Annotated in this window: 51 protein-coding genes (1 of these 51 running past the window's edge); 24 read left to right on the forward strand and 27 right to left on the reverse strand. The window is 36.3% G+C overall.

Annotated features, from left to right (window positions below; genetic code table 11):
• Nucleotides 1-116: 116 nt before the first annotated feature.
• The 20 genes from BLQ00_RS06010 to BLQ00_RS06105 form a co-directional block, all read right to left on the reverse strand.
• Nucleotides 117-347: a DUF6095 family protein gene (locus BLQ00_RS06010; RefSeq protein ID WP_093141931.1), complete on the reverse strand. Its 231-nt coding sequence runs from the start codon at nt 345-347 to the stop codon at nt 117-119.
• Nucleotides 340-1,155, reverse strand: a complete 816-nt coding sequence (gene murQ / locus BLQ00_RS06015; protein WP_093141934.1) for an N-acetylmuramic acid 6-phosphate etherase — start codon at nt 1,153-1,155, stop codon at nt 340-342. Before murQ ends, BLQ00_RS06010 begins: the two co-directional genes overlap by 8 nt.
• Before the next feature lie 34 nt (nt 1,156-1,189).
• On the reverse strand, nt 1,190-1,987 hold the full coding sequence (locus tag BLQ00_RS06020; RefSeq protein WP_093141936.1) for a DUF4249 domain-containing protein: 798 nt from the start codon (nt 1,985-1,987) through the stop codon (nt 1,190-1,192).
• A gap of 3 nt (nt 1,988-1,990) precedes the next feature.
• The gene (locus tag BLQ00_RS06025; RefSeq protein WP_093141939.1) at nt 1,991-4,351 is read right to left on the reverse strand and encodes a TonB-dependent receptor; all 2,361 of its coding nucleotides are present in this window, start codon (nt 4,349-4,351) and stop codon (nt 1,991-1,993) included.
• 63 nt (nt 4,352-4,414) lie between these two features.
• Entirely contained in the window at nt 4,415-6,643 is a 2,229-nt protein-coding gene (locus BLQ00_RS06030; RefSeq protein ID WP_093141941.1) for an NADP-dependent isocitrate dehydrogenase, read from the reverse strand.
• Nucleotides 6,644-7,304: 661 nt separating this feature from the next.
• Nucleotides 7,305-7,655 carry a 50S ribosomal protein L19 gene (gene rplS, locus BLQ00_RS06035; RefSeq protein WP_093141944.1) on the reverse strand — a complete coding sequence of 117 codons (351 nt, stop codon included), beginning with the start codon at nt 7,653-7,655 and terminating at the stop codon, nt 7,305-7,307.
• Between the two features lie 281 nt (nt 7,656-7,936).
• A complete protein-coding gene (locus BLQ00_RS06040) occupies nt 7,937-9,727 on the reverse strand; it encodes a DUF885 domain-containing protein (protein WP_093141947.1) in 1,791 nt (596 codons plus the stop codon).
• A gap of 26 nt (nt 9,728-9,753) precedes the next feature.
• The gene (gene trmD, locus BLQ00_RS06045) at nt 9,754-10,431 is read right to left on the reverse strand and encodes a tRNA (guanosine(37)-N1)-methyltransferase TrmD (RefSeq protein ID WP_093141949.1); all 678 of its coding nucleotides are present in this window, start codon (nt 10,429-10,431) and stop codon (nt 9,754-9,756) included.
• A gap of 4 nt (nt 10,432-10,435) precedes the next feature.
• Nucleotides 10,436-10,930: a tetratricopeptide repeat protein gene (locus tag BLQ00_RS06050; protein WP_093141951.1), complete on the reverse strand. Its 495-nt coding sequence runs from the start codon at nt 10,928-10,930 to the stop codon at nt 10,436-10,438.
• A gap of 43 nt (nt 10,931-10,973) precedes the next feature.
• Nucleotides 10,974-11,414 (reverse strand): GNAT family N-acetyltransferase, encoded by a 441-nt coding sequence (locus BLQ00_RS06055; protein ID WP_093141954.1) that lies wholly within the window; start codon nt 11,412-11,414, stop codon nt 10,974-10,976.
• A 77-nt stretch (nt 11,415-11,491) separates the two neighbouring features.
• Nucleotides 11,492-12,922 (reverse strand): cadherin repeat domain-containing protein, encoded by a 1,431-nt coding sequence (locus BLQ00_RS06060; protein WP_093141955.1) that lies wholly within the window; start codon nt 12,920-12,922, stop codon nt 11,492-11,494.
• Between the two features lie 22 nt (nt 12,923-12,944).
• Complete coding sequence (locus BLQ00_RS06065) at nt 12,945-14,096, reverse strand: cadherin repeat domain-containing protein (protein ID WP_093141958.1); 1,152 nt, start codon at nt 14,094-14,096, stop codon at nt 12,945-12,947.
• Nucleotides 14,097-14,127: 31 nt separating this feature from the next.
• The gene (locus BLQ00_RS06070) at nt 14,128-15,282 is read right to left on the reverse strand and encodes a cadherin repeat domain-containing protein (protein ID WP_093141960.1); all 1,155 of its coding nucleotides are present in this window, start codon (nt 15,280-15,282) and stop codon (nt 14,128-14,130) included.
• Between the two features lie 23 nt (nt 15,283-15,305).
• On the reverse strand, nt 15,306-17,027 hold the full coding sequence (locus BLQ00_RS06075) for a cadherin repeat domain-containing protein (RefSeq protein ID WP_093141963.1): 1,722 nt from the start codon (nt 17,025-17,027) through the stop codon (nt 15,306-15,308).
• A 26-nt stretch (nt 17,028-17,053) separates the two neighbouring features.
• Nucleotides 17,054-18,418, reverse strand: a complete 1,365-nt coding sequence (locus BLQ00_RS06080; RefSeq protein WP_093141965.1) for a cadherin repeat domain-containing protein — start codon at nt 18,416-18,418, stop codon at nt 17,054-17,056.
• A 30-nt stretch (nt 18,419-18,448) separates the two neighbouring features.
• Nucleotides 18,449-19,657 (reverse strand): cadherin repeat domain-containing protein, encoded by a 1,209-nt coding sequence (locus BLQ00_RS06085; protein ID WP_093141968.1) that lies wholly within the window; start codon nt 19,655-19,657, stop codon nt 18,449-18,451.
• 27 nt (nt 19,658-19,684) lie between these two features.
• Entirely contained in the window at nt 19,685-21,103 is a 1,419-nt protein-coding gene (locus tag BLQ00_RS06090; RefSeq protein ID WP_139149364.1) for a cadherin repeat domain-containing protein, read from the reverse strand.
• 112 nt (nt 21,104-21,215) lie between these two features.
• Nucleotides 21,216-22,436 carry a DUF748 domain-containing protein gene (locus tag BLQ00_RS06095; RefSeq protein ID WP_093141972.1) on the reverse strand — a complete coding sequence of 407 codons (1,221 nt, stop codon included), beginning with the start codon at nt 22,434-22,436 and terminating at the stop codon, nt 21,216-21,218.
• Nucleotides 22,437-22,557: 121 nt separating this feature from the next.
• Entirely contained in the window at nt 22,558-24,006 is a 1,449-nt protein-coding gene (locus BLQ00_RS06100) for a glyceraldehyde-3-phosphate dehydrogenase (RefSeq protein ID WP_093141974.1), read from the reverse strand.
• Between the two features lie 140 nt (nt 24,007-24,146).
• On the reverse strand, nt 24,147-25,538 hold the full coding sequence (locus tag BLQ00_RS06105) for a trypsin-like peptidase domain-containing protein (RefSeq protein ID WP_093141976.1): 1,392 nt from the start codon (nt 25,536-25,538) through the stop codon (nt 24,147-24,149).
• 165 nt (nt 25,539-25,703) lie between these two features.
• Here BLQ00_RS06105 and dapF point away from each other — a divergent pair, with 165 nt between their 5' ends.
• The 4 genes from dapF (at nt 25,704) to BLQ00_RS06125 (ending at nt 29,057) form a co-directional block, all read left to right on the forward strand.
• Nucleotides 25,704-26,477 carry a diaminopimelate epimerase gene (dapF, locus tag BLQ00_RS06110; RefSeq protein WP_093141979.1) on the forward strand — a complete coding sequence of 258 codons (774 nt, stop codon included), beginning with the start codon at nt 25,704-25,706 and terminating at the stop codon, nt 26,475-26,477.
• A complete protein-coding gene (locus BLQ00_RS06115) occupies nt 26,477-27,007 on the forward strand; it encodes a GNAT family N-acetyltransferase (protein ID WP_308425278.1) in 531 nt (176 codons plus the stop codon). Before dapF ends, BLQ00_RS06115 begins: the two co-directional genes overlap by 1 nt.
• The gene (gene mltG, locus BLQ00_RS06120) at nt 26,997-28,040 is read left to right on the forward strand and encodes an endolytic transglycosylase MltG (protein WP_093141981.1); all 1,044 of its coding nucleotides are present in this window, start codon (nt 26,997-26,999) and stop codon (nt 28,038-28,040) included. The genes BLQ00_RS06115 and mltG overlap by 11 nt, the downstream gene beginning before the upstream one ends.
• Nucleotides 28,041-28,415: 375 nt before the next feature.
• Nucleotides 28,416-29,057, forward strand: coding sequence for a peptidoglycan-binding protein LysM (locus BLQ00_RS06125; protein ID WP_093141984.1), 642 nt, complete (start codon nt 28,416-28,418; stop codon nt 29,055-29,057).
• A gap of 9 nt (nt 29,058-29,066) precedes the next feature.
• On the opposite strand, the gene BLQ00_RS06130 is transcribed toward BLQ00_RS06125, so the two are convergent.
• Genes BLQ00_RS06130 through dnaA form a run of 4 tightly spaced genes read right to left on the reverse strand, consistent with a single transcriptional unit; the run spans nt 29,067 to nt 33,152 of the window.
• A complete protein-coding gene (locus tag BLQ00_RS06130; protein WP_093141986.1) occupies nt 29,067-29,780 on the reverse strand; it encodes an SAM-dependent methyltransferase in 714 nt (237 codons plus the stop codon).
• 10 nt (nt 29,781-29,790) lie between these two features.
• On the reverse strand, nt 29,791-31,176 hold the full coding sequence (locus BLQ00_RS06135) for a PQQ-dependent sugar dehydrogenase (protein ID WP_093141989.1): 1,386 nt from the start codon (nt 31,174-31,176) through the stop codon (nt 29,791-29,793).
• A gap of 43 nt (nt 31,177-31,219) precedes the next feature.
• The gene (locus BLQ00_RS06140; protein ID WP_093141991.1) at nt 31,220-31,678 is read right to left on the reverse strand and encodes a low molecular weight protein-tyrosine-phosphatase; all 459 of its coding nucleotides are present in this window, start codon (nt 31,676-31,678) and stop codon (nt 31,220-31,222) included.
• A gap of 43 nt (nt 31,679-31,721) precedes the next feature.
• On the reverse strand, nt 31,722-33,152 hold the full coding sequence (dnaA, locus tag BLQ00_RS06145; RefSeq protein ID WP_093141994.1) for a chromosomal replication initiator protein DnaA: 1,431 nt from the start codon (nt 33,150-33,152) through the stop codon (nt 31,722-31,724).
• Between the two features lie 209 nt (nt 33,153-33,361).
• Here dnaA and BLQ00_RS06150 point away from each other — a divergent pair, with 209 nt between their 5' ends.
• Complete coding sequence (locus BLQ00_RS06150) at nt 33,362-33,760, forward strand: acyl-CoA thioesterase (protein WP_093141996.1); 399 nt, start codon at nt 33,362-33,364, stop codon at nt 33,758-33,760.
• A gap of 21 nt (nt 33,761-33,781) precedes the next feature.
• Here BLQ00_RS06150 and BLQ00_RS06155 read toward each other — a convergent pair whose 3' ends face one another.
• The 3 genes from BLQ00_RS06155 to ribD are packed head-to-tail and all read right to left on the reverse strand — an operon-like array spanning nt 33,782 to nt 36,299.
• Entirely contained in the window at nt 33,782-34,399 is a 618-nt protein-coding gene (locus tag BLQ00_RS06155; RefSeq protein ID WP_093141999.1) for an IMPACT family protein, read from the reverse strand.
• Nucleotides 34,399-35,271, reverse strand: coding sequence for a DMT family transporter (locus BLQ00_RS06160; protein ID WP_093142001.1), 873 nt, complete (start codon nt 35,269-35,271; stop codon nt 34,399-34,401). Before BLQ00_RS06160 ends, BLQ00_RS06155 begins: the two co-directional genes overlap by 1 nt.
• Nucleotides 35,268-36,299, reverse strand: a complete 1,032-nt coding sequence (gene ribD / locus BLQ00_RS06165) for a bifunctional diaminohydroxyphosphoribosylaminopyrimidine deaminase/5-amino-6-(5-phosphoribosylamino)uracil reductase RibD (protein WP_229792618.1) — start codon at nt 36,297-36,299, stop codon at nt 35,268-35,270. Before ribD ends, BLQ00_RS06160 begins: the two co-directional genes overlap by 4 nt.
• A 48-nt stretch (nt 36,300-36,347) precedes the next feature.
• Here ribD and BLQ00_RS06170 point away from each other — a divergent pair, with 48 nt between their 5' ends.
• From BLQ00_RS06170 to BLQ00_RS06260, 19 genes are all read left to right on the forward strand, one after another.
• Nucleotides 36,348-36,836: a GNAT family N-acetyltransferase gene (locus tag BLQ00_RS06170; protein WP_093142005.1), complete on the forward strand. Its 489-nt coding sequence runs from the start codon at nt 36,348-36,350 to the stop codon at nt 36,834-36,836.
• Between the two features lie 19 nt (nt 36,837-36,855).
• Nucleotides 36,856-37,713 carry a peptide chain release factor N(5)-glutamine methyltransferase gene (gene prmC, locus BLQ00_RS06175; protein WP_093142007.1) on the forward strand — a complete coding sequence of 286 codons (858 nt, stop codon included), beginning with the start codon at nt 36,856-36,858 and terminating at the stop codon, nt 37,711-37,713.
• Nucleotides 37,706-38,296: an LOG family protein gene (locus BLQ00_RS06180; RefSeq protein ID WP_093142010.1), complete on the forward strand. Its 591-nt coding sequence runs from the start codon at nt 37,706-37,708 to the stop codon at nt 38,294-38,296. The genes prmC and BLQ00_RS06180 overlap by 8 nt, the downstream gene beginning before the upstream one ends.
• A gap of 98 nt (nt 38,297-38,394) precedes the next feature.
• Complete coding sequence (gene aqpZ / locus BLQ00_RS06185; RefSeq protein WP_093142012.1) at nt 38,395-39,096, forward strand: aquaporin Z; 702 nt, start codon at nt 38,395-38,397, stop codon at nt 39,094-39,096.
• Between the two features lie 79 nt (nt 39,097-39,175).
• Nucleotides 39,176-41,170 (forward strand): NAD-dependent DNA ligase LigA, encoded by a 1,995-nt coding sequence (gene ligA, locus BLQ00_RS06190; protein ID WP_093142015.1) that lies wholly within the window; start codon nt 39,176-39,178, stop codon nt 41,168-41,170.
• A gap of 58 nt (nt 41,171-41,228) precedes the next feature.
• Nucleotides 41,229-41,744, forward strand: coding sequence for a DUF6913 domain-containing protein (locus BLQ00_RS06195; protein ID WP_093142017.1), 516 nt, complete (start codon nt 41,229-41,231; stop codon nt 41,742-41,744).
• A complete protein-coding gene (gene dapA, locus BLQ00_RS06200; protein ID WP_093142020.1) occupies nt 41,744-42,619 on the forward strand; it encodes a 4-hydroxy-tetrahydrodipicolinate synthase in 876 nt (291 codons plus the stop codon). The genes BLQ00_RS06195 and dapA overlap by 1 nt, the downstream gene beginning before the upstream one ends.
• 136 nt (nt 42,620-42,755) lie before the next feature.
• Nucleotides 42,756-43,559: an outer membrane protein assembly factor BamD gene (locus tag BLQ00_RS06205; protein WP_093142023.1), complete on the forward strand. Its 804-nt coding sequence runs from the start codon at nt 42,756-42,758 to the stop codon at nt 43,557-43,559.
• An 11-nt stretch (nt 43,560-43,570) separates the two neighbouring features.
• The gene (locus BLQ00_RS06210; RefSeq protein WP_093142025.1) at nt 43,571-43,906 is read left to right on the forward strand and encodes a DNA-directed RNA polymerase subunit omega; all 336 of its coding nucleotides are present in this window, start codon (nt 43,571-43,573) and stop codon (nt 43,904-43,906) included.
• A 2-nt stretch (nt 43,907-43,908) separates the two neighbouring features.
• Complete coding sequence (gene coaBC, locus BLQ00_RS06215) at nt 43,909-45,120, forward strand: bifunctional phosphopantothenoylcysteine decarboxylase/phosphopantothenate--cysteine ligase CoaBC (RefSeq protein WP_093142028.1); 1,212 nt, start codon at nt 43,909-43,911, stop codon at nt 45,118-45,120.
• Nucleotides 45,113-46,003, forward strand: a complete 891-nt coding sequence (gene porD, locus BLQ00_RS06220) for a type IX secretion system protein PorD (protein ID WP_093142031.1) — start codon at nt 45,113-45,115, stop codon at nt 46,001-46,003. The genes coaBC and porD overlap by 8 nt, the downstream gene beginning before the upstream one ends.
• A 70-nt stretch (nt 46,004-46,073) precedes the next feature.
• Complete coding sequence (gene recN, locus BLQ00_RS06225) at nt 46,074-47,726, forward strand: DNA repair protein RecN (protein ID WP_093142033.1); 1,653 nt, start codon at nt 46,074-46,076, stop codon at nt 47,724-47,726.
• A 113-nt stretch (nt 47,727-47,839) separates the two neighbouring features.
• Nucleotides 47,840-48,652: an enoyl-ACP reductase FabI gene (locus BLQ00_RS06230; protein ID WP_093142036.1), complete on the forward strand. Its 813-nt coding sequence runs from the start codon at nt 47,840-47,842 to the stop codon at nt 48,650-48,652.
• Between the two features lie 317 nt (nt 48,653-48,969).
• Nucleotides 48,970-52,887 (forward strand): GEVED domain-containing protein, encoded by a 3,918-nt coding sequence (locus tag BLQ00_RS06235; RefSeq protein WP_139149365.1) that lies wholly within the window; start codon nt 48,970-48,972, stop codon nt 52,885-52,887.
• 72 nt (nt 52,888-52,959) lie between these two features.
• Nucleotides 52,960-53,961, forward strand: a complete 1,002-nt coding sequence (locus BLQ00_RS06240; protein WP_093142041.1) for a glycosyltransferase family 2 protein — start codon at nt 52,960-52,962, stop codon at nt 53,959-53,961.
• 23 nt (nt 53,962-53,984) lie between these two features.
• Complete coding sequence (locus tag BLQ00_RS06245) at nt 53,985-54,932, forward strand: YbbR-like domain-containing protein (RefSeq protein ID WP_093142044.1); 948 nt, start codon at nt 53,985-53,987, stop codon at nt 54,930-54,932.
• Nucleotides 54,929-55,504, forward strand: coding sequence for a dephospho-CoA kinase (coaE, locus tag BLQ00_RS06250; protein ID WP_093142046.1), 576 nt, complete (start codon nt 54,929-54,931; stop codon nt 55,502-55,504). The genes BLQ00_RS06245 and coaE overlap by 4 nt, the downstream gene beginning before the upstream one ends.
• Nucleotides 55,505-55,591: 87 nt before the next feature.
• The gene (locus tag BLQ00_RS06255; protein WP_093142049.1) at nt 55,592-57,154 is read left to right on the forward strand and encodes a sensor histidine kinase; all 1,563 of its coding nucleotides are present in this window, start codon (nt 55,592-55,594) and stop codon (nt 57,152-57,154) included.
• 3 nt (nt 57,155-57,157) lie between these two features.
• Nucleotides 57,158-57,671: the 5' portion of a response regulator transcription factor gene (locus BLQ00_RS06260; RefSeq protein WP_093142051.1), read on the forward strand. 203 nt of this gene lie beyond the right edge of the window; the window shows 514 of its 717 coding nt (coding positions 1-514); its start codon is at nt 57,158-57,160; the stop codon falls past the right edge of the window.

Genomic DNA, 57,671 nt, shown 5'->3' on the forward strand with positions numbered 1-57,671 from the left:
GCAGCGGCATCCTCTTTATCGTGCTTTTCAAAACGATGAAGAGATATAGCGAATAGCCCGATCTCTATTTTTTCAATAGAGAGGTGCCATAAGCAATAGTATGAAAGTTGAAATGCTTAGTCGTTGAAAATGGACCGCATGATGGTTTGAATGCCTTTAAAACATAAATAAACCGCAAGAATCCCTAAGATGATGCCTACAGGGAAGAAGATGTAAAAACTGATATTATCTTTGTTTAAAAACCCTAAACTCATTAGATACGGACTTAAAAAAAGTATTGGCAGTGCGAATGCCATGTATTTAATCCCTCTTACTAATGTTTTGATGTTGGTGTGTCCTTTACTCATTTTTATAGGAATTAATGGCGTTACGAACGTTTTTGTGTTCTTTTAATAATTTTTCAGCTTCAGACTTCTGAATGTTTAATTCACTCATCAGCATTTTCGTGCCTCGTTCTACAAGCTTGTTGTTGCTGAGTTGCATATCGACCATTTTATTGCCTTTGATACGTCCTAATTGTATCATAGCAGTGGTAGAAATCATATTTAAAACTAGCTTTTGAGCTGTTCCTGCTTTCATGCGTGAGCTGCCCGTTACGAATTCTGGTCCTACAACGACTACAACTGGAAATGTAGCGGTAGTTGCTAATGGACTAGCTTCATTGCAGGTAATGCAACCTGTAGCGATATTGTTTTTATTGCATTTTTCTAAGGCGCTAATAACATAAGGTGTCGTTCCGGAGGCTGCAATACCAATAACCACATCTTTTTCTGAAATGTTGTGTTCTAGTAAATCTTTCCATCCTTGATTTGTCGAGTCTTCTGCAAATTCTACGGCATCTCGAATGGCTTTATCACCACCTGCAATAATCCCAATCACCATTCCGTGAGGAACTCCAAAAGTAGGAGGACATTCGCTAGCATCTACAATACCGAGTCGCCCACTTGTTCCTGCGCCAATGTAAAATAAGCGTCCGCCCTTTTTTATTCTTTCTGAAACAATATTTGTGAGTTGTTCAATTTGTGGTAATGACTTTTCAACGGCTAAGGGTACTGTTTTATCTTCAGCGTTGATATGATGAAGCAATTCTGCTACATTCATTTTTTCTAAATGATTGTATTTTGAATCAGATTCGGTGGTTTTGGTAAAGCTCATATGCAAAGTTACATACTTTTAGGTATTCTGAATTTTATTGAACGGTATATTCTAAGGTTGAAATTTCAGAAATCCTAAAATATCCTAACGGAAAATTCGCTTCGTCTGTTTCATTGATAATATTCCCTCTAACGGTTGCAGGTTGGGTTTCAAAAGGACCACCGCCACTGCCTGTTTGTTGTAAGAGAATATACATAAAGTTATAAAACTGTTGGTTAACGCCGTATAAATTAAAGGTAAGTTCATCTCCAGCAGCTAAATCTTCAGCTAGGTATAAAGCGAAAATTGAATTCCCATCAAAAAAATCGTCGTCATAAATATCTAGATCATCACCGCGCTCTGAAAATGCTTCAAAGAAATAGTAATTCCCTAATCCTTCAGGATCTGTAAAGAAAACTTTTAGTTCAACATCCTCTCCTGTAAACCCTCCGTCGTTACGTTGTTCTACATATTCTAAGGGGGTTGTTCGGTATAATTTTTCAGTAGCTGTATAGGTTTCGTTTTGATGGATAATAGTAAGTGTGTAATTTACATCATCCTGAGGGACAAATTCACTTTCATACACGCCATTTGCAGTATGTGTAAATGGAAAAATAGTTCCGTTATCACTTGTAATAGTTACCAAAGCGTCTGCTACAATTGGAATTTCTTCATCGAAAAAAGGTGCTGTAGTAGTAAGTCTAATGCTAGGGTTAGAAGTTCCATCTTGTAATATATTGATACTTGCTTCTACCACCAAACGTGGATCTGCGGTATTTAAGTCTACATCGACAACATCTTCACAAGCTGTTAAGATTCCGAAGAAAATAAAAAGGATACATAACTTTTTCATAGCTTAAAATTTAAAGTTATAAGTGATTGCGGGAATACGACCAAAAATGGAAAGTCGGGTTGCTTCATTTTGTCCATTGTCGGTATTTTCAGAAAAAGAGATAGACGCTGCGTTTTTACGTCCGTAGGCGTTGTACAAACTGAACACCCATTCACCTTGCCATCTTTTCTTGCTGTCGGGCTTTGGAGTCCAAGTCGCCGAAAGATCCATTCTGTGGAAGGCAGGAAGACGACTGCTGTTTCTGTCTTCATACACAGGAATCACTTCGTTGTTGTACACGTATTGTCCGTTAGGGTAGGTGGTTGGTCGTCCCGTTTGATATACTAGATTAGCACCAAACGACCATTTTTTTGAAAGTTCGTATTGTCCTGTGATGGATAAATCATGTGTTTTGTCCCAACCAGAACTATACCACTCCCCATTATTAATTCCGGCTTCTTCAGGAGTTCTACCAGGTGTTTTTTGTTCACTTTTAGATAAGGTGTACGCAATCCAACCTTGTAGTTTTCCTTCCGTTTTTTTGAAGAGCACTTCTAGTCCATACGATCTTGCTTCTCCGTTTAATATAATTTGTTCTACTGCATTATTTGCTATTAAGTCGGAGCCATCTACATAGTCAATTCTATTTTTCACTTCTTTGTAATAGGTTTCCACTTCGAGTGAATAGTTTTCAAATGCTTTAAAATAACCAACAGCCACTTGATCGGCAAGTTGAGGGTCGATGTACTTTCCGCTAGGCGCATAGATATCGAAAGGAGTAGGCGAGGTGGTATTTGAAATTAAATGAATGTATTGTGTCATTCTATTGTAACTCGCTTTTATAGATGACTTTTCATTTAATTGGTATGCCAATGCAAATCTTGGTTCTAAATTCGCAAAAGAACGCATGGTTTTGCTTTTGCTCATAGAAAGTGTATCTATAGGAGTTGCTTTTTCGTAGATTTTCAATTCTTGATTGTACAGAATAGGATTGTCATTTTCATAGAGGTATAATTCTTCTTGTCCTAAACGATTAAACGTAGAAACACGAAGCCCTGCTTGAACCGATAGGTTTTCTGTAATATCGATCTCAGCATCTACGTAACCTGCATTTTCAAAAGCGTATTTATCGGTTAGTTTAAAAGGATTGATTCCCGATGCTTCGCTAGTAGGCTGAACGTCTCCAGGATTGAATTTGTAATAAATACTGTTTACACCATACCGAAGTTGGATGTCGTTTGAAAGGTAATGACGTAAATCGTATTTAAAGTTGAAGTTTCGAACACCACTATCAAACTGAAAATCGACAAAATTTAATTCTAATCCGTAGTAATAATCTGAGTAGATTAGGGAAAGATTTGAAAACAGTTTTTCTGAAAATAAATGATTCCAACGTAGATTTAACGTTGAGTTTCCGAAGGTGTTTGAAAAGGAATCGCTAATATTAAAAACGTCCCTTCCAAAATATCCCGAAACAAATAAGGTGTTGTTTTCGTCTAGATTGTAACTTAATTTGGTGTTTAAATCGTAAAATAACGCTTTGCTGTCAATATCGAACAATGGCAAGAATAAATGCGCATAACTACTACGCCCTCCAATTAAAAAAGAGGCTTTGTCTTTTACGATAGGCCCTTCTAGTAATAGTCTGCTTGCGATGAGTCCGATTCCACCAGAGGCTTTAAATTGTTTTTTGTTTCCATCTTTTTGGTAAATATCCAATACAGACGAAGCCCTTCCTCCATAGCGTGCTGGAATTCCTCCTTTGTATAAGGTTAGTTCCTTGATGGCATCAGGATTGAACACTGAAAAGAATCCAAATAAATGCGAAGAGTTGTAAAGTGTTGCTTCATCTAAAAGGATTAAATTTTGATCGGCAGCACCTCCACGCACATTAAATCCACTAGCGCCTTCTCCAGCATTGGTAACACCCGGAAGCAAGGTAATTGCTTTTAAAACATCTGCTTCTCCCAGAACTACGGGAATTTTTTTAATGGTGCTCGCAGAAAGTGAATTTGCACTCATTTGCGGTTTCCGAATGTTTATTTTTTCAATATCTACTTTTAGAATCACTTCGTCTAGTTGTTCGGAGTCTTCGGAAAGGGACTGATTTATTTTTAAGTTTTCGGTTACGGTAATTGTTTCCTTTTTAGTACCGAATCCGATGCTACTAAAATAGAGCTCGTGAGTTCCGGCGGGTAAGGAGATGGAGTAGAATCCATATTCATTGGTAATGGCTCCGAGTTGTAGTTCGGGTACAATTACGTTTACACCAATTAATGTTTCGCCTGTTTCGGCTTCTAAAACTGTACCACTCACCGTGTATTTTTCTTGTGCGTAGCCTAAAAGTGTTCCGAAGAGAAAAAGAAATAGGAATTGTATTTTCACGATTTGAGGTTGTTAAATTAAAAAGCCTTCAGTGGGTCTGAAGGCTTTAAAACGTAGTACAAATTATTTTATTTCCGACAGTATCGAATTAAATGTTTTGCTCGGTCGCATTTGCTGAGATACAAGCGATTCAGTTGGCTCGTAATACCCACCAATATCTATTTTATGTCCTTGTGCAGCAAGTAACTCTTCAAGAATTGTTGCTTTGTTCTTTTCTAGTTTTTCAGCGATAGGAGCAAAACGGCTTTTTAAAGCATCATCTTTATCTTGATTTGCTAATGCTTCTGCCCAATACATTGTTAAATAGAAATGACTTCCACGATTGTCTAATTCATTTACTTTTCGAGAAGGACCTTGTTTGTTTTCAAGTAATTTTTCAGTAGCAGTATCTAACGCTTCAGAAAGAATGATTGCTTTCGGATTGTCATACTTTTCACCTAAATACTCTAAAGAAACTGCAATTGCCAAAAATTCACCTAAAGAATCCCAACGAAGGTGTCCTTCTTCTAAAAATTGTTGCACATGTTTAGGGGCCGAACCTCCAGCACCCGTTTCGAACAAACCACCACCATTCATTAAAGGAACAATAGACAACATTTTTGCGCTAGTTCCTAATTCTAGAATAGGGAAGAGGTCTGTTAAATAGTCACGAAGTACGTTTCCACTAACAGAAATAGTTTCTTTACCGTCTTTAACTCTTTCTAAAGTATATTCAGTAGCTTCTCCAGGGGCTAATATTTTTATATCTAATCCTTCAATATTATGAGTAGGAAGGTATGTTTTTACTTTTTTGATAAGTTCGGCATCGTGTGCACGATTTTCGTCTAGCCAAAATACAGCAGGACTTCCTGTTGCACGAGCTCTACTTACAGCAAGTTTTACCCAATCTTGAATAGGTAAATCTTTTGCTTGACACATTCTCCAGATATCACCTTCTTCTACAGTATGCTCCATTAAAGTAACACCGTTGTTGTCGATAACACGAACAGTACCATTGGCTGGAATTTCGAATGTTTTATCATGAGATCCGTATTCTTCAGCTTTTTGAGCCATTAACCCAACATTAGGCACAGTTCCCATTGTGGTAGGATCGAAGGCACCGTGTTTTTTGCAGAAGTTGATTGTTGCCTCGTAGATACTTGCATAACTACTATCTGGAATTACTGCTTTAGTGTCTGTACTTTTTCCATCAGGGCCCCACATTTGTCCAGAGTTACGAATCATTGCAGGCATTGAAGCATCAATAATTACATCACTAGGAACGTGAAGATTTGTAATTCCTTTATCACTATCTACCATAGCCAACGCTGGGTTGGTGTCTAGTATTTTTTGAATGTCTGCATTAATAGTGTTACGTTTGTCTTCAGGTAGTTCTTCAATTTTGGCAAGTAAGTCACCAAAACCATTATTTACATCTATACCTAATTGATCAAATTCGGTGCTGTATTTTTCGAATAAATCTTTAAAGAAAACACGAACGGCATGACCAAAAATAATAGGGTCGCTCACTTTCATCATGGTTGCTTTCATATGTAATGAAAACAACACACCTTTATCTTTAGCATCTTTTACTTGTGCTTCTAAAAAGGCAAGTAATGCTTTTTTACTTAGTATGGTAGCATCGATGATTTCGCCATCAAGAACGGCTAAATTTTCTTTTAAAACAGTTTTTGTTCCATCTGTTGCATTTAATATAATAGAAACCGTTCCTGCTTTTGCAATTGTAACCGATTTTTCATTATGCATAAAATCACCGTGATCCATTGTAGAAACGTGCGATTTAGAATCAGGACTCCAAGCCCCCATACTGTGTGGATTCTTTTTTGCGTAATTTTTTACTGCTTTAGGTGCGCGTCTATCACTATTACCTTCACGTAATACTGGATTTACAGCACTTCCTTTAATTTTATCGTAGGTAGCTTTCGCTTTCTTTTCTTCATCGGTTTCAGGCTCTTCCGGATAGTCAGGAATGGCGAAGCCTTTGGCTTGTAATTCGGCAATAGCTTCAGAAAGCTGCGGAATTGAAGCACTAATATTTGGAAGTTTTATAATGTTTGCTTCTGGTTGTTTAGCTAATTCTCCAAGTTCTGAAAGTGCGTCATTCACACGTTGGTCTTCCGAAAGGTATTCAGGAAAATTTGCAAGTATTCTTGCGGCTAATGAGATGTCTCTTGTTTCTACAGAAATATTTGATGGAGCCGTAAAAGCTTTTACTATGGGAAGTAAAGAATGAGTAGCTAATGCTGGAGCTTCATCTGTTTTAGTGTATATAATTTTGGCAGTTTTTGTCATCAAATAATAAGATTTTTTGAGCGTTAATAGGAATTGTTTTTGCTTTGATTATAGCCTGCGTAAGGTCGGAAAATGACAGCAATTATACAAGTTTAGGAAGGTAGAATACACGTAAAACACTGAAGTTTTTACATAAATTTAATATATCTGAAACGCTTGTAGATTTTCAGAAACAATAGGGGTGCGTATATAGATGTTTTGTGTCTAAAACAATAAAAGCCATATCAATGTATTGCTACCTCGATATGGCTTCTTGTGAGATAAATCGTTACCAACTAATTTTTACATTCAAGGCAAGTTTATTATACCCTTGCAGTTGTGATTTATTTCAAAAGAGAATTTTTCTTGTATTGAACTATTAACTAAAAGCCAATCTGTGTCTCAAAAAAAAACTCCCGACTTTTTTAAATCTAATACCTATTAATACTACGACTAATACATATGTCAAACAATTTAAAAAAGGATATAAAGAACGTTACTTTATGGTATCATCTTGATGGTTACATCATTTTGATAGTATAAATATAAGACAGAATTCTAAATAAATTGCAATGTATAATGCATTAGTTATTAACTGTTTATAAACCTTAGTTTTTAACAATTGTTCATAAAAAAAGCCTTCAAGAAACTTGAAGGCTTTTGTATTGTTAAGATTGAAATACTAGTATCTCTTCTCTTTAATTCTTGCTTTTTTACCAGTAAGACCTCTAAAGTAGTAAATACGTTTTCTACGTACACTTCCTTTTTTGTTGATCTCAATTTTCTGTAGTGCAGGTAAATTCACAGGGAAAATACGCTCAACACCAATAGTTCCTGACATTTTTCTAATTGTAAAAGTTTGAGTAACTCCCGTTCCTTTTACTTGAATAACAACTCCTCTAAAAAACTGAGTTCTTGTTTTTTCACCCTCGCGGATTTCGTAGTACACAGTAATTGTGTCTCCAGCTCCAAACTGAGGAAAATCTTTTGTCTCAACGAATTCGTTTTGAACAAATTTAATTAACTCTTCCATTTTTATTAAATACTAAAGTTTTTATTAAAACAACATTCACGTTTCTCGCCAGAGGTTGGATTAAGTGGGTGCAAAAATAACTAAATTATATAATGTAACAAGTCTTTCCTCGCTTTTTTATACGATATATTCCTGTTTTTAATTGTTTTGGCGTTTCCTTCTGCTCCTTTTCGAAACTCAAAGCAGCAAAGGCCACGCTTTCGGTAGTCGCTTCCCAATTTCCAATTGGGAGAGCTCCAACAATACCTCAATCGTTAACGCGGTTAAAAAGAACTAAAGTCCTATTTCTTTTCAGCTTCAATCCAGCTATTTATTTTCGCTTCTAAAACGGCAATAGGGACACATCCTGTTTCTAACACTTGGTTGTGGTATTCTCTAATATCAAACGAATCACCTAGTTCTTTTTCAGCTTTGGCACGTAACTCTTTAATCTTTAACTGTCCAATTTTATACGACAATGCTTGCCCTGGGTTTGCCATGTAGCGTTCTATTTCCGAAGTAATGCCTGCTTCACTTTCAGCTTCGTTGTCAAGTGAGTATTGAATCGCTTTTTCGCGAGTCCACCCTTTTGCGTGCATTCCAGTATCAACAACCAAACGTACCGCTCTGTGCATCTCGGCACCTAACATTCCGAAGTACTGATATGGATCGGTATACAAACCCAGTTCTTTTCCTAACGACTCGCTGTACAATGCCCAACCTTCACCGTAACCACTGTACCATAATGTTTTTCTAAACTGAGGTAATTCGGTGCTTTCTTGTGTTAACGAAATTTGATAGTGATGTCCAGGAATGGCTTCGTGTAAAAACAACGACTCGTCGCTATACACATTGTATTTTGTGGCATCTGGAATTGGCGTGTAAAAAATACCTGGACGAGTCCCATCTAGCGATCCTGGATTGTATTCGGCACTGGCAGAGTTTTCTCTAAAAGCTTCTGTTTGACGCACCTCAAATGCCGTTTTTGGTTTTTTGTCAAATAATTTTTCCAATTGTGGCTGCATGGTAGCGTAAATAGCATTAAAGTTGTCGATGATCTCTTTAGGCTCTTTGTATGGCATTAAGTCTTTGCTTGTGCGAACGTGGTTAAAAAACGCCTTTAAACTTCCTTTAAAACCTACTTGGTTTTTGATTTCTTCCATTTCCGAAGAAATTCGAGCAACTTCCGACAATCCTAACTGGTGAATCTCTTCCGCAGTCATATTGGTTGTGGTGTATAATTTTATTTGATGTTGGTAATATGCTTCTCCGTTTGGAATGGCATCAATTCCGCTAGACGCTCTTCCGGCTTCCAAGTATTCGTTTGCCATAAAGTTATGCAGACTTGTGTAGGCTGGAATGACTTTGGTCGTAATCATTTTTGAAAAATCGGAAGATATTTTCTTTTTATCCTCGGCCGAAAAATCGCTCGGTAAGTTTTTAATAGGTCCGTAAAATAGATGTTCTTTTAAGTTGGGTTGCATCATTTCTTTTAACTGCGGAATCACTTTTACAATTAATGATTTTGGAAGTACGTAGCCTTCTTTCATTCCTTGTCTCATATTTTTTTCAGCAGAAGCCAACCATTTTAAATAGCCATCTACTCTTTTCTCCCAATTGCTGTAGTCTTGTACCGTTTTAAAAGGTTGAGCACTGGCGCCACTGGCTAATTGTCCCATCATTAAATTAACAGACCACATCTGATCGATCGGGAAGTATTGAAAATTTTTAAATTCAAAAGTTTCTAGGTTGATATCACATTCCCACGCTAAAATAGCCTTGCTCATTTGTTCGCTTTCCGAAAGAGAGCTGTCATCGTAGTTTGCAAGTGCTTCTTTATAGTTTTGATAATACGCTTTCACGGTATTGATTTGCGTGCTGTCTAATGCATTTGGAAACTGATCGTTGTAACGTGTGTCTCCAGAAAAAGTAGCGCCCAACGGATTCAACTTTAAACCTTCTTCGTAATAATTGTCTAAAAGGTCATTGAACGGAATGACTTCAGCAGTCGTGCCATTTTCTTTTTTAGCTTCGTTTTTACACGCTACAAATAGCAATGTAAGGCAAATGAGCGTACTTATTTTTCGTATCATAAACATGGTTTTAAAAAATGGATTGGTTAGTCTTCTAATAAGTCTGGACGTCTGTCCTCGGTGTGCTTCAATGCTTCCTCTTCGCGCCAGGTTTCAATTTTTGCGGTGTGACCACTTAGTAGTATTTCAGGAACCTTCCATCCTTTATAGTCCGCTGGACGCGTATAGATTGGAGGTGCCAGCAATCCATCTTGAAACGAATCGGTTAATGCACTTGTTTCATTTCCTAAAACCCCAGGGATAAGTCGAATCACGGCATCACAAAGTACTGCGGCTCCGAGTTCGCCGCCACTTAGAACAAAATCGCCTATAGAAATTTCGCGGGTTATAAATTGATCGCGAACGCGTTGATCTACTCCTTTATAATGTCCACAAAGAATAATAATGTTTTCTTGTAACGATACCTGATTGGCAATCCCTTGAGTTAAGGTTTCACCGTCGGGTGTCATGTAAATAATCTCGTCGTAGTGTCTCGCTTCCTTTAGTTTCGAAATGCATTTGTCAATGGGTTCTATCATCATTACCATACCAGCACCGCCACCAAATTGGTAATCGTCAATTTGGTTGTAACTATTGGTAGAGAAGTCACGTAAATTGTGCATGTGCACTTCTACCAGCCCTTTTTCAATGGCTCTCTTTAAAATGGAAGCCTCAAACGGACTTGTAAGTAATTCGGGGAGTACTGTTATAATATCTATGCGCATTGGCTTATTGTAATTCTTTTTTTAGTTTGCAACGATCGATAGAATCTTTCGCGCGATTTAGGACGTTCTTGTCTAATGTATTCATACCGCATTTTTTATAATACGTTATTGCTTCGTCTAAATTTCCTTGTTGTTCGTACATGATAGCATATTCATTGTACATGGTTGCTAATGTAATCCCCGGAATGGTAATAGCGGTATCTAACAGTTTCTTTAAGTCGTCGAACTTTCCGAGGGTAGAAAGCAGCACGGCATAATTATAATATACTGCAGGATACAAAGGGGTTTTCTCCAAACAAAGTTTGTAAAGCGTTTCTCCTTTTTCGTATTCCTTAAATTTAACTTCGTACAAATATCCTAAGTGATTGTATGCTTTTCCGAAGTTGGAATCGATATCAATAATTTTTTCAAGGATGTTTGAAGCTACTTCGTATTTTCCATTTTTAATTTCGAGGTTTGCTTGGTTAAGCATTTCCTCTAGTTTGGTAAGGTGATCCATAACGAACGAATTTAGAGTGTAAAAATAGCGTATTTATGACAAATTACGCTTCCCAAGTGAAATGATTCACATGGGTGTCTTTTTTCCAGCCGAGACGTTGGTATAACTTCTGGGCAGGATTGTCGACATCTGTTTCGAGGGTTAAGCCTTTGCTTCCTTCAGAAATTGCAAAAAGTTTGGCGGTTTCCATAAGAGCTTCGCCAACGCCTTTTTTACGTGCTTCGGAAGCGACATAGAGATCATTTAAGATGTAAGTTCGCTGCATAGAAACGGATGAAAAGCTTGGATACAATTGTGTAAACCCCAATCCCGTTCCATCGGGCGCAATTGCCAAGAAAATCACAGAGTCTTTCTTTTGAAAACGCTCGGTTAAAAAAGTACGTGCGGCTTCAGGATTTGAAGCTTGCTTGTAAAACATGCGATAGCCATTAAATAACGGAACGAGTTGATCTAAATCTGCTTCAGTGGCTTTGTTTACTTTCATCCCTTAAAGATAGGAGTTCTAATTGATATTCAAAATGTTACATCATGAAATAGAACTATCTGTCTTTCCGAAGAAAATTAAATACTGCAATTTCCATCGATGATGTCTTGCTTCGTTGGGTTGTAGGCATTATAGGCAGCATAATAAATATTAGGCCCTGATGCATTAAATAAATTTTGAAGGGAGCAAAAATTAGTTAATTGTATATTACCAATTATATCTATTTTCCAGTTGTTTTGTAAACTGTTGAGTCCTTCTAAATTTTGTAAATTATTATTTCGGTAGATATTAATTTCATTTACATCTGTCATACTACTAAGTCCCTGAATATTATTTAAAGAATCGTTGTCGTTTATAAAAAGTCCATTTGAAAGACTGGTGATTGACTCGAGACCATTTAGGTTTTCAAGCGCGGAGTTATTGTGAATTCTAAGTGTACTGGCTATATCAAAATTTACTAAGCCTTCAATATCTGTAAGGGATGAATTATAACCTAGTTCTAAGCTATAAATTTGTGTGTTCAAATTCTGAAGACCGTTTAAGTTCTCTAATAAAGTATTGTGTGTAAAAACTAAAAAACGAATCTCTTGAGTGAAATTACTTAAATTACTGAGCCCATCGATGTTTGTTAAAGAGTTACAATATTTTACATTCAGGCTACTTCCAAGTGTAGTTAAGTTGCTCAACCAATCGAGATTGGGGATTTGAGCACAAGAAAATAGTATAATTCTATTTTCTACCGTAATGAGTTGACTTAAGCCAGAAAGATCATTTAATTGCTCATTAGTGCTTAATATTAAGTTATATACTGATATTAAATTGTTTAATCCTTCTACTTTTTCTAATGAAGAGTTAACAGTAATAACAAGTTCACCACCTACATAATCAATATTCAAGCCTAAAGTTGACACTAAACTTGGATTATTTATAATCCAAAAATTATTGTTTATCGTATTTAAGTTTTGAAGTGGAGATAAATCGAAAATATCTGTTGTTGCTGCTTGCTCTGGGTCTCCGATGGTTAATGAACCATTAACTTTTGTGTAATTATTTGCTCCAAAATCAATTACTTCTTGTTGCGACTTTAAAATTAAATCACCTTCATAGGTATTGCCTAAATCAATGAGGGTAATTGTAATAGAAGCATTTTCAGAAACAGTGCCATTTGCCACTTTTACAGTACCTGAAATTGTTGGATTGGTTTCAAATTCAAAAAGATTTGCATCGACAACCTTCAATTCTCCAGAAACTGTATCAATACTAAAAGCTCCCGCGGGTGTTTGCTCCGTAATTGAAAACGTAACTGTTCCTTGATTGGTAGATCCAGCGACGGTTCCAATTAGTTGTCCTTCGGAAGGATTTTCGTTTATGGTTACTGAAAAATTTGAAGTAGTTACCGTTATTGCTGAAGCTTCAGGAGTGTTGTCACTGTCTTTGCTACAGGAAATAACTGCAAAAAATACACATAGTAGTGAAAACTGAAGTAAAGTAGGTTTGAAAATTTTCATGTTTATTCTTCTGAAAGATTAATTAAATACTGCAATTCCCATCAATAATGTCTTGCTCGGTTGGGTTATAGGCGTTATTTACAACGGTGTAATCGCCAGAAAGTCCTCCATTCGTCAATAAATTTTGAAGCCCACATAAATCTGTTAAATTATTATTCATTTCTATAAATAGGTTATCTGTTAAAGTGCTCAGGTTGGATAAACCATCGATATTAGAAAGTGAATTATTATTAAAAATTGATAATTCTCCGTTTATTGAGCTAATACCACTAAGACCATTTATATCTGTTAAGAGATCATTTTCATCTATTTCAAATGATTCTGTGATATTGGAAATATGTAAGTCATCTAAATTTACTAAAGAATCATTGTCTGTTATTGATAAATAACTTACTGAAGTTATATTGTTAAGACCGTTTAGATTAGCTAAAACAGGATTTCCATATAGTTGCAAACTGAGTGTGAGTTCGGTAATGTTACTGAGAGCAGAAATATCTGTTAGTACATCATTTAGCATTATATTTATGGTGCCTGCTGTTTCAATATTTTCTAAACCAGTTAAAGAAGTTAATCCATCATTATCGTAAATATTCAATTGATTACCTATATGTTTTATGGAGCTCAATGGTCTTAAGTTATTAAACATAGTAGATTGATTCAAACTCCCAATAAATAAATTTCCGGTAACATGGGTATAATTATTTGCACCAAAATTATCTATATCCAGTTGTGTTTCTAATGTAATACCCCCTTCAAATATATTATCCTCATTAAAATCTTTAATTGTAATGGTTATGGAAGCGTTTTCAGAGACTGTTCCATTGGTAACGGCAACAGTTCCTGTAACCGATGTGTTTGTTTCAAAATCGAATAGTGTTGGGTCGGCAACTGTTAATTCGCCAGAAGTGCTATTAATTGCAATTGCTCCAGCGGGTGATTGTTCAGTAATAGAGAACGTTATAGACCCTTGATTTGTGTTTGCCGAAACTGTACCTAGTAATTGACCCTCTTCTGGGTTTTCTACTACTGTTGTTATAAAGTTGGAAGTGAGTACAGTGATTACGTCTCCTAGGTTTTCGTGGGTATTTTCGTCGTTTTTACTGCATGAAACAACTGTAAATGCAATGCATAATAAGGTAAACTGAAAAAAATAGTAGGATAAAAAGCTTTTCATGAACTTATAGTTTTTTTATGAGAAATATTAATTAGATGCTACAATTACCATCTATAATATCTTGTTGTGTTGGGTTGTAGGCGTTGCTATGTACAATATATTCGTTTGAAAGGCCTCCATTGACAATTAAGTTTTGAATACCACAAAGATTGGTTAAATTAATATTGTTATTTATTTGTAAGTGATATAGGAGAAAATTAAGGTTCGACAAACCATCAATATTAGTAAGCGAAGCATTATATGAAATTTCAATGTGCCCATTAATCGAACTGATACTATTAAGACTGTCTATATTTGTTAAGAGGTCATTATCGCTAATAATAACTGAATTATTAGCAGTAGAAATATGTAGGTCGTCCAAATCTGTTAAAGCACTATTTTCTGCAATACTTAGAGAGCCAACAGAGGTTATGTTGTGAAGTCCATTTAAATTAGATAGCAAAGGATTTAGCCATACGTACAAGTCGAGTCTAATTTCAGTAACATTACTCAAAGCAGAAATGTCAGCTAGCTTATCATTTTGTATAATATAAATAGTGTTAATAACAGTTTCAATGTTTTCTAATCCTGCTAAGGATGTTAACTCTATATTACGAAAAATAGTTAATCGGTTTCCTATACTTCTTATTGAGGATAGCGGTGTTATATCGTTAAATGTAGTAGCATCATCAATACTACCTATTTGTAAACTTCCTGTAATATGGGTATAATTATTAGCTCCAAAGTCATCTATTTCTTGTTGTGTTTCTAAGATTACAGTGCCTTCAAAAATTTTATCCTCATTAACATCTTCTATAGAGATTGTTATGATGGCATTTTGAGAGATAGTCCCATTGGTAACGGCTACTATTCCAGTTATGGTGGTATTTATTTCAAAGTCGAATGCAGCTGGGTCTGCAACAGTTAGTTCGCCTGAAGCGCTATTAATTGCCAGCGCTCCAGGTGATGATTCGGAGGTGATTGTATATGATAGGGTTCCCTGAGTTGTAGCTCCCGAAACAGCGCCTATAACTTGATTCTGTTCAGGATTTTCTACAATGCTGGCTACGAAATTAGAGGTGGTCAAGAGATCTGTAACTTCTGGAATTAGAGGCGTATCTTCACTGTCTTTACTACAGGAGACAACAGCAAATGTAGCACATAGTAATACAAATTGAAATAGAGGAGTAGCGTTGAATATTTTCATAGTTTTTTCTTCTGAAAGATTAGTTAAATACTGCAATTCCCATCGATGATGTCTTGCTTCGTTGGGTTGTAGGCGTTGTTAAATACGGTGTAGTCGCTTGAAGGTCCTCCATTATTTATTAGTGTTTGAATACCGCAAAAATCAGTTAAATTTCCATTACTACGAATGTCTAAATCATTATCAATGCTACTAAGGTTTGATAAATCGTCTAAATTAACCAGTGCATCATTAGAACTAATGTATAAACTACCCTCAAAAGAAGTTATGTTATTTAGACCTTGGAGTGAAACCAATGCATTGTTTCCAGTTACTTTCAGTGAATGTAAAGATGAAAAAGATTCCAATCCACTTAAATTGGTTAGGTTGGGATTGAATAAGATATTCAACGAATTAATAACTGCCTGAGCGGGTATTCCTGCTAATGAAGTTAGATTCTCGTTTTCAATGATCTCAAATTTATTTATTTCAGTTATATTTTGTAATCCATTTAAATTACTTAAAAGATTGTTTTCAGTCAGATAAAAAGTATCTGTAACAGTGGAAAGATTTGTTAGGTTTAAACTAGATAAATATGGGTTGTTCTGAATAAATAATCTGTTTACACTACTAATGTTTTGGAGTGCGTCAATATTTTCTAATAAAGTATTCCCTACAATTTCTAACATCTCTACGGAAAGGTTTTCAAGCCCTGAAAGTCCGTCTAAGCTTAGTAGCGAGTTATTTTGGTTTATATTTAATTCATCACCAATAAAAGCTAGATTTTCCAAACCCTCTAAATTTATAAGGCTATTATTATTAGATATGCCGAAACTATAAGTTACTGAAGTGAAATTTGAGAGCTCATGAAGGTTTAGTAGATTTTGATTGTTAACGATTCCTCCCCAACCAATATGCGTTAAATTAGACAATCCGTTTAGATATAATAATGAATCATTGCCGAAAATAAAAAAGTATTCTTCAATGTTCTCTATGTTATTAAGAGCGTTAAAGCTTGTTAAGTTGTCATTTTCCATGACGTACAAATCTTTAATTGTCCCCGTAATATTATTTAGACTTTCAATATTTATTAAGAGAGAATTTGTGTGAATGGCTAAGGTTCCTCCTACAGATGTTACATTTTCTAGTCCTACTAATGAAGTTAACTCTGAGTTATATCCTATGTACAATGTCTCACCAACTGATGTTAGGTCGACTAGGGGGGTTAAATCTATAATTGATTGTTGGTTTACGTTTGTAGGTGTCCCAATATAAATCTCGCCAGTAATATGTGTGTAATGGTTTTGCCCAAAAGTGTTTACTTCTTCTTGAGTTAATAAGGTTATGTCGCCATCATAAATATTTTCTTCATTTATATTACTCACATTAATTATAACCGAAACATTTTCAGAAACAGCACCATTGGCAACTTTTATAGTTCCAGAAATTGTTGGATTTGTTTCAAAATCAAAAAGATTTGCATTGGCAACTTTCAATTCTCCAGAAGCTACATCAATACTAAAAGCTCCCGAGGGTGTTTGCTCCGTAATTAAAAACGTAACTGTTCCTTGATTGGTAGTTCCAGCAACGGTTCCGATAAGTTGCCCTTCGGAAGGATTTTCGTTTATGGTTACTGAGAAATTTGAAGTGGTTACTGTTATTACTGTAGCTTCAGGAGTGTCTTCGCTGTCTGTGCTACAGGAGATGATGGCTAATGTGGCGCATACTAGTAAAAACTTTAGTGCATACCTAAATTTGAATATTCTCATGATTTTTAGTTTATTCCGAAGAAAAATTAAATACTACAATTTCCATCGATGATGTCTTGCTTCGTTGGGTTGTAGGCGTTGTTATGTGCACCAAAATATCCAACTGATCCAGAAATACAAAGATTTTCGAGAGCACAATAATTTGTAAGGTTTGAATTATCCCAAATAGATACCTGTACGCTTACTTCTACAAGATTCTCTAAACCATGTAAGCTTATTAAATTTTCATTATTTTCTATACGAACATGTGTATTAATATTCGTAATCTTTTCAAGACCAGAAAGATCAGTTAAAGAATTATTACTAAAAATATCAAGTTGTCCATAGCAACTAATATTCTCCAAGCCATTGAGGCTAAATAATGAATTATTATAATTGATATAAATTCTACGAATATTCCCTTCTACATTTTCAAGTGGAGTCAAGCTTGTTAAATTAGGGTTATTGTCAATAATAATTTCATCTTGAATTGAAACTACCCCTGAAAGCGCAGTAATGTTTTCTATGTTTTCATTACCTGAAATTTGAAGCGTTCCTACAGAGGTAATGTTTTGCAGTCCATTTAAATCTACCAATGGGGTTACTTGAATCGACAAATAACTTGCAATTGTTGTGATGCTTTCTAATCCCTGAAGATTAGTTAACAAAGGGTTCAAATGAAGCATTAAAGAGTCGTTAATTTCTGTAATCTCTCCTAAGTTTTCCAAGGTTAACAAAGCTGGATTCACTACTATAGCTAAGGTTCCTCCTATTTCTGAAAGATTTTCAAGGCCTGAAAGTGTTTGTAATTCTCCATTATAGGAAATGGTTACATAATTGCCAACAAAAGTTAATGCTTGTAATGGAGATAAGTTAGTAATGTTAGAATAGGTGGTACCCGAATCGTGTCCAATAAGAAGATATCCGGTAATACCCGTGTAATTATGAGTTCCAAACTCATCTACTTCCGTTTGCGTTCTAAGTATGACGTCTCCTTGGTAAATATTTTCTTCAGAAATATCTGAAATGCTTATTGTAACTAATGCATTTTCAGAAATCGCGCCATTGGCAACGTTTACCGTACCCGAAATGGTAGGATTGGTTTCAAAGTCGAAAAGTGCTTCGTTGGCAACCTTCAATTCTCCCGAAGCTGCATCAATAGTAAAAGCTCCCGAGGGCGTTTGTTCGGTAATTGAAAATGTAACTGTTCCTTGATTGGTTGTTCCAGCAACGGTTCCGATTACTTGTCCTTCGGAAGGGTTTTCGTCTATGGTTACTGAAAAATTTGAGGTGGTTACGGTTATATCTGACGCTTCAGGAGTGTCTTCGCTGTCTTTGCTACAGGAGAGAATTGCAAATGAAGCAAAAAGTAACGTGAATTTAAGTAAATAGGTTGAGTTGAATAGTTTCATAAATTTAAAATTGTGTCTTTCCGAAGAAAATTAAATACTGCAATTTCCATCGATGATGTCTTGTTCGGTTGGGTTGTAGGCGTTATTTACAACGGTGTAATCACCAGAAAGGCCTCCATTCGTCAATAAATTTTGAAGACCACATAAATCTGTTAATGTAGCATTTGAATTAATAGTTAGTTCTTGTTCAAGAAGGGTAAGATTTGTTAATCCATTAATGTCTGTAAGAGAATCGTTTTGGGATATTGTAACGAAACCATAGATTGAACCTAAATTACTTAACCCATCAATATCTGTAAGAGAGTTGTTTTGGGATATTATAAGATCTCTGTAAATTATACTTATGTTACTTAAGCTATTTAAATTAGTTATAAGTGGATTTTCAGTAATTTCTATTGAATATGTAACTGTAGTTATGTTTAAGTCATCCAAATTTAACAATGCAGAATTGTTATTTATTATTAAATCACCAAAAGAAGTTATATTGTGAAGACCATTTAGATTGGTTAGTGCAGGATTATTATCTACTCGAATATCTAGAGGAAGTTCAGTAATATTACTGAGAGCGGAAATATCTGCTAGCAGGTCATTATTAATTATTTGTATTCTGTTTAAAGTTTCAATATTTTCTAAACCTGTTAAAGAAGTTAACCCATTATTTTTGTAGACGGCCAATCCATTTCCCAAGTGTTTTATAGAGCTCAATGGTGTTAAATCGTTAAATACAGCATATTGATTAACTCCTCCTATATATAAATTTTCAGTAATATGGGTGTAATTATTAGCTCCGAAATCGTTAATTTCTTCTTGGGTTGTTAGAAATATAGTGCCCTCATAAATATGCTCTTCATATAAGTCATCCACACTAATTATAACTGAGGCATTTTCAGAAACAGTGCCATTTGCCACTTTTACAGTACCTGAAATTGTTGGATTGGTTTCAAAATCAAAAAGATTTGCATTGGCAACTTTCAATTCTCCAGAAGCTACATCAATACTAAAAGCTCCCGAGGGTGTTTGCTCGGTAATTGAAAACGTAACTGTTCCTTGATTGGTAATTCCAGCAACGGTTCCGATAAGTTGCCCTTCGGAAGGATTTTCGTTTATGGTTACTGAAAAATTTGAAGTAGTAACGGTAACTTCTGAAGTATCCTCACTGTCTTTACTGCAGGAGATAATGGCTAATGAGGCGCATACTAGTAAAAACTTTAGCGCATACCTAGGTTTGAATATTTTCATAGTTTTTTATTTTATTCCAAAGAAAAGTTAAATACTGCAATTCCCATCGATGATATCTTGTTCGGTTGGGTTGTAGGCGTTATAACCCGCGTAATAAACGGCGGGGCCTGATGTGGTGAAGAAATTTTTAAGGGAACAGAAATCGGTTAATTGTGAATTACCAGAAATACTTAATTCCCTGTTAGATTGTAAGTTGTTCAGTCCTTCTAAGTTTTGCAAACTATTGTTTTGGTGTAAATTGATTACTTGAACATCCGTTATATTACTAACACCCTGAATGTTATTTAAAGCAATGTTATCATTTATAAAAAGTCCATTTGAAAGACTAGTAATTTTCTCAAGACCATTTAAGTTCTCAAGCGCTGAATTACCGTGAATTTTAAGGGTGTTATTTATATCTATATTCTCTAAACCTTCGATAGTTGTAAGGGAAAAATTATTACCTATTTCTAAACTATAAATATGGGTGTTCAAATTCCTAAGACCATCTAAATTCTTTAATGAAGTATTGTGTGTAATAAGGAAAAAACGAAACTCATTAGTTAAATTAATTAAATTACTAAGCCCATCGATGTTAGTCAATGAGTTACAATATCTAATATCTAGGCTGCCTCCAAGTGTCGTTAAGTTGTTTAGCCAATCGAGATTGGGTATTTGAGGACAAGAAAACACTATAATTTTATTTTCTACTGAAATGAGTTGGCTTAAGCCAGAAAGATCATTTAATTGCTCATTAGTACTTAATATTAAGTCATATACTGATATTAAATTGTTTAATCCTTCTACTTTTTCTAATGAAGAGTTAACAGCAATAACAAGTTCACCACCTACATGATCAATATTCAAGCCTAGAGTTGATACTAAACTTGGATTATTTATAATCCAAAAATTATTGCTTATAGTATTTAAGCCTTGAAGTGGAGATAAATCGAAAATATCTGTTGTTGCTGCTTGCTCTGGGTCTCCGATGGTTAATGAACCATTAACTTTTGTGTAATTATTTGCTCCAAAATCAATTACTTCTTGTTGCGACTTTAAAATTAAGTCACCTTCATAGGTATTGCCTAAATCAATGAGGGTAATTGTAATAGAAGCATTTTCAGAAATAGTGCCATTTGCCACTTTTACAGTACCTGAAATTGTTGGATTGGTTTCAAATTCAAAAAGATTTGCATCGGCAACCTTCAATTCTCCCGAAGCTGCATCGATACTAAAAGCGCCCGCAGGAGTTTGCTCAGTAATAGAAAATGTGACACTACCTTGATTGGTTGTTCCTGAAACCGTTCCGATAACTTGCCCTTCGGAAGGATTTTCGTCAATGGTTACTGAAAAATTTGAAGTAGTAACCGTTACTTCTGAAGCTTCAGAAGTATTATCACTGTCTGTGCTACAGGAGATGAGTGTAACGGTAATGAGTAGTAGGGCTAGTTTTAGGGCGTTCTTCATTAAAAATGTATTTTTGTAAACATACATTTTTTCAAAATAGTAGCCCAAAAAAAAAGCCCATTAATTAAAATGTGCTTTTCAGAGTACGATAAAAACGAACTTTTTTTGTAGCTTAATTTTCCTCTTTATCTTCTTCTTTAGTACCATCAAACAAATTTTTCAAAAAACCTGTGGTGTCTTTTTCACGTTCTGCACGGCGTTGTTCACGTCTTTTTTTCCGAAGTTCCTTTTTTTCTTCTTTGCTGAGGTTGGGATCGTTAAAGGCATCTTCAAAATCGATGACATTATCTACTTTTTCAGAAAAGGCACGAATCCATGCATTTTCAAAAATACTTATAACAGTAGGCCAAACACCTGCCTCCACATTGTTTAAATCACCTTCAATAGGAACTCTTGTAGCCAACGTATTGGTTCCTTGATTTTTCAGAATAAATTTAAAAAAGCTTACAAAGCCTTCCCAAAGCACACCTAGAAAACCATCTTCACTTCCAATCAATTTTGTTTTGGTTAGAAGCGGTTTTAGATAACCTTTTAGATGTCCGTCGGCAATGGCGATTTCACTAAAAAGGCCAAAAGTTCCAGATTCAAAATCGATTCCTGTATAATGACGCGTAAATGGATTTAGCGCCGTTACATTCGCATTTTCTAGCGAAAAATTGATGTTCATATCGGGAATCTCTTTGACAATATTCATAGCCCCATCGAGTGAGACTGTTCCGTTTCCAATGGAAACTCCTGTGGCTTTGATAGGAGAAGGAAGAACCCGTTCTTTTGCTACGACATTCCGAAGGTTGTCGGCCGTTAAGGTGATTTTTGAAATTTGAAGATCAATATTCGGATCTGTGTTCACTTCAACATACGCGAAACCTCCATCATGGACCTCAAAGTGGTTAATTTCTAGCGGAACAATATCGGTAAGCGCTTTGGTCCAATCGTCAATATTAGGATCACCTTCAGTTGGAGTTTTTTGTTGATCTTCGGCAACATAAATCACTTTCGGACTGGTCATTATAATTTCGGACACTATTCTTCCCTTTAAAAGTGATTTCCATTCAATAGAAACATCGCTTTTTGGAAAGCTTAAAAAAGGTACTTGTGTTTCAGCATCCACTTTGTTGAGGTACATTCCGTGAATTTGATAAGCGCCACGGTATAATGAAATGTTTATTTTGTCCACTTGTCCGTAATACCCAGGAATATCGGCAAGAACTTTATTGATGTAATTTTTTGTCCAAACGGGAAGGTACAAACGAGCCGCTACTAAAAGAAGTAATAGAATAATAGGGAAGGTGTACCGTTTCTTTTTATAAACTCTTCTCTTCTTTTTTGTCATTCTAAAAGTGGGTTTGCTTTTAACAAATTTCAAATAAAGAAGGCTGATTGTCAGTTAATGAACTCACAAAAAAAAGCCTGAAGATTTCTCAACAGGCTTTTGAATAGTTATAGTATAATGACTAGTAGTATGTAAAACGTCTTACTTTAGCAATGTATTTTGCCAAACGAATTACTTGGTGGCTATAGCCATATTCGTTATCGTACCAAACGTAAAGTACAACATTTTTACCATCATTAGCGACAATAGTAGCATTACTATCGTAGATTGAAGGAGCCGAAGATCCCACAATATCACTAGATACTAATTCATTGTTTAACGAGTATTTTATTTGCTCTACCAAGTCACCTTCAAGTGCGTATTTTTTCATTACGGCATTAAGGGCGTCTACTGAAGTTGTATTTTCTAATTCTAGTTTTAAAATAGCCAAAGAGCCATTTGGAACAGGAACACGAATCGCATTTGAAGTTAACTTTCCTTCAAATGAAGGCAATGCTTTTGTTACTGCTTTACCAGCTCCAGTTTCAGTAATTACCATGTTTAATGCAGCTGCACGACCACGACGGTATTTACTATGCATATTATCTACCAAGTTTTGATCGTTGGTATACGCGTGAATGGTTTCTAAATGTCCTTGAACTACACCAAATGAATCTTCAATTGCTTTTAAAATAGGTGTAATTGCATTGGTAGTACAAGAAGCCGCAGAGAAAATAGATACTTCGTCTGGGCTGTAATCTTTATGATTTACACCGTGAACGATATTTGGAACTCCTTTTCCTGGTGCTGTAAGTAATACTTTTGAAGCTCCTTTTGAAGTTAAGTGACGACTTAAAGCTTCTTCATCTCTGAAGGCGCCTGTATTATCAATAACCAAAGCATCTTCAATACCATACGATGTATAGTCAATTTCTTCTGGACCATTTGCAGAAATCATATGAACCGTAGTTCCGTTTATGATTAACGCTTTATTTTCAACATCGATACGAACCGTTCCTGGAAAATCTCCGTGAACAGAATCCAATTGTAATAATGAAGCTCTTTTTTCCAAAACAGTTTCAGTAATAGCACCACGTGTTACAATAGCACGCAAACGCATTTGGTTTCCTTTACCCGTACGTGTCATTAACTCTCTCGCTAACAAACGACCAATTCTTCCGAAGCCATATAAAACAACATCTTTAGGAACAATATCGGTACTTTCTTTAGCGTCTTTTAATTTGTCTGAAACAAACGCAAGCGCATCAGAAAATTTGTTGTCTTCTAAGTGGTATTCATACGTTAACTTTCCAATATCTAATTTAGCAGGAGGAAGCCCAAGTGTTTTAATCGCTTGTGCAATTTCTACTGAATCAAAGATAGAAATAGGTTTTTGTACAAATTCGCCAGCATATTCGTGAAGATTTAAAATCTCACTTACGTTGCGATCTATTAGTTGATTTCTGAAAAGTACCAATTCTATCGATTTGTCATACCAAAGATCACTAATAATATTAATAAACTCAACGGTAGCCTTGCGGCGATCGGTTTGAAAAGACAGTTCTTTTTCATAAACGTCATCAAAACTCATAATTGTGTTGTTTTAAGGGGTTTAAATTTTGCGCAAAAATAGCTATTTCAATCGTTTTCGTAAAGCTTATTAGTAAAAATTAACACCCCTTCCAGAATCAAAATCCAAAAGGGGTGTTTTTAAATTATTGTATTATTTTACTACCTAAATATAAAGGTGTTTGTTTCATCGTTCTGATTTACGAACGTCATTTTAATAGGGGCTTTAAAATCTCGTTGCGACATCACTCTTTTTACATCGTCAATGTTTGAAATTTTCTGATTGTTAATTTCAGTAATCAGAACACCTGCTAAATTGTATTGTGCAATGTCTCTTGTTAATGCTTTGGTAACGATTACCCCTCGGGATTGCCCACGGTCTTTTAAGTCTGTTGTGCTTGCATTTTTAACCTCTAAGCCTAGATAATCAATTTCATAAGTCTCAAGTTTTATCAAGGTAACAGGAATCACTTTTTCATTTCCATCACGCAGAATCGTTACTGCTACCACGTCGTCTGGTCGTTTGGAACCTATGTAGCCTGTAAGGTCTGAGAATTTACCAACATCGTATCCGTCAATTTTTTTAATAACATCTCCAGCTTTGATGCCTCCTTTGTCGGCGCCACTACCACGTTCAATTCCTGCGACATATACTCCTTGTGTTTCCTCTACACCGAATTGTTTGGCCGATTTTGAATTTAAATTACTTCCTCTAATTCCTAAGATTCCTTGTTGCACATTTCCGAACTCCATAATGTCTTCAATCACTTTACGTGCGTTGTTAGAAGGTACTGCAAACGAATAGCCAACGTACGAACCTGTTTCGGAAGTAATAGCTGTGTTAATACCAATTAATTCGCCTCGTGTGTTTACTAAGGCACCACCGCTATTTCCACGGTTTACAGCAGCATCTGTTTGAATAAACGACTGCGGATTCCCATCAAATTGATTTAAATCTCGCGCTTTAGCACTTACAATTCCGGCAGTAACTGTTGAGGTTAAATTAAAAGGATTTCCTACGGCGAGTACCCATTCTCCAATTTGTAAATTATTAGAATCTCCAAACGGAACATAAGGTAAATCTTCATCGCTTTCTACTTTAATTAAAGCGATATCTGTTTTAGGGTCGGTACCGATTAATTCGGCTGGATAAATTTTATTGTCGTTAAGCGTCACCTCTAATTGAGAAGCATTAGCAATAACGTGATTGTTGGTAATAATGTAGCCATCAGGCGTAATGATAACACCACTACCAGAGCCAACCATGGCGCGAGGAGTTCCGCCGCCACTAAAATATTCTAACACATTAGTAGGTTGCTTACTAACGGTGGTATTTTTTACGTGCACTACAGCGTGAACGGTTTTTTCAGCTGCTTCAGTAAAATCAATATTAGTTGAGGCAGCTTCCGAAGAAAAATTTGTTGGAATAAAAGAAGGAGTTGCATTAGCTTCAGGTATTGTAACCGTTCCATCTTCTACAAAAAATTTGTACCCTCCAAGGGTGATAGCGCCTGCAAACAGCGCCACTGTAAATAAACGAAGTGTCTGTTTCATGAGTATGTAATTTAGATTCATTAAAAGTAACACATAATAGACTAAATTTATTTCGCTATGTTTCACTTTTAACGCGTATTTAACAGTGTTTGTAAGGGTTTTGTTAAACTAATTATGCGTAAAAAAACGTTTTAACTCCCCAAGGCTTTTTATACCTTTGCGACTATGAAAATTCCGTTTTATAAATATCAAGGTACTGGAAATGATTTTGTGATGATTGATAATCGTCAGAATACATTCGATACAACTAATACCGAATTGGTCGCTCAAATCTGTGATAGACGTTTTGGTGTGGGGGCCGACGGACTTATTTTATTAGAAAATCATCCGACTGCCGACTTTAAAATGGTGTATTACAATTCTGATGGAAATATCAGTACAATGTGTGGTAATGGCGGAAGATGCATTGTCCAATTTGCAAAGCAATTAGGAATTGTAACTACGAAAGCTGTTTTTGAAGCTATAGATGGAATGCATGAAGCTTCTATTAATGATGCAATTGTATCGTTGAAGATGAATGATGTTGCAAATGTTGAGGTTTCAGAAAATCATACCTTTTTAAATACAGGCTCGCCTCATCACGTTGAGCTTGTAGATAATCTTTTGGAGTTTGATGTTAAAGATAAAGGCGAAATATTGCGTTATACTACCTACGGAAAAGAAGGTTCAAACATAAATTTTGTAGAGGGGATTGATAAAGACACTTTTTTTGTACGAACGTATGAGCGTGGTGTTGAAGATGAAACATTATCGTGCGGTACGGGAGTGACAGCTGTGGCAATCGCTTTGCATGAAACGGGAGTTGTAGCTGCAAATAAAGTAATGTTAAAAACCCTTGGCGGAATCTTAACCGTTCGCTTTACAAAAGAAGAAGGTGTATATAAAAATGTATATTTGGAAGGACCTGCCACATTTGTCTTTAAGGGTAGTTGGGAATAATGACATTAAAAGGAAAAGATATTGAGCTTCGCGCTCTAGAGCCTTCAGATTTAGATTTTCTATACCAATTAGAGAATGACGAGTCTGTTTGGGAAATTAGCAATACCAATGCACCGTATTCAAGATTTATTCTGAAACAATACTTAGAAAATGCACATCGCGATATTTTTGAAGTAAAACAATTGCGATTGGTAATTTGTCTTGCTTCGGAAACACGCCCGATAGGTTTTATCGATTTGTTTGATTTTGAACCAAGCCATCATCGAGTAGGTGTGGGGATTGTTATTTTTGCTGAAAGTGATAGAGGGAAAGGATATGCCTATCAAACCATCGAAATGATTTGTAAATACGCTTTTACACATCTGAAGGTGCATCAAGTATATGCAAATATTACGGAAGACAACCAGCCGAGTATCGATCTGTTTCAGAAAGCAGGTTTTGAAAAAGCAGGTGTTAAAAAAGATTGGATTTTTTCAGAAGGAACTTATAAAAACGAACACTTATACCAACGACTAACAGATGTACTTTAAAAAGATTTTGTGGGCCATAGCCCTTATTGGATTGCTTGTAATGGCTGGTTTTGCTTATTATGTGTATAGCAGCGTTTTTATTCCGAATACAGCGTTTAATAATGATGAAGCGCATGTGTATATTCCAACCGGAGCTCGATTTAGCGATGTCATGGAAGAGATGCGTCCTTTGTTAGACAATACTGTTTCATTTGAAGCTGTAGCCAACAGAAAAGGATATCCGGCAAATGTAAAGCCTGGGCACTATATTATTAAAAAGGGAATGAACAACAACGATATTATCAATACGATTCGCAGTAAAAACATTCCTATTTATGTGAAATTTAATAATCAAGAGCGATTAGAAAATTTAGCAGGACATCTTTCCAATCAGATTGAACCCGATAGTATTTCATTACTAACTGCGATGCGAGACCCTTCATTTCTGAAAGAAGCTGGATTAACAACAGAAACAGCTTTGTCGGTATACATTCCAAATACATATGAGTTGTATTGGAATACGACTCCGGAATCTTTCCGAAGTAGAATGCTGAAAGAATACAACACCTTTTGGAACGAATCGCGAACAAAGAAGGCCAAAGACTTAGGGCTTTCTCGTGAGCAAGTAATATCGTTAGCAGCAATTGTACAAAAAGAAACAGCTAAAACAGATGAACGTGCACGTGTAGCAGGCGTTTATGTCAATCGACTTAAAAAAGGAATGCTATTACAGGCAGATCCTACGGTTATCTTCGCTAAAAAGTTTTACGAAAATGATTTTGACCAAGTTATCAAACGTGTTCTGTATAAAGACTTAGAATTAGATTCTCCTTATAATACGTATAAATATACAGGTGTTCCTCCTGGACCTATTGCAATGCCAGATATCTCTTCTATAGATGGTGTGCTAAATTATGAAAAACACGATTACATCTTTTTTGTAGCTGATGTAACCAATTTTGGATACCACAAGTTTGCAAAAACGTTAGCGCAACACAATCGTAATAAACAAGAATATGTGCGTTGGGTAAATGCGAATGGTGTAAATAGGTAGTCAGATGTCAAGTAAATAGGCTTCCATTTTTTCAGAATAAAGAGAAAATGATAGCTTTGGGGGGTGTGAAAACCATTTTATTTTTAATAGTGCGATACAGAATCTAGTTTTATCAAAATTAAACTATTGATTGTCAACAACTTGAGTATTGGTAATTTGTTAATAACTCTGTTGTTAAATTAGCGTTAATCTTCTCATAACCAGTCTTTTCGAAACTTATCTTTGCATTGTATTTTTGTAGGAAAATGTAACGGATAAACCCCCGGTTTTATTTTTAACATTAATTAACGCTCTGTAAATCAGTTTTATGAAAAATGTTGTATATTTGCACGCTGAAAAAATAAGTGTGAATTTTCTCACGAAAGTTTTTAAGAAATGAAAAAAAACATATTACAAGTTACATTAGTACTTATTGTTACTGTATTAGTAGCATCAAGTTTTTCTTTTAGAAAGGTAGATTTGTCTGTGTACAAAACAACAGGGATGAAGTTTAATTACTTTGTGCCTAACCACGATGATGAGCTTTTGCCAATTGTAACAGCACCACAATACAGTTTGTTTTTAGGAAAAACGTATGTAGGGTTTAAAGAGGCAGTTGGTTTTAAAGAGTCTCGAGGCGATTATTCTTCTGTAAATCCGTACGGATATATGGGAAAATATCAATTTGGGAAAGAAACCTTACGAATGATTGGCGTGTATAATGCCGATACCTTTATGGAAGACCCAGAATTACAAGAAAAGGCTTTTAAAGCCTATACTTCTAGAAATAAATGGATTTTACGAAGAGACATCAAACGTTTTAAAGGTAGATTCATCAATGGGGTGAAAGTTACTGAGTCTGGAATTCTTGCAGCGGCACATCTTGCTGGCGCTGGAAATGTGAAAAAATTCTTGCGTAGCTATGGGGTAGAAGATTTTGAGGATGCCAATGGCGTTTCCATTAGATATTATCTAAAGAAATTTTCTGGATATGACACCTCGTTAATTCGTCCAGATCGAAAAGCAAAAGCATTGTAAAAAAGAAAATTATTTTTGAATAATGAATAAGGTAGGTCTTTTATGAAGGTCTACCTTTATTTTTTTCCAATCTCCCGCCGAAGCTGTTTTAATATATTCTGAAGGTAACGTAATGTCACAAGCCACGCAAATCATGGTTTGTGGATGTAACGTACTGCACAAACTTTCTAATAATTGATTGTTGCGATACGGTGTTTCGATGAATGATTGTGATTGATCGTATTCAATCGAGAGTTTTTCTAGGCGTTTAATTGTAGTTTTTCGCTCTCCTTTGTCAATGGGTAAATAACCATTAAAGGCAAAGTTCTGACCGTTAAATCCGCTGGCCATCATTGCCATTAAAATTGAAGAAGGTCCTACCAAAGGTACGACACGAATTCCTCTTTTGTGTGCTTCTTGTACAACTGAGGCGCCCGGATCTGCAATTCCAGGACATCCAGCATCGGATAGAACACCTACATCAAAACCTTGAAAGCAAGGATTGAGCATCTGCGGAATTTCTTCTGGATTGGTGAATTTGTTAATCTCTTGAAAGATAAGATCGCCTTGTATTTTTTTTGAATCAATACTTTTGATAAACCGACGGGCATTTTTTTCGTGCTCTACAACGTAGTGATTAATATGTTCTACGGCCTTTTTAACGAGTAGCGGTAATACTTCTAAGGGAGGCGTGTCTCCGAGTGTGCACGGAATTAAATATAAATTTCCTTTTTGGGGTTCCATTAATTTGGGGTTACTGAATGATTAATTTTTTTATACTGAAATTGCCGTTTTCAGCGGTGATTTTTGCGAGATAAATACCTTCAGAAAGACTAGTAAGTGAAATGTTTTTTTCTGAAGCGTTGATGTTTTCTTCGGAAAGTACTACGCTTCCTTTACTATCTACTATTTCAATAGAGGAGAACGTTCCCGATTCTGTTATAAAGTGAACGCTTTCCGAAGCAGGGTTGGGCGTCATCATGATATTATTCGTGCTGTCAAATTCTGAAACATTTACAATATGCTCTCCTATAATTTTGTAAATACTTCCTCCAAGAGCAACGATATAAAGCTCTTCGTAGTTGTCTACTCCAAATGAAACCCACGAATTGTTAAAGGTTCCGTATTCAATTATGTCCCCATCATTATTTACAGAACCTATAAGACCACTGCACACATCGGCATAAAAGTACAAGCCATATAGATCTGCAAAGGTTCCGCCTCTGTAAACAATACCGCCCGTAATAGAACAGTTACTAGTACTTGAGCTGGACGAATATTCAGCAAAAGGGAACGTAAGCTCACTTGCTGAAGGACAACCGCTCGTGTTATAGGTCTGAGAGCCTTCGTAACAGCGCCATCCGTAATTTAAACCTCCTTCTGAGCTTTGAGCTCTGTCAATTTCTTCTACATCTCCTTGTCCCACATCGCCAATCCAGATGTCTCCAGTGATACTATCAAAAGAGAAGCGCCAAGGGTTTCGTAATCCGTAGGCCCAAATTTCTTGTGCATGGGTAGTACTGCCAGCAAATGGATTATCTGAAGGGATGCTATAGTTATTAGGAGGAGCTGGTGTATCAATATCTAGTCGGAGTAACTTCCCTAATAAAACACTGGTGTTTTGAGCTCTATTTTCGGGATCTCCACTAGAGCCACCATCGCCGGCTGCGATATAAAGATAACCGTCTGGACCAAATGCGATTCCGCCTCCGTTGTGGTTCGAATAAGGTTGGTCGTATTCGATAATCTTGAGTTCAGAGTTGGGCAATGTAGTGTTTGGGTCGTTAGGGTCTGTAGTAAACCTAGCAACACGTGTGTTTCCGTTTGTTTTGGTGTAGTTAACAAAATAGTGTCCATTATTTGCGTAGTCTGGATGAAATGCCAAACCGAGCAAACCTTGTTCACCACCTGTAGAAACTAAACTTGTAATATCTAAGAATAGAATAGGGTTTACACTTCCGTCAGGATTAAGTATTTTAATGCGTCCTCCTTTTTCAGCTACAAAAAGACGTTCATCGCCAACATTTTGTAGATCAATAGGACTGATAAAACCGTCTTTAATAAGTTCAAGGGTGATATCTTGAGCCAATAGGGTACAGGATAATAAACAAAATAGCGAGGAGAGAAGGAAGGTTTTCATAACTTTTTATTGGTACACTAATGTAGTGAAAACCAAGCAATAATTAAAGCGATAGTTTACTTACTAGAATTTCGCAAGCTTCATCAATCATTTTGTACACATTGTCAAAGCCTGTTGTCCCTCCGTAATAGGGGTCTGGAACATCTACATTTTCGTTTGGAAAGATAAAATCTAGGAGTAATTGTACTTTTTTAGTGTCACCTTCATTTCTAGCGAGTTGTAGGACGTTTGCTTTGTTAGAATTGTCCATTACAAAAATGTAATCAAAAGTGTCAAAATCTTGAGTGCTAAACTGTCTGCCTCGTTGCTGAGAAATGTCTATTCCATTTTGTTTTGCAACAGCAATACTTCTCGGGTCTGGCGAATTTCCAACGTGCCAATGACCTGTTCCCGCCGAATCTACAGTTACTTTTGAAGTGTCAACTTTCGACTTCAATATACCTTCAGCTAGAGGAGATCGGCAAATATTGCCAAGACATACCATGAGTACTTTTGTTTGCATCGCTAGATGTGTGTCGTTTTCGGAAAAGATTCCGAAGAAAAAGTTATAACGTTAGTTTCTTATTAAGATCTTCTACGTATTTTCTGAATTGTTTGTCGGTAGTAGAAAGATTGTCTACAGTTTTACAAGCGTGAAGTACGGTTGCATGATCGCGCTGTCCAATTTGAGAACCAATAGATGCTAATGAAGCTTTGGTTAGTTTCTTTGCAAAGAACATTGCTAATTGTCTCGCTTGTACAATGTGACGCTTACGGGTTTTAGATTGTAAGGTGTCAACATCCATTTGGAAATAATCGCTCACTACTTTTTGGATGTAGTCGATAGATACTTCACGTTTAATGTGCTTCACGTAGTTATCAACAATTTTCTTCGCTAATTCAATAGTGATTTCGCGTTTGTTGAATGATGAATGAGCAATTAAAGAAATAATAGCGCCTTCCAGTTCGCGAATGTTTGTTTTGATGTTGTTGGCTAGAAACTCAACAATATCATCTGGCATTTCCACACCATCGCGATACAATTTGTTTTTAATAATGGCAACACGTGTATCGTAATCTGGATGGTTCAATTCTGCTGAAAGTCCCCATTTGAAACGTGATAATAAGCGTTGTTCTATATCAATCATATCGACAGGAGCCTTGTCACTTGTTAAAATAACTTGCTTTCCGTTTTGATGTAAGTGATTGAAAATATGGAAGAAAACGTCTTGTGTTCCTGCTTTACCAGACAATAATTGAATGTCGTCTACAATAAGCACATCTATAATTTGGTAAAAATGAATAAAGTCATTTCTGTTATTTTTCTTTACCGACTCAATGTACTGTTGTGTGAATTTTTCAGCAGAAATATAAAGAACTGTTTTCTCAGGATATTTGTCTTTTATTTCAACTCCGATAGCGTGTCCTAAATGCGTTTTTCCTAAACCAACACCTCCAAATATAAGCAGTGGGTTAAAAGAAGTTCCTCCAGGTTTGTTGGCAACAGCTAAACCAGCCGAGCGCGCCAAACGGTTCGATTCTCCTTCTAAGAAACTCTCAAAGTTGTAATTTGGATTTAATTGTGATTCGATTTTTACATTTCGAATCCCAGGAATGATAAACGGATTTTTAAGCTCCGGACTTTTATTTTTAAGTGGCACATCAACTTCTTGCGATTGTTGAGCGTTGCTTCTATTTGAACTTGGAATTTTTTCGGTAAATGGTTGTTTGTTACCGTAGGTGTTTTCCATTTTAATAATGTACACCAATTTTGCAGTCGCACCTAACTCTTTGTTAAGAGCTACTTTTAACAACTTCACGTAGTGCTCCTCAAGCCATTCGTAAAAAAACTTACTTGGCACTTGAATACTAAGAGCATTGTCTGTAAGCTTTACAGCCTTAATTGGTTCGAACCAAGTCTTGTATGCCTGAGATGCAATATTATCTTCAATAAAGGACAAACAGTTGTTCCAAACCGATTCCGCAGTTTTGCTCATAGTTAATTTTGTTGAAGTTTTTAGTTTGTTAAATTAGGGTGGCTAATAAATGAAAAAGAGTGTCTTTTTGACATTTTCTTAACGGTGCAAATATGTGAACAAAAAAATGAAAAAAAAAACGTTGGGGGTATTGAATTTTCGGTTTTTTTTTCTCATACTTAATTTATGCTAAAGCTACGAAAAAAGTTCCTTTTTATACCTATCATCTTGTGAAAAAAACTCTTACAAAATTTCGCGTTCGTTACGGCGAAACCGATCAAATGGGCATCGTTTATTACGGAAATTATGCGCAATATTTAGAACAGGGGAGAACCGAATGGCTACGAGAATTGGGCTTTTCCTATCGATGGATGGAAGAAAACAACGTTCAACTACCTGTTATTAATTTAAACATAGATTACAAGTCCCCAGCACATTATGATGACCTACTCACCGTAGTTACTACCTTGGTGAAAATTCCTACAGTGCGAATTGAATTTTACTACGAAATATATAACCAAAATGACAAGCTTTTGATAACCGCAAATACGACTTTGGTTTTTGTGAATAGTACTACAAAAAAGTTGATGAAAGCACCAAGTTATTTGTTGGAAAAATTGACTGAATAGTTAAACAATTTTAGCTTTTTTTTATTCAGGAGTGTTTAGCTTTTTGATCGAAACTTTATACGTGTTGTTGAAAAGTTCAAAAATACGTTCTGCGTCTTTTTTTCGAACCGAAATTTCAAACTCGCACGAAAGCTCCATTTTCTGATTTTCTATGGAAAGGGACTCGTCTTTTATAATTCGCATCACGGTGTTCATTTCTGGATATTCAAACGTGAGTTTAAATTCTTCGTCAATAGTTCGCTCTACAATCTTTGAAGCTTCTAAAGCCATCTGTGCACCGGTTTTATAGGCTTGGATTAAACCGCCAACCCCTAATTTGGTGCCGCCAAAATAACGAACAACTACAACAAGTACATTGGTAACGTCAAAGGATTGTAATTGTCCATAAATAGGCATTCCTGCACTGTTCGAGGGCTCTCCATCGTCATTGGCACGGTAATTTTCATAACTTTTACCGAGCTGCCAAGCGTAACACCAGTGACGTGCATTGTGATGCGTTTTCTTCAGTTGCTCTATGTGTTCTTTTATTTGGTCTTCATTAGTGACGGGAAAAGCATATCCATAAAACTTGCTGCCTCTGTCTTTAAAAAGGGTTTCCGTAGAGGGTTTTACAATGGTTTTGTAGGTGTCTTTTTCCATTAGCTATTAGAAAGTGTGATTAAAAGAATGCTTAAGATAGCCAAAACAATTCCGATCCAGTTTTTAAGAGTGAGTTTTTCTTTAAAGAAGGTTATTCCTATTAATGTCGATACCATTACGATTGCAACGTTGTTCACAGTGAATATTCCAGAGCTATCAAATAAATCACTTCGAAGGGCTTTTACAAGAAAAAAGATGGAAAAATAATTTGGGATTCCTAAGAAAATCCCCGCAAGAATATTTTTAAATGATAACTGCAGTTTTCCAACAAAGCTTTTATAGACTAAGGTAAGGCTTCCAATAATTGCTGCGAAGGCAAATATGGTTGCTGAAAATACAGGGATGTCATTTTCTGAAACATACGAATTCTCTAAAAATTTAATACTAGTGTCAATAATTCCGCTTCCTAAGAATACAAATAAAGGGTAGAGTAGGTTCTTTCGTTCTATGGTGAGCCCGTCTTTAGTCTTTACTGAAGTTAGATACACTGCGACTAGCGCAAATAAAATCCCAACTATTTTTAAAGTGCCAAAGTGTTCCTTATAATATAGGAGTCCGAAAAGGATCGGAATTACAACGCTCATCTTCGTTGCGACAGAAACCACCGATAAGCCACTTCGCTGCGTCGTTACCGCCATTAAGTTGAATACAACGATGAATAAGACTCCAAGTCCTAAGCTGTAATAAAACCAGTCGTAATTGGGTATTTCTGAAACAACAATAGGATGGTCGTAAGCGATAATACCGCAAATACAGGCAATAAAGTAATTCGCTATAATCGCCTGTGAAGTGTTTACATTATATTTCGCAAAGAGTTTGAATACAACAAAAATTAAAACCGACGCTAGTATGCTAAGAAGTAAGTATGTCAAAGTGGGTTGTTTTTAAAGTACTGTAATACGTCTTCTCTTATGTTTTCTTCGGAATGAATTACTGCGGAAAGTACCGGAGCTTTGACGCCTTTGCCAAAGATAGCTTTTCCTTTAAAAACAAAGGCTTCGTCCCAAAGATTGGCATCTATAAATGTCTGAAGGGTTTTTGCACCGCCTTCTATAATGATAGATTGCAATTCATGTTTGTGGGCTATGTTGCAAATTTGTTGCGTTAGGTTTTCTGAAAAATCACAACGTTCATAAAAATGAGTTGCTGTGTTTGTGGCTTCTTTTTCTGTAACGATAATGGTTTTGGAAGCATCGTTTAAAACGGAAGCTTCTTTTGAAATCTTTAAGTTTCGGTCTAAAACAACTCGAACAGGATTGCTTCCGTACCAGTCGCGCGTAGTTAGGCTCGGATTATCATCTAAAACGGTCTGCGTGCCGACTACTATTCCTTGTTCTTCGGCGCGGAGTTTATGTGCAATTTGTCTAGAGTAGGTGTTCGTAATCCAAACAGGTTCTATTTTATTGTTTCTTTCTGAACTCTCTGGCGCTATGAAGCCATCGGCTGTTTCGGCCCATTTTAATAATATATAAGGACGTTTTTTTTTGTGAAACGTAAAAAATCGTTTGTTTAATTCGTCACATTCCGTTTCCAAAACGCCAACGACTACATCACATCCCGCTTGTAGTAACTTCTGAATACCACGTCCCGCTACTTTCGGATTCGGGTCGGTACTGCCAATTACGACTTTCTTAATACCTGAGGCGATGATTAAATCGGCACAGGGTGGTGTTTTTCCAAAATGGCTGCAAGGTTCTAAGCTCACATAGATGGTTGCTTTTTGTAATTGTTCCTTGTCTTTTGCACTCGAAATGGCGTTTACTTCCGCATGAGGCATTCCAGCTTGGTAATGCCAGCCTTCGCCTATAACTTTATTATTGTAAACAATAACGCTTCCTACTAACGGGTTGGGATACGTGGTTCCCAGTCCATTTTTAGCGAGTTGAACGCAGCGAGACATATATTTTTCGAGTATCTTCACCGCGTAAAAATACAATGATTTGCTTAGATGAACACACCTATCATTAGACCTTTAGAAAAAAAAGATAATCCGCACATTGCAAGTGTTATTCGCGCTGTTTTAATCGATTTAGGTGTTCCGAAAGTTGGAACAGCCTATGCCGATGCAGCTTTAGATTGTATGTTTGAAACCTATCAAAAAGAACGCGCTATGTATTTCGTAGTGCTTGAAAATGATAGGATTATAGGCGGTTCCGGAATTGCGCAGTTGGATAATTATGATGGGAATGTGTGTGAGCTTCAGAAAATGTATTTTTTACCTGAAGCGAGAGGAAAAGGAATTGGAACGGCGATGATAAACCGTTGTTTGGAGTTTGCGGCAACCCATAACTTTGACCAATGTTACCTAGAAACGATGCCGTATATGAAGGCGGCTCAGAAACTATATGAGCGCTCCGGATTCCGACATATCGACGGACCAATGGGCGATACAGGGCATTATTCATGTCCCGTACATATGTTAAAAGATTTAAAATAATCTGTTTATTTATTTCTGAATGAAGCTAAGAGAATTAAAATTGGAAGTCAGTCAAGCGCTTTTAGAGGTGTATCCTTCAGAAGAAGTAGCTTCTTTTTTTGTACTCCTTTCTGAAGCGTATTTAAACATGTCACGCTTAGAGCTAGCTTTGAATACAGAAGTTGTTGTTTCTGAAGCTGTTTCAGAAAAATTTAGAAATGCAGTAGTCCGACTGAAGGCTTTTGAGCCAATACAATATATAATAGGTACAACAGAATTTTACAGTTTGCCTTTTAATGTGACCAAAGCCACGTTAATTCCGAGACCCGAAACCGAAGAGTTGGTCGATTGGATTTTGAATGATATTCCGAAGAAAGAAAATTGGGAGGGTTCTGTGTTAGACATTGGAACAGGATCGGGATGCATCGCCATTTCGTTGGCAAAAAACCTTCCGAAGAGCAGTGTTTCCGCTTTGGATTTTTCCGAAGAAGCATTAAAAATCGCCAAACAGAACGCCGAATTAAATGGAGTCTCCGTAGATTTTAGTACGCAAAACATTCTCACTGTAGCAACCCTTCCGAAGCAATACAGCGTCATAGTTTCCAATCCGCCTTATGTGCGAGAACTTGAGAAAAAGGAAATGCAACAAAACGTTTTGCGGCACGAACCTGATTCGGCATTATTTGTAAGTGATGCAGATCCGTTGGTGTTTTATAGACGTATTGCAACACTGGCAAAGCAGCATTTATATAAGGATGGATTACTTTACTTCGAAATTAATGAGTATCTTGGTAATGAGTTGGTTACAATGCTGACTGAGATGGATTATAAAAATGTAACCCTTAAAAAAGACATCTTCGGGCGTGATCGAATGATAAAATGTAAAACAAATGAGTGAAATTTCTAAAATATGTGTTTTCTGCGGAAGCAGCGACGGAAACGATTTAGCAATAACAGATGCTGCCGAGCGATTAGGAACTTATTTTGCTAAGAATGATATTACGTTGGTCTATGGAGCCGCAAAAATTGGAGTCATGGGGACGTTGGCAAAAGCGACCTTAGATCATAAAGGTAATGTTATAGGTATTATTCCTTCTTTTCTGAAGAAGAAAGAGGTAGTTCATTTAGGGCTTACAGAATTGATTACCACCGAAAACATGCACGATCGAAAACTGAAAATGCAAGAGATTAGCGACGGTTTCATTGTGCTTCCAGGAGGTTTTGGAACGCTAGAAGAGTTGTTTGAGATTATTACGTGGTTGCAATTAGGCTTGCATCAAAAACCGATTGGATTGCTAAATGTGAACGGTTTTTACAACGATTTGCTCAAACTTCTAGAGACAATGGTTCGAAAAGGATTTCTTTCTTTGGAAAATTACGAACTGCTATTGGTAGATAATACAGTGGAGAATCTAGTTGGAAAAATGAACAGTTTTAAAGCGCCTCAGCTTCCTAAGTGGTTGAATGATAGTCGAGCGTAATTTTATATTTATTAACGTTTAGCCTCGTTTTTTTAACAAAATAACTTTTCAGAAACATATTTACGTACATTTAAAGGACTAACATTAAATGTAAACATATGAAATCATCAAAAAAGTATTTCGCAGAGGGATTAGGCACTTTTGCTTTAGTTTTATTTGGTTGTGGGGCAGCAACAATTGCTAGCGTTTCTCAATCAGGTCCTGAAGGGATCGGGCTCTTAGGTATTTCTCTCGCTTTTGGTTTGTCGGTAGTCGTAATGGCTTATACCATTGGTCCCATTTCTGGATGTCATATCAATCCCGCTATTTCTATTGCAATGTTGGCAGCAGGGAAATTATCTGGAAAAGACACTGTTGGGTATATTGTAGCGCAATGTATTGGTGCGATTGCAGCCGCTGGCTTGCTCTATGTAATAGCTACAGGAAGTGCTGGTTTTTCAATGCCCGAATGGGGGCTAGGAAGTAATGGATGGGGCGATGGTTATTTGGGAGAATATGATATGAAATCTGCTTTCATTGCCGAATTTGTATTTACTTTTTTGTTCTTATTAGTGATTTTTGGAACTACAGCTAAAAATGCATCTCCTATGATGGCTGGTTTGGCTATCGGTATTTCATTGGCGTTAATTCATATGGTTGTAATCCCAATTACAGGAACCTCCGTGAATCCAGCGCGTAGTTTAGGTCCTGCACTTTTCGCAGGAGGAATGGCGTTGGAGCAGCTTTGGTTGTTTGTTGTGGCGCCTGTAGCAGGAGGTTTATGTGCTGCATTGGTTCGAAATGTATTTTTAGAAGACTAATTTTTAATTGATTGTATATTTTTTCTGAAACCTCACGAGTTCATAAAACTTGTGAGGTTTCATTTATTATATTTGTGCTATGACTATAGAAGCGCAAATAAACCAACTTCGAAACGAACTTAGAGAGCATAATTACAACTATTATGTGCTCGATTCTGCCACCATATCTGATTACGATTTTGATATCAAACTGAAAGAGCTTCAGGCTTTAGAGGCGGCGCATCCGGAGTTTTATGATGCCGATTCTCCTACCTTACGGGTTGGAGGGCAAGTGACTAAAAACTTTGAAACGGTAGCACATCGCTATCGAATGTATTCGCTAGAAAATTCGTATTCAAAAGAAGATTTAGAAGATTGGGAAAAGCGCATCGAAAAGCAAATTGATGGAGTTGTAGAGTTTACGTGCGAGTTAAAATATGATGGTGCGTCAATTAGTCTTACGTATGAAAACGGAAGTTTGGTTCGCGCCGTTACTCGTGGGGATGGATTTCAAGGAGACGATGTTACGACGAATGTAAAAACGATAAAATCGGTGCCTTTAAAGCTGAAGGGTGATTATCCGCCATTATTCGAAATTAGAGGAGAAATTGTGTTGCCTTTTGAGGGGTTTCATAAAATGAACGAAGAGCGAATTGAAGCTGGAGAAGAACCGTATCGAAATCCTAGAAACACTGCTTCAGGAAGTTTAAAGCTTCAAGATAGTAGTGAGGTTGCCAAGCGTCCGTTAGAGTGTTTGTTGTATAGTATTAAAGGAGATCGATTGCCTATAGCTACACAGATTGAAAACTTAGATAAAGCCCGAGAATGGGGTTTTAAAGTGCCAGAAGCGGCAAAAGTCGCGAGAAGCATTGATGAGGTGCTTGATTATGTGAATTATTGGGATGTGCACCGACACGAGTTACCGTACGAAACCGATGGTGTTGTAATTAAAGTGAATAGTTTACAGCAACAAGAAGAACTAGGTAATACAGCCAAAGCACCGCGTTGGGCAATGGCTTATAAGTTTAAAGCAGAGCAAGCCGCTACCGTTTTAAACGAAATAACCTATCAAGTAGGGCGTACGGGAGCAATTACACCTGTGGCAAACCTAGCGCCTGTTTCTTTGGCGGGAACTACCGTGAAAAGAGCTTCGTTGCACAATGCAGATCAAATCGCAAAGTTGGACATTCGAGAAGGGGATACGGTGTATGTAGAAAAAGGAGGGGAGATTATTCCGAAAATTGTTGGTGTTAATGTTACGAAAAGACCTTTGAATTCGGTTCCAACGGTATACAGAACTACTTGTCCGGAATGTGATACACCGCTAGAACGAAAAGAAGGAGAAGCACAGCATTATTGTCCGAATGCAGATGGGTGTCCTCCGCAAATTATTGGTCGGATTCAGCATTTTATCTCTCGAAAAGCAATGGACATTGAAGGATTGGGAGGTGAGACAGTTGCTTTGATGGTAACCAATGGGTTGATTCGTAATTACGCCGACTTGTACGATGTGACGGTCTCGCAATTGCTTCCGTTAGAACGTATGGCTTCAAAAAGTGCTGAAAATTTAGTAGCAGGAGTTGCAGCTTCAAAGGAGATTCCTTTTGAACGGGTGTTGTTTGCGTTGGGAATTCGATATGTGGGTGAAACGGTAGCGAAGAAACTAGCGAAGCATTATAAAAGCATTGATGCTATTGCAGAAGCTTCCGAAGAACAATTAATAACGGTGGATGAAATTGGAGAACGCATTGCACAAAGTGTAGTTGCTTTTTTTGCTTCCGAAGAAAATAGAATTACAATTAATAGGTTGAAAGAAGCGGGGGTTCAATTGGCTGTTTCTGCGGAAAAATTAGCGAGTCAAACAGATATGCTACAAGGGAAGACCTTTGTAGTTTCTGGAGTCTTTGAAAAAGTATCCCGAGAAGAGCTTAAAAAATTGATTGAAGATAACGGCGGAAAAGTGTCGAGTTCTATTTCGGCAAAAACGGGATTTGTAGTTGCAGGAGATAAAATGGGACCAAGTAAAAGAACAAAGGCAGAGGGGTTGGGTATTCCGATTATAACTGAAGATGATTTTTTACAACTAATTTCTTAATTGGCGTGTAAAATTATTGCGTAATACTGTACTTTTGTCAACGAATAGTTCCCTGTAGATGTTTGAAAAATTAAAACGAAAATCATTACAAAAGCAAACCCAAAAAAATATTTTAAAAAGGGATTTGTCATATGTAAATGCACCTGTTAAAACCATCGGGTTTTTAATAGATGAAGTGTCGTTTAATGATTTTGAAAAGCTATATGAATTCTCAAAAACATTAGGAATACAGCGAAAAGATGTAAAAGTGTTCTCGTTTGTTCCGTATCAAAAAAAAGCACCGTCTTTGCGTCAAGACCAAATAAGTAACAAAGATTTTTCTTGGGGTGGCGTTGTTAAAAATACAAGTGCTCAGGAGTTTTTAAAAACCCCTTTTGATGTTTTAGTTGGATATTATAACGGAACACACGAATTTTTAGATTTATTAGTTTCTGAAAGCAAGGCGAGATTTAAAGTGGGCGTGGTTGGTGCAGATGAACGTCTTTTTGATTTGCTGATAGCTGTAGAGTTGTCTAAAACAGAATCTTTTAAAACGGAATTAAAAAAATACTTAACTGTTTTAAATAAATTGTAATGAAAGAATTAATGGGAACAGGTGTAGCGCTAGTTACTCCTTTTAATGATGATTTTTCGGTAGATGTTGCAGGATTGAAAAGAGTTGTTGATTTTAATATCGACAACGGAATTGACTATTTAGTGGTTCTAGGAACTACTGCGGAAAATGCAACACTTTCATTAGAAGAAAAACAGTTGGTGATATCTACAATTGTGGAAGCTAATAATAGCAGGCTGCCTTTAGTTTTAGGAATTGGAGGCAATAATACAGCTGCATTAATTGAAGAAATGCAAACAAGAGATTTAGCTGCTTTTGCTGCAATTTTATCAGTATCTCCATTTTATAACAAGCCTACACAGGAAGGTATTTACCAACATTTTGCTGCCTTAGCGAAAGTAGCGCCTAAACCAATTATTTTATACAATGTTCCTGGCAGAACGGCGTCTAATATGCTTCCTGAAACTGTGATCCGTCTGGCGAATGATTTTGAAAATATCATAGGAATAAAAGAAGCTGCGGGTGATATAGTGCAAGCAATGCGTTTAATTTCAGGTTGTCCAAACGACTTTTTAGTGATTTCGGGCGATGATGCTATCGCGTTACCGATGATTTTAGGTGGCGGTGCTGGTGTGATTTCTGTGATAGCGCAAGGTTTTCCGAAAGAATTCTCAAAATTGATTCGTTTAGGATTGGATAGGAAAGTAGACGAAGCCTATCAAATTCAATATAAAATACTTCCGGCGATTGATTATATTTTTGCAGAAGGTAATCCGGCAGGAATTAAGGCTGTATTCAGTAAATTAGGAGTTTGTGGAGCTACTGTTCGACTTCCATTGGTTGGGATTAGTGCAGATTTGCAATCGAAAATAGATGCTTTTATTTCAGAATTATAAAAAAGGATTGATAGGGTATCGTTAAACTTTTCAAAATTAGCCTTATTTCTATGGTTTAATACAATAATTTAGTGCCCTAATAAGTTTTTCTAATCAGGTAGAATTCACTACTTTTGCACGATGTTTTTTTAACACTATGAGAATACCAATATTACTTTTTTTTTGCATTACAATAGCTTTTACTTCATGTAGCCCTTATCAGAAGGTCTATCGAGGTGATTCAATGACAGCCAAATACAACCTTGCCGACTCATTATATCAAATGGGGAAGTATAAGAAAGCGCTCAAATTAATGGAGCAAGTTGTTCCTGTGTATCGCGGAAAACCACAAGCAGAGAAGTTAATGTTTATGTATTCAAATACATTTTATAACTTAGGGGATCATTATTTAGCAGGATATCAATTTGAACGTTTCGAAACATCTTATCCAAAAAGTGATAGTGTTGAAATAGCAGCGTACAGATCGGCAAAAAGCTACTACGAGTTATCTCCTCGTTATAGTTTAGATCAAAAAGATACATATACTGCAATCGAGAAATTGCAAAACTATATTAATAAGTATCCTAATACTCAATACCGACAAGAAGCAAACGATTTAGTTGCTGAGTTGCGTGGAAAGTTAGAAAAAAAGGATATTGAAGTTGCAAAGCAATATTTAAAAATATCAGAATACAAGCCAGCGATTGAAGCGTTTGATAATTTTATTTCAGATCATCCAGGATCTCAATATAGAAAAGATGCTTTTTTTGGTCGTTTTGATGCAGGATATCAATTAGCAATACGCAGTATTCCAAGATTAGTAAATGAACGACTTATTATTGCTAAAGGATATTATGCTAACTTTGCAAAATATTATAAAGACAGTGATTTAATTGAAGATGCGGATGCCATTTTGGAGGACATTAACAAGCGTCTTAATACAGAAGAACCTACAAGTTAACAATAGAGATTATGACAGATATCAAAAATTCTGAAGCACCTATCAATACAACTACGATTGATAAAAACATTATAGATGCGCCAACTAATAATATTTATGAGGCTATTTCTATTATTTCAAAAAGAGCCAATCAAATCAATGGCGATATCAAGAAAGAATTGCTTGAGAAACTAGACGAATTTGCAACTTACAATGACAGTTTAGAAGAAATTTTTGAAAACAAAGAACAAATTGAAGTTTCTAAGTTTTACGAAAAATTACCTAAGCCGCATTCACTTGCAGTGCAAGAGTGGATTGAAAACAAAATCTACTACCGTAATACACAAGACGAAGCTTTAGAAAAATAAGAATGTCTGTACTAAGCGGAAAAAATATACTGCTCGGTGTTACTGCCGGTATTGCCGCTTATAAATCAGCATTTTTGGTTCGGTTGTTAGTAAAAAGTGGTGCAAATGTGAAGGTTGTAATGACACCTTCAGCAAAAGATTTTGTAACTCCTTTAACGCTTTCAACTCTTTCAAAGAATGAAGTTTTTTCTTCCTTTTACCAGGAAGATGATGAAAATGCCCAATGGAATAACCACGTAGAGTTAGCCCTTTGGGCTGATTTGTTTGTAATAGCTCCGGCAACGGCTAATACACTCTCTAAAATGTCTAATGGCGTTTGTGACAACCTTTTGTTAGCGGTTTATCTATCGGCTAAATGTCCTGTTTATTATGCGCCGGCAATGGACTTGGATATGTACAAGCATCCGAGTACGGTAGCGACTTTCGAGAAATTGAATTCCTTCGGAAACCTACAAATTCCAGCGGGACATGGCGAACTAGCGAGTGGCCTAGTAGGACAAGGTCGTATGGCTGAGCCTGAAGCAATTGTCGCTTTTTTAGAAGCGGATATAGCGAAAACACTTCCGTTGCGCGGTAAAAAGGTTTTAATTACTGCGGGACCTACCTATGAAGCTATAGATCCTGTGCGATTTATAGGAAATCATTCTAGTGGGAAAATGGGTTTTGCAATCGCTGAAACAGCAGCTCGATTAGGGGCTGAGGTTGTTTTGGTTTCGGGTCCGGTAAGTTTAAAGTTAGATCATCCACAGATTAAAGTGGTTTCGGTAACTTCAGCACAGCAAATGTACGATGCTGTTCATGCTTCATTTGAAGGTGTAGATATCGCGATTTTAAGTGCAGCTGTTGCAGATTATCGTCCTAAAGATATCGCTTCAGAAAAGATAAAAAAGAAAGACACTACCTTAACACTCACCTTAGAGAAAACGAAAGATATTTTGGCTTCATTAGGTGAAATTAAGGGAAAACAATTCTTAGTGGGCTTTGCACTAGAGACCGAAAACGAGTTGGAACACGCAAAAACAAAACTCAAAAAAAAGAATTTAGATTTAATTGTATTAAATTCGCTTAAAGATAAAGGAGCAGGTTTTAAAACAGACACTAATAAAGTAACCTTGATTTCGAAAGACAATAAAGTGGTTCCTTTTCCTGTTAAAACCAAAGCAGAAGTAGCAAACGATATTTTTACACACATTATAAATAAACTCCATGCGTAGTAGTATACTTTTTATAGCATTTATAGTTGGAATTTTCACGGTACAAGCACAAGAGCTTAATTCTACTGTGATTATCGATGCCGAACAAACAGGACAGTCAAATCAACAAATATTTAAAACGCTAGAGCAACAACTAACCGAGTTTATAAACAATAGGAGTTGGACTAATAAAGAATACAAAAATCAAGAGCGTATTGATTGTAGTTTTACGCTAATTGTATCTGAATATGACGGAACAAACTTTACAGCTTCGTTACAAGTAGGAGCCACACGTCCTGTCTTTAATTCAACATACGACAGCCCAATTTATAACTATAACGACAGACAAGTTTCATTTATGTATAAAGAGTTTGAACCGCTTACGTTCAATATCAACACATTTGATTCTAACTTGGTTTCTGTGATTGCATATCACGTATATACGATTATCGGATTAGACGCCGATTCTTTTGAGTTAAATGGAGGTGATGCTTATTTTGCAATAGCTAAACAAATTGTAGGTACGGCAGCCTCTAGCAATTATTCTGGATGGAAACCAACAGACGGGACACAATCCCGTTACCAATATAACAATGCAATCCTTTCAAACGTGTACAAAGAATTCCATACGGCTATGTACGATTATCATAGGGTAGGGTTGGACGTTATGGAAAGCAAACCAAAAGAAGCGAAGGTTGCAATTATTGGTGCGATTAAAACTTTAAAAGGAATTAACGATCGACGACCAAATTCGTATCTTTTAAGAACCTTCTTTGATGCTAAAAGTGAAGAAATTCAAGCGATTTTTAGCGGCGGACCAAGAGTTGATATCGCCGAATTGGTTGAAAATCTTACCAGAATGGCACCTACTAAGCGAAGTAATTGGAACGAGATTAAGTTGTAATCAACTTGTTCTTTTGCTTGCTAGTCTTGTAAAACTCCCATACATTTAAAAGAAATTTAAGACACTTTTCGTGATTACTATTCTTGCTATTAAAAATTATGCGCTTATAGAAGATATCCGTGTGGATTTACACAAGGGATTAACTACTATTACGGGAGAAACAGGCGCTGGAAAATCTATCATTTTAGGAGCTTTGGCATTGCTTTTGGGAAAAAGAGCCGATGTAAGTAGTGTGAAAGATGCTGCTAAAAAATGTGTAATTGAAGGAGAATTTGCTGTCAAGCAATATCAGTTGCACACTATTTTTGAAGAGAATGATTTAGATTACGACGACCATACTATTATTCGACGTGAAATATTACCAAGTGGAAAATCGCGAGCTTTCGTAAACGATAGTCCAGTGTCATTGTCGCAGCTTCAAACACTGGGAGTGCATTTGGTAGATGTACATAGTCAAAATGAGACGTTGTCTTTAGCTTCGGAAAGTTTTCAGATGGAGATTGTAGATGCGTTGGCAAACAATGCTTCAAAATTACAAGAGTATGGACGACAGTTTGAAGCGTATAAAGCACTTTCAGAAAAGATTTCAGAATTAAAAAGTAATAAAGAAGACGCTTCTAAAGAGCTTGAATACAATACCTTTTTACATAAAGAATTGGTCGAGGCTGGTCTTCAGAAAATGAATCAGCAGGAATTAGAGGAAACCTACGAGGCGCTAAACAATACAGAACTTATTCAAGAGTCACTTTCGAAAGTACTTCAATTGCTTTCAGAAGAGCAAATAGGAGCTATTGAATCTGCAAAGGAAGCTCGATTGGCTTTAGGGAAAATAAGAACCTTCTCTAGCTCTTTCGAAGAATTATGGAACCGTATCAATAGTGTTATTATTGAATTTGAAGATCTTTTTGAAGGGATCGAGGATGAGGCAGATGCGGTAGAGGCAGATCCATCCAAATTAGTGGAAGTAAACGAAAAGCTTCAAACTTTATACAAGTTACAACAAAAGCATTCGGTGGCTACGGTTTCTGAGTTGGTAAATATTCAGGAAGAATTGGCTTCAAAAATTGACGGGGTAGAAAACCTAGATGCACATATTCTTGTATTGGAAAAAGAATTGACTGTGTTAAAAAATAACGCCTTAGCAACTGCAAAAACGCTTCATGAAAATAGGCAAAAAGCCCTTCCGAAGTTAAAAGAACAATTAGAAGCTTATTTAAGTGAATTAGGTTTGCCAAATGCGCAGTTCAAGTTTACGTTGGAGACTTCTAAGAGCTTTAGAGGGAACGGAACCGATGTGTTAGACTTGTTGTTTACAGCGAATAAAGGACTTGCTTTAGGTTCGTTGAAAAAAGTGGCTTCAGGGGGAGAAATGAGTAGAATTATGCTGTCGGTAAAGGCAGTTTTGGCAAAGTACAAACAATTGCCAACCATTATTTTTGATGAAATTGATACAGGGGTTTCTGGAGAAGTTGCTAATAAAATGGGACGTATCATGGACAGCATGAGTAAATCGATGCAGTTAATTAGCATCACGCATTTACCTCAAATTGCCGCAAAAGGGGAGCATCATATTAAGGTGTACAAAGAAGATGTAGAAAACGTAACTCAAACGCGTTTAAAAAACCTTACGGCCGAAGAGCGAGTGATAGAAATTGCCCAAATGATTGGTGGAACTACGGTAACAGAAGTTGCTATTGCCAATGCAAAAGAATTACTGAATTAACGGTATCTTTGTTTGCTTAGATGTAACTTTTTAAAATTACTTCGGAATAGTTTACAGAATTAAATAAACGTAACGGCTAGCTATGGTTGTAGCGAGTGCAAAATATATTAAAGATGTCATACAATTTATTAAAAGGAAAACGAGGAATTATATTTGGGGCTTTAGATGCAAATTCGATTGCCTGGAAAACTGCCGAGCGTGTTTTTGAGGAAGGCGGAACGTTTGTGTTAACCAATGCGCCTATTGCAATGCGGATGGGGCAAATTGACGAGTTGGCAAAAAAAACCAATTCGGAAATCATTCCAGCAGATGCTACCAATATTGAAGATTTGGAAAACCTTGTAGCGAAAGCAACAGAAATTTTAGGAGGTAAGTTAGACTTTGTACTGCATTCTATCGGAATGTCGGTAAATGTGCGAAAAGGGAAGCACTATACAGATCAAAATTACGATTGGACAGCTAAGGGCTGGGATGTGTCGGCGGTTTCATTTCATAAAACGATGCAGACATTATACAAGCAAGATGCAATGAATGAATGGGGAAGTATCGTTGCGTTAACGTATATGGCTTCTCAACGGGTATTTCCGAATTATAATGATATGGCCGATAATAAAGCCTATTTAGAGTCGATTGCGCGAAGTTTTGGTTATTTCTTCGGAAGAGATAAAAAAGTTCGTGTCAATACTATTTCACAGTCGCCAACAGCAACCACGGCAGGTCAGGGAGTGAAAGGATTTGATGATTTCATCAGTTATGCTGATAAAATGTCGCCTCTAGGAAACGCAACGGCGTTAGATTGTGCTAATTATACAGTTAGTTTATTTAGTGATTTAACAAAACGAGTGACATTACAGAATTTATATAATGATGGCGGTTTTTCGAATATGGGGGTCAGTGATGCTTTGATTGAAAAATTCTCAGAATAGGTAAATAATTGAATTTAAACCTTGTAGCAAACTGTCTTCAATTTTTTGGAGGCAGTTTTTGTATTTATTCAATTCTTAAAAGGTTAAATATTAATCGTTAAAAGATGTTTATTGTCGAAAAACATTTGATTTAACCTTTTTTTAAAGTACTTTTAGGATACTATTAACTATTCTAATATCATTAAATTATGAAAAAAATTACATTCGTATTTTTTATTTGTTTTTGTGCTGTAGGTTTCAGCCAGACTCAAATATCTACGATGGGGGATAATAATCCCGTCGTATACGGCACAAACAGGGCTGTACAACAAACTCACGTGAGTACAGAAACAAATGCTTCGGCAGTATCTCTTATTTCTCTTGGGGAAGAGTATAACGCTACATTTAATGGAGCACAAGAAGATAGACAAGTATTTAACTCATCTTCCGACGCTAAAAACATTAGCGCTAATGGAGCGAACCGAAATGCTGCTGCAACTCAAAATATATTAATGCGTACAGCGCAAATGGACGAAGAGCTTCAAGCTGCTGCAATTTGGAGAGCTACCAACCCTGCTACAACAAGTAGTAGAGCTGTAGGAAACAATATGCCTTCTGCAAATTTATTAGCAGATTTTATTCCAACTGCTGGCGCAACTGAAACTTTTACACCGGCTGTAGGAGATCACTTTTTTGATCCGGGAGGGCCAGGAGGAAGTTCTACTGGAGGTTCTCCAGGAAACTATCCAAACTGTGATTGTGATACAGTAACAACTTTAGCGGGAGTAACTGAAATTGAGTTTCTTGATTTTGGTGTTTTCGCAACATTTGATTATGTAAGAATTTACGATGGAGTTGATACTTCTGGAGCTGTATTGTATGATAACTCTACAGGGGGTGCAAATCAAGGAGATATCACATTAGGAGATATGATTGCTTCTAATGGTTCTGCTTCAATTGTAGGTACTTCAGGGGCATTAACATTTTTCTTTCATGCTTCTGGTGTAGTTGACTATGGTGGATGGGATGCAGAAATTATCGCATTATCAGCACCAGTTGTTTTTCCAGCTCCTTATTGTGGGCCACTTGATTTTGTTAATAATGTAGAGCCAATTACCTTAGTTGATGTTGCTGGAATTAGTAATGTTAGTGACGCTACTGTAGGAGGATCTCCTGCACATGAAGATTTTACACTAATCGTTGGTGCTATGGAAGAAGGGATGACTTATCCAATCTTACTTGAAGGAAATACGAATGGTAACTTCACAAACAGATTCGCTGTTTTTATTGACTGGAATCAAAATGATGTTCTTGACGATGCTGGAGAAGTATATGAAATCACCGAATTATTAATAAATTCTACCGGTGTAGATGGTATTCAAGTGGGGGGAGACATTGTTGTCCCTGCAGGAGTTACTGCTGGTGACACTCGAATGAGAGTGAAGAAAATTTTCGGAACTACAGACTATTTAGACCCTTGTTTAGGAACAGGATTTGGACAAGCTGAAGATTATACAATTACTGTTACTGCTAGTGGCGGTGGTGGTGGTGGTACTGTTGCTTGTACTCAAGAGCACCCGCTTTCTGCTGTAGCAGCTGGAGGTATGGGATCATCTGTTGATTCTGATTTCAAAACAGCTTCTGATATTGTAATACTTGCAGGTGAAGATTTCACGATTGATACTATCGATACGTATTTCTTAACATTTGCTCCATCTGACCCTCCAACGACAGCGAACGTTGTTTATTATGAAGATGCTGGTGGATTTCCAGGAGCAGTTTTAGGAAGTGAAACAGTTGTTCCAACGATTCTAAATGCGCAACCATGGGTAAACCCAGTTGCAGATCAATATGAAATAACTATGGCAGTAACGCCATTTACTTTTGCAGGAGACCCTAGTGCTGATACAACATACTGGATTGAAGTTAGTATGGGAACTGCCACAAATCAAGCGACTGTTTTTTGGGAGTATACTAATGACACTCCAGTAGAAGGAAGTCCTGCTGTTCAATTTGACGCAACATTAGGTACTTGGTCAATTCCTGATCCTACTCAAGAAGTTGTGTATGTTTTTGCTGGTGAATGTTCAACATCTGGAGGTGGATCTACGATCCCTTGTAATGAGGAAAACCTTTCAAACGCATTTGAAAATGCTTTATTTAGTGGTACTGGAGCAACTGCGCCAGCTCAAGTTATAGCAACGGATATGACAATTGCTGCAGATACAGATTTCAGCTTAACTACGGTTAATGCTAATTTATGGATTCGTGGTATGGGTGAAAGCATTACAGCTGCTGATATCGTTATTTACGGTGACGCTGCAGGTTTCCCAGATTCAGGAAACATCATTGCATCTTATCCAGCAGTAGCTCCAACATCTGAAACAGTTCTAGGAACTGCCTTTACAGATTTTGAAGTACTAGATGTTACTTTCGATATTCCTGCAACTATGTTAGCAGGTCAAGCAGGAGCAACAACTACCTATTGGGTAAGTATTTATGGTACAGCATCTAATGCAGATGATGTATTGTGGGAAAGTACAACAGCTTCAACTATAGGTAATGAAGGAGTCTTTAGTGTTGATAATGCTGCTACTTGGACAGGATATGTTGCTTCTGATATGGTGTATAACTTCTCTGGAGATTGTACGACTACCGGTGGTGGTGGTGGAGCTACTTGTGAAGCTTCAAACCCAGGTAATGCATTTGAAAATGGATTCTTCAACAATGAAGGAGGTGCATTTACAACAGCAAATGATTTAATCGTTTCTGATGGTGAGCAATTTGAAATGAATCAAGTAACCTTGTATTTATTCCACGATGTTGGAGCAACAATTTCAAATGTTAACTTCTTCTATTATGACAATGTTGGTACGCTTCCTGGAACTTTAATTGGTTCTGAAATGGCAGTAGTTCCAACCTCTCAAGTAGTTGTTGGTAATAACTTTGGTTTTGATGTTAGTGAAGTAGTACTTGATATTACGCCGTTTGTTTTTGCAGGTGTAAATGGTTCTGATACTACATATTGGGTTGAGACAACTGCAAATAATAGTGCTGCAGGTATAACAGCTTGGGAAGCAACTTCAGCTTCATATATTGGAAACCCATCATTATCTTTTGATATCGCTAATTCAACTTGGATTCCACAGGTAGAAGATGGAGTTTATAAGTTTACTGGAGATTGTACTGCACTTCCACCAGACCCAACTTATGATACTTGCGACGGAGCAAGAACTATTATGTGTGGTGAAACTGTTGTAGGTTCAACTATTGGAGCTACAGAAGATAGCGCAGTAGCGCCTACATGTGATACTACAGTAACTGCACCAGGTGTGTGGTACAAATATGAAGATACTTCAGGATTGGTTACAGATATTACAGTAACTATGTGTGAAGGTACTACTGCTTATGATACTAAATTATCAGTATACACTGGAGATTGTGGAGCACCACCATTTACTTGTGTAGCAGGAAATGATGATTCTTGTGGTCTTCAATCTGAAGTTACATTCCAAAGTGATGGAGCTACAACTTTCTATATCTTAGTTCATGGATTCGGTACTAGTACAGGAGACTTTGAGTTAACAATGAACTGTACTCCGGTTCCACCACCAAACGATATGATTGCAAACTCTATCGATGTTGATGAAGCTGGATACCCTTACGTAGATCCTGCAGTAGCAATGCCTGCAGCAACAACTGAAGCTGGTACACCATCTGGTTGTGATAATGCTGGAGCTAAAGGTGTTTGGTATAACTTCGTTCCTGTAGCTGACGGTGAAGCAACTGCAAAAATTACTTCTCCAGCAGGAGTTAGTTCAGTAACTTTCTATACAGCTCCTAACGAGAATTCAACAGAAACTGACTTAGTATTAGTAGACTGGTATTTAAACCAATGTCTTCCAGGTACTGAAGCTACTATTCCAACTGTAGCAGGTCAAGCATATTATGTATATGTTGTAAATCACGGAGGAATTACTGATATCGAAATTGATGGTGATGGTTTAGGTTTATTAGATAATACAATCCAAGGATTTAGTTTTTATCCAAACCCTGCTGAAACTACAATTAATTTAGATTCTGTAGATACTATTGAAAGTGTTGCAATCTTTAATATGTTAGGTCAAAAAGTAGTTGATCAAACTATTAACGCTACAACATCTCAGGTAGATATTTCTAAACTAGCAACAGGAACTTACTTATTACAAGTATCTGTTAATGGACAAAGAGGGACTTATAAAATTCTTAAGAATTAAGTAAACACTCTTTAATATTAAAGCCGTCCCAATTACTATTGGGGCGGCTTTTTTTTTATTTATATTTGCGGAATGAAGTTAGCCTATTCTTTCATTATTCCTGTGTATAACCGCCCTCAGGAGGTAAAAGAACTTTTAGAAAGTTTTAGTGAACTCCAATTTACGGAACCGTTTGAAATTGTAATTGTAGAAGATGGTTCTTCGGAAAGTTCTGAAGGTATTGTTACTTCATTTTCGGATAGATTAAATATATCTTATTATTTTAAGCAAAACTCTGGTCCCGGAGCATCTAGAAACTTCGGAATGGAAAGAGCAAAAGGAAATTATTTTATTATCCTAGATTCTGATTGTTTGCTACCGCCACAGTACCTTACAACGGTAGATACCTTTTTGAAGAATACCTATTATCCTTGTTTTGGAGGAGCCGACGCTGCACATTCCTCTTTTACATCCTTACAAAAAGCGATTAATTACGTAATGACCTCTTTTCTTACCACTGGAGGAATTAGAGGGAATAAAAAGAGTGTGACCAACTTTGAACCTCGTAGCTTTAATATGGGGATCTCTAAAGAAGCATTCCAAAAAACCAGAGGATTTGCTAAGATTCATCCTGGAGAAGACCCAGATCTTTCACAGCGCATATTGAAGGAAGGTTTTAAAACGACTTTTATACCGAACGCGTTTGTGTATCATAAACGTAGAATCTCTTGGAAGAAGTTTTACACACAAGTAAAAAAGTTTGGTATGGTACGTCCAATCCTCAATAAATGGCATCCACAAGCTTCAAAAATAACCTTTTGGTTTCCTACTTGTTTTGTTGTTTTTACCATAGCTTCAGTTCTGCTCGGAGTTTTTTACCATAGCTTGTTTGTAGCCCCTTTACTTTTTTATATAGCGCTCATCTTTTTTGATGCAACAATTAAAAACAAAAATTTATATATCGGGATACTTTCAGTACTAGCACTTTTTATTCAATTTTTTGGCTACGGTTTGGCTTTTCTAAAATCGACCTTTTATATTAAAATACTGAATAAAGATCCTGAGATTCAGTTTCCGCAGTTATTTTTTAAGTAATTTTAATTTTCAGTAAATAATATATGTTTCAAGAACTTAAAAAATTATTTAAGAATACGAAGCTGAAAGGTTTTCTTTTCTTTTTAGCGCTAGCGACTGTTTTTTGGATTTTAACTAAATTTTCTCGACAATATACAGCAACCACAACGGCAGGTATCGAATACGTGAATATTCCTGAAGCGACTCTTATTTCTGAAAGTAATTTAAAAGAAATCTCTTTCGATCTTACTGCAAACGGTTTTGAATTTTTGTTTTTTAATTTAAAGAGTCCCACTGTTCAAGTAGATATTTCTAAGTATTATACTTCGGAAGAAACGCAAGTTATCATTCCAAAAGCGGAACTAATTAAACTAATTTCGAAGTACTTGAATGCTAATATTGCAGTTAGAAATCCTTCGGTTGAAGCTCTAACGGTTAAATTAGACGCGATAGTGTCCAAGAAAGTACCTGTAATTGCTAAAACAGATTTCAGCTATAAAGACGGATTTAAACTTTTAGATAGTGTGGTTATTTCTCCAGATTCAATTGTTGTTTCGGGACCATCAAAAGAGTTAGAGAACGTTCATGTTGTTACAACCAAAATGGTTTCAGAAAAAAATATAGATAAATCGGTTGTGTATTCAGTAGCAATAGAAAATGAGCAATCTAAATTAGTAATGCAGCCTAAAGAGGTTTCACTTTCATTAAAAATTGCCGAATTTTCACAGAAAGAAATGGTACTGCCCATTACGGTGGTAAATGTCCCTGAAGAAACCGTTATTAAATTAATTCCTAATGTTATTTCAGTTTCATTTGATGTATCGGTTGAAGATTTTAGAGTGATTACTGAAAATGATTTTGAGCTGGTATGTGATTATTCTGAACGAAACACGGAAGAAAACTTTATGATTCCGAGGATTACTAAAAGTCCGAAAGGAGTGACCAACATAGAATATGAAACTAAAAAAATTGATTTTTTAATATTTAAATGAAAATTGTAGGACTTACAGGAGGAATTGGAAGCGGAAAAACTACCGTGGCTGCTATGTTTAAAGAACTAGGAGTTCCTGTGTATATTGCCGATGATGAAGCGAAGAAGCTAACCAATACTTCTAAAGTGATTCGCAGAAAGCTTATAGCACTGTTAGGAGAAGAAGCTTATGTAGATGGTGCACTTAATAGAAAGTTTGTTGCTAGTAAAATTTTTAATGATACCGAATTGCTTCAGCAGGTCAATGCGATTATTCATCCAAAAGTTGGGGCTCATTTTAAAAGATGGGTAAAAAAGCAAGATGCACCATACTGTATTAAAGAAGTAGCTATTTTGTTTGAAAATGGAAGCTACAAACAGTGTGATGTAACTATTTTAGTGGTGAGTCCGTTGGAAGTCCGTATAAATAGGGTGATGCAACGGGATAATACTTCCGAAGAAGCTGTTTTAGAGCGTGTTAAGAATCAGTGGACAGATGCAGAAAAAAGCAAACTGGCAACAATCATTATAGAAAACAAAACACTTTCAGAAACTAAAAAACAAGTTCAGAAAATTCACGCTTCTCTTCAATAATTTATACAAATTTTTGTAATTATTTCGTTTTGTTAACATTTGGTTAAATGGGGAACCATCTAAATGTTAAAATCTTACTTTTGAAGTATGAACAAAAAATTGTTTGCACTTCTTATTGCCTTAATGACTCTATCTTTATTAGGGATTATTTTTGTTCAAGGATATTGGATCTCAAATTCGTACAGTACACGCGATGAACAGTTTTCCATGAATGTGCAACAGATACTTACAGCGACTGCGAAGGAAATTCAATTACGCGAAGTAAATTACTATTACGATATCTATGATGGCTATATTGATAGTATTGGAACTCCCGAAAACGTTACAGTAAGTGAGTTGTTGTATAAAATTGATAGTGAGAAAAACGAAGAGACCTATATCTATTCGGATGGAATATTAGAAGAAGATTACAAATTATCATCTAGTTTTTTAGATACTGAATTTGATAGTATTCAGTTTAAAAAGTTGACCAATAGAAAGAGTACTACTAAAATTAGTGCTGGTATCGATGGTGTCAATAAAACAGAAACTACGATTAAATCTATTTCTAGATTGCGTGATTTTGAAAGAAGTCGTTTTGAGCAAGCTTTTAGTAATATTTCTGCTAAAACGCCGATTCATAAACGAGTTACTGGCGATGAGATTGAAGAGATTATCAATAGGGAGCTAAAGGCTAGAGGTTTTTCATCTAAATTTGAATATGCCGTTTACAGTCATAATTTAGCAACTAAAGTAAGATCGAAGAAGTTTTATTTAGAACCAGAATCGACCTATAGCGTTCCTTTATTTGTGAATGAAGATTTGAATACTACGTACGAATTGTATGTGAATTTTTCAGAAAAAGAAAAAGTAGTACTAAGTTCAATAATAGGAATGGCGCTATTGTCGTTAACATTTACAGCGGTGATTGTATTAGCGTACGCCAGTGCTTTATCGCAAATTTTTAAGCAGCGCCAAATCTCTCAGATTAAGACAGATTTTATAAATAATATGACGCATGAGTTTAAAACACCTATTGCTACAATCAACTTAGCTCTAGATGCTTTAAAAAATCCTAAAGTAAAAGATAACCAAGAATTTTTAACGAGGTATCTAGGGATGATTCGTGAAGAGAATAGAAGAATGCACGCTCAAGTAGAAAACGTTTTGCGAATTTCGAAGCTTGAGAAGAATGAAATTGATCTTCCAAAAGAGCGAATTAAACTTCACGATATTATAGAAGACGCAATTACACACGTAAGTTTAATTGTTGAAGATAGAGGAGGTTATATTAACACGCATTTGGATGCTAATAAGTCGTCTGTATTAGGGAATGAATTGCATCTAACCAATGTAGTGGTTAATATTTTAGACAATGCAATTAAGTATACAGAAGGCCCCCCTAAAATTGATGTATATACTGAAAACGTTAAAAATAGCGTTATTTTAAGGATTACTGACCAAGGAATGGGAATGGGGGCTGCGGCACAAAAGAGAATATTTGAAAAATTTTATAGAGAACATACAGGAGACATTCATAACGTAAAGGGACACGGTCTTGGCTTGGCGTACGTAAAACGTATTCTAGACGATCACGATGCACAAATATTTGTGGAAAGTGAGAAAGACAAGGGAAGTACCTTTATCATAAACTTACACTTAATATCTTAAATTATGGAAACAGAAAATAAAAAAATCTTACTAGTAGAAGATGATCCAAACTTTGGAACGGTACTAAAAGATTACCTTGCGATGAACGATTACAACGTTACGCATGCGAAAAATGGAATGGAAGGCTTTGAAAAATTCAAAAAAGACGATTTTGATCTTTGTATTTTAGACGTCATGATGCCGTATAAAGATGGATTTACGTTAGCAAAAGAGATTCGTGAAAAGAATGCTGATGTGCCTATTATTTTCCTTACTGCAAAAGCAATGAAGGAAGACGTAATGAAAGGATATAAAGTTGGAGCAGACGATTATCTTAACAAACCATTCGATAGCGAAGTATTGTTGATGAAGATTAAAGCAATCATTCAACGTAAAGCAACCGATTCTATCACTGATAGTAAACAATTTGAGTTCGTAGTTGGAAACTTCCATCTGAATTCTAAATTGCGTTTTCTTACCTATAAAGATGAAAGCCCATCGAAACTTTCACCTAAAGAAAATGAATTGTTGCGTATGT

This window comes from Ulvibacter litoralis (genome assembly GCF_900102055.1).
GTDB classification, from domain to species: domain Bacteria; phylum Bacteroidota; class Bacteroidia; order Flavobacteriales; family Flavobacteriaceae; genus Ulvibacter; species Ulvibacter litoralis.

Excerpts from the sequence above, each read along its gene's own strand:
- trmD (WP_093141949.1), bottom strand. The coding sequence starts at position 10,431 with ATGCGCATAGATATTATAACAGTACTCCCCGAATTACTTACAAGTCCG.
- BLQ00_RS06130 (WP_093141986.1), bottom strand. The coding sequence starts at position 29,780 with ATGGAACCCCAAAAAGGAAATTTATATTTAATTCCGTGCACACTCGGA.
- BLQ00_RS06070 (WP_093141960.1), bottom strand. The coding sequence starts at position 15,282 with ATGAAAATATTCAACGCTACTCCTCTATTTCAATTTGTATTACTATGT.
- BLQ00_RS06060 (WP_093141955.1), bottom strand. The coding sequence starts at position 12,922 with ATGAAAATTTTCAAACCTACTTTACTTCAGTTTTCACTACTATGTGTA.
- BLQ00_RS06105 (WP_093141976.1), bottom strand. The coding sequence starts at position 25,538 with ATGAAACAGACACTTCGTTTATTTACAGTGGCGCTGTTTGCAGGCGCT.
- BLQ00_RS06100 (WP_093141974.1), bottom strand. The coding sequence starts at position 24,006 with ATGAGTTTTGATGACGTTTATGAAAAAGAACTGTCTTTTCAAACCGAT.
- BLQ00_RS06095 (WP_093141972.1), bottom strand. The coding sequence starts at position 22,436 with ATGACAAAAAAGAAGAGAAGAGTTTATAAAAAGAAACGGTACACCTTC.
- BLQ00_RS06065 (WP_093141958.1), bottom strand. The coding sequence starts at position 14,096 with ATGAAAAGCTTTTTATCCTACTATTTTTTTCAGTTTACCTTATTATGC.
- BLQ00_RS06135 (WP_093141989.1), bottom strand. The coding sequence starts at position 31,176 with ATGAAAACCTTCCTTCTCTCCTCGCTATTTTGTTTATTATCCTGTACC.
- BLQ00_RS06245 (WP_093142044.1), top strand. The coding sequence starts at position 53,985 with ATGTTTCAAGAACTTAAAAAATTATTTAAGAATACGAAGCTGAAAGGT.
- BLQ00_RS06125 (WP_093141984.1), top strand. The coding sequence starts at position 28,416 with ATGAAAAAAAACATATTACAAGTTACATTAGTACTTATTGTTACTGTA.
- BLQ00_RS06085 (WP_093141968.1), bottom strand. The coding sequence starts at position 19,657 with ATGAAAATATTCAAACCTAGGTATGCGCTAAAGTTTTTACTAGTATGC.
- BLQ00_RS06050 (WP_093141951.1), bottom strand. The coding sequence starts at position 10,930 with ATGGATCACCTTACCAAACTAGAGGAAATGCTTAACCAAGCAAACCTC.
- prmC (WP_093142007.1), top strand. The coding sequence starts at position 36,856 with ATGAAGCTAAGAGAATTAAAATTGGAAGTCAGTCAAGCGCTTTTAGAG.
- dnaA (WP_093141994.1), bottom strand. The coding sequence starts at position 33,152 with ATGAGCAAAACTGCGGAATCGGTTTGGAACAACTGTTTGTCCTTTATT.
- murQ (WP_093141934.1), bottom strand. The coding sequence starts at position 1,155 with ATGAGCTTTACCAAAACCACCGAATCTGATTCAAAATACAATCATTTA.
- BLQ00_RS06205 (WP_093142023.1), top strand. The coding sequence starts at position 42,756 with ATGAGAATACCAATATTACTTTTTTTTTGCATTACAATAGCTTTTACT.
- BLQ00_RS06020 (WP_093141936.1), bottom strand. The coding sequence starts at position 1,987 with ATGAAAAAGTTATGTATCCTTTTTATTTTCTTCGGAATCTTAACAGCT.
- BLQ00_RS06230 (WP_093142036.1), top strand. The coding sequence starts at position 47,840 with ATGTCATACAATTTATTAAAAGGAAAACGAGGAATTATATTTGGGGCT.
- ribD (WP_229792618.1), bottom strand. The coding sequence starts at position 36,299 with ATGTCTCGCTGCGTTCAACTCGCTAAAAATGGACTGGGAACCACGTAT.
- BLQ00_RS06140 (WP_093141991.1), bottom strand. The coding sequence starts at position 31,678 with ATGCAAACAAAAGTACTCATGGTATGTCTTGGCAATATTTGCCGATCT.
- BLQ00_RS06115 (WP_308425278.1), top strand. The coding sequence starts at position 26,477 with ATGACATTAAAAGGAAAAGATATTGAGCTTCGCGCTCTAGAGCCTTCA.
- BLQ00_RS06170 (WP_093142005.1), top strand. The coding sequence starts at position 36,348 with ATGAACACACCTATCATTAGACCTTTAGAAAAAAAAGATAATCCGCAC.
- aqpZ (WP_093142012.1), top strand. The coding sequence starts at position 38,395 with ATGAAATCATCAAAAAAGTATTTCGCAGAGGGATTAGGCACTTTTGCT.
- BLQ00_RS06055 (WP_093141954.1), bottom strand. The coding sequence starts at position 11,414 with ATGAAAGTAAACAAAGCCACTGAAGCAGATTTAGATCAACTCGTTCCG.
- BLQ00_RS06240 (WP_093142041.1), top strand. The coding sequence starts at position 52,960 with ATGAAGTTAGCCTATTCTTTCATTATTCCTGTGTATAACCGCCCTCAG.
- dapF (WP_093141979.1), top strand. The coding sequence starts at position 25,704 with ATGAAAATTCCGTTTTATAAATATCAAGGTACTGGAAATGATTTTGTG.
- mltG (WP_093141981.1), top strand. The coding sequence starts at position 26,997 with ATGTACTTTAAAAAGATTTTGTGGGCCATAGCCCTTATTGGATTGCTT.
- BLQ00_RS06210 (WP_093142025.1), top strand. The coding sequence starts at position 43,571 with ATGACAGATATCAAAAATTCTGAAGCACCTATCAATACAACTACGATT.
- BLQ00_RS06090 (WP_139149364.1), bottom strand. The coding sequence starts at position 21,103 with ATGAAGAACGCCCTAAAACTAGCCCTACTACTCATTACCGTTACACTC.
- coaE (WP_093142046.1), top strand. The coding sequence starts at position 54,929 with ATGAAAATTGTAGGACTTACAGGAGGAATTGGAAGCGGAAAAACTACC.
- BLQ00_RS06155 (WP_093141999.1), bottom strand. The coding sequence starts at position 34,399 with ATGGAAAAAGACACCTACAAAACCATTGTAAAACCCTCTACGGAAACC.
- BLQ00_RS06075 (WP_093141963.1), bottom strand. The coding sequence starts at position 17,027 with ATGAGAATATTCAAATTTAGGTATGCACTAAAGTTTTTACTAGTATGC.
- coaBC (WP_093142028.1), top strand. The coding sequence starts at position 43,909 with ATGTCTGTACTAAGCGGAAAAAATATACTGCTCGGTGTTACTGCCGGT.
- rplS (WP_093141944.1), bottom strand. The coding sequence starts at position 7,655 with ATGGAAGAGTTAATTAAATTTGTTCAAAACGAATTCGTTGAGACAAAA.
- dapA (WP_093142020.1), top strand. The coding sequence starts at position 41,744 with ATGAAAGAATTAATGGGAACAGGTGTAGCGCTAGTTACTCCTTTTAAT.
- BLQ00_RS06080 (WP_093141965.1), bottom strand. The coding sequence starts at position 18,418 with ATGAAACTATTCAACTCAACCTATTTACTTAAATTCACGTTACTTTTT.
- ligA (WP_093142015.1), top strand. The coding sequence starts at position 39,176 with ATGACTATAGAAGCGCAAATAAACCAACTTCGAAACGAACTTAGAGAG.
- BLQ00_RS06030 (WP_093141941.1), bottom strand. The coding sequence starts at position 6,643 with ATGACAAAAACTGCCAAAATTATATACACTAAAACAGATGAAGCTCCA.
- BLQ00_RS06180 (WP_093142010.1), top strand. The coding sequence starts at position 37,706 with ATGAGTGAAATTTCTAAAATATGTGTTTTCTGCGGAAGCAGCGACGGA.
- porD (WP_093142031.1), top strand. The coding sequence starts at position 45,113 with ATGCGTAGTAGTATACTTTTTATAGCATTTATAGTTGGAATTTTCACG.
- BLQ00_RS06255 (WP_093142049.1), top strand. The coding sequence starts at position 55,592 with ATGAACAAAAAATTGTTTGCACTTCTTATTGCCTTAATGACTCTATCT.
- BLQ00_RS06010 (WP_093141931.1), bottom strand. The coding sequence starts at position 347 with ATGAGTAAAGGACACACCAACATCAAAACATTAGTAAGAGGGATTAAA.
- BLQ00_RS06040 (WP_093141947.1), bottom strand. The coding sequence starts at position 9,727 with ATGATACGAAAAATAAGTACGCTCATTTGCCTTACATTGCTATTTGTA.
- BLQ00_RS06195 (WP_093142017.1), top strand. The coding sequence starts at position 41,229 with ATGTTTGAAAAATTAAAACGAAAATCATTACAAAAGCAAACCCAAAAA.